Here is a 45506-nt window from a genome sequence, read left to right as displayed (position 1 = left end):
AAGTTTCTCTTGTCCTCGTGTGTAACCGAACGTGTTTGTGGGTCGTGGTCCGAGCGAGGTCCGGCGAGCACGGCGAGGAGACGACGGGTCATGGGCAATCGCCCCACCGACTGGAACGCGATCGGCCTGAGTACCGATCCCACCCCGGGCGACCCCGTTCGGCTGGACACGCTGATCACCTCGATGGAGAGCCTGGGGCGGGTCGCCCGCGAGATCGACGAGGCGTTGAACTCGGTTCTGGACAAGACCGGCAAGGGCGCCTTCGTCGGGCAGACCGCCGACGCGCTGCGGGACAAGATCAGCGGCCCGCTCCGCGAGTTCGTGACCAGCATCGCCGACGCGTTCGAGAACTCGGCCAAGGCGCTGCGCCCGTACGCGGACACGATGCGAGAGCAACAAAGGACCGCAGACGCGGCCTTGACCACCGGTCGGGACCTGGCCCCGGAGGACCCACAGCGCGCCGAGCACGGGAAGACCGCGCGCGCCGCGGGCACCATCCTGCGCACCCAGGCCGAGACCGCCGCGAAGGTGCTCAACAGCTCGGCGACCGGGATCAAGCAGCCGGTCTCGGGCTGCGACCTGTTCTGGGAGGCGTTCAACTGGCTGGCGATCATCCTGATCCTGCCCGCGCTGCTGTTGGGCGGCCCGTTGGCCCTGCTCGCGATCGGGATCAACCTGGTCCTGTTCGTCAAGACCGCGGTGGACGTCGCGAACGGCAAGGCCGGGCTGCTCGATCTGTTCCTGGCGGGCCTGGGGATGATCGCGCCGACCACCAAGGGCCTGAACCTGCTCAAGCTGTTCAAGGACGGCGCGAAGTTCATCTGGGACAAGGGCCTCAAGGGCTTCGTCCAGGGCGCGTGGGGTGCCCTCAAGGGTGCTTTCGGCGCGGGCGCGTTCCGTTCGTTCGCCTTCATCCCGGGCCTGAAGGACTTCGCCCGACTCGCGGGCGGCTGGGTCAAATCGGGTGCCCTGTGGGTGGGTGGGGCGGTGCTGAAGTTCCCGTCGTGGGCCGCCGGCGCGTTCACCAAGGGCGGCCTCGCGGTGGTCCAGGGCTTCAAGGCGATACCGGCCCTGTTCCGCGGCCTGCCCGGCATGATCAAGGGAGCCGCGGGCAGCACCTGGAAGTTCCTCAAGTCCGAACTCGGCGGCAGCAAGTGGCTGCGGTTGATCCTGCCGGTCGACGCGGCCGAGATCAGCCGGTTCGGCCTCAAGCGCGCGTTGCAGATCGGCTTCTACGAGCGCGGTGTGCTGGGCAAGTTCCGCTTCGCCTCGCCGCTGCTGAGCGCGGGTGGGCGCGGCCTGAGCCAGATCCCGACGCCGCCGCTGCACGGGGTGGGCGCGCTGCCCGAGATGCCGGTGGGCGACCTGGCCCGGATCCGGGCCGGTGACTGGTCCGGGTTCGGTGCCAACGAATTGCGGATGAACGCGCTCGACCTGCCGACGACGAACCTGACCGTCACCTCCCCCGGCGGTCTGCACGTCCCCGCCTCCCTGGGCGAGGTGATGCAGTTCGCCCCGGACGCGGTGCGCCGGATGGACGCGCTCGTGGACCTGGGCGCGCGGGACATGCGGATGGTGCAGATCGGCGACTGGGCCAAACTGCCGACGCCGGCGAACAGCGGTCGGCTGGAGCTCAACGCGGTCCACTCGGTCGGACAACTCTCCCCGACCACCGGCGCGGCTGGCGCGGTGCACGCGCTGCCCACCCCGTCCGCGCTCCCGAGCGTCACGCACACCCCGTCGCCGACCTCGCTGTCCGCGCTCGACCTGGTGCACAACGGCGGCACGCAGCGCCTGAACCTGCCGTCCGCACTCACCGGCAACCTCCCGAGCGGCGCCACCGGCATCGGGCACGTGGTCAACCCGAGCCTGAACCACGGACTGACCACGCCGGGTCTGCCCGCCGTCGGCGCGGCCGGCCACGCCCTGCCGGCGCCGAACCCGACCACGTCGGGCCTGACCAACCACGGGCTGACCAACCACGGCCTGGCCGGCCCGGGTCTGCCCGGCCACGGCGCCCCCGGCCCGCATGTGGAGTTCAGGCCGACCGAGTTCGGCTCGTCGGCGAACCCGTCCGCACCGAGCCCGACCGCGCTCGCGGGCGGCCCGCCGCCGACGGCGCCGGTCCCCGACCACGCCGGGAACGCGCTCAACCTGCTCGACCACGGCCCGAAGACGCCGCTGCGCTCGGGCTCACCGGCCGACGCGGGCGCGCTGCCGCCGGTCCCGCCGCCGCACGGCCCGGGCGGCGGCGCCGAGTTGCGCCCCGGCACGCCGAACGCGAACCAGGTGGCCGTCGCACCGCCCACGGCGCCCGGCAACGGCCTGACCGGCCCGTCCAACCGGCTCACCGGTGCCCAGTTGGAACAGCTGTGGCAGCGCGAGTCGGACCGGATCGGCGCCTTGTTCGGCAGGGCCGACCATCCGCAGTGGGCCGACCGGGTCGAGGCATGGCGCGACCTGACCTCGGCGCGGAACGAACTGGGCCGGGCCCAGCAGGTGTTGCACGACCTGAGAATCCGCCCCGACGGGCCGTCCACACCATCCGTGTACGAGCGCAACGCCGGAATCGCGGTGGAGACGGCCTCGACGAAGGTGGAGACCGCGCTCACCCGGCTGGACTCGCTCGGCGTGGATCCGGCCCGGATCGACAAGGGCATGGCCGAACTCCGGGCGCAAAGCCTGCTGGAGCGCCCGCGACTGGTCGGCGGCAGCCACCACGACCTCGGCGGCGGCAGCAGCGGCGGCACGCTGCCGCCGACGTCGGCCGCCGGGAGTGTCGTGCCGCCGAACCCGAACATCGCCCCGCACGTCGGTCCCGGCGCGACCTTGCCCGAGGGTGCGGTCGTACACATACCGGTGAACGACGGCTACCGGACCACCGATCCCGCCACCGGCCGCTCCATCCGGTACGGCAACGACGGGCATGTCCTCGACGAGGGCCTCGCGCTGCACTCGCCGAACGAGCCCCGGTTCATCGTCGACGACGGCGCCGGCCGGCCGGTTTTGACCGACGTGCACGGGACCCCCGTCACCGGCGTCGAGGTCACGGTGGTGGGCGGCGGCTACCGGGTCACCGAGACCACCGGCGGCCACACCGTCCGCTACGGCACCAACGGGGCCGTCGTCGACCGGGGCATCGCCCTTCGCAGTACCATCGCACCCCACGTCGTGGTGCACAGCGACGCACGACCTCCGGTGCTTACCAACGCCCACGGCGAGCCGATCACCGACCACACCTTCGCCTCGTTCGACGGCGGCTACCGGGTCACCGATCCCGCCACGGGCAGTTCCGTCCGCTACGGCACGGACGGCCGGGTCGCCGACCGCGGCATCGTCCTGCACGGCACCGACAACGCGCACTTCGTCGTCCGGGGCGAACACGGCCCCGTACTGACCGACGTGCACGGCACCAGGATCACCGACGTCGAGGTGACCTCCACCACCAACGGCGGCCACCGCATCACCGAACCGAACAGCGGACAAACCACCCGCTACCGGGCCGACGGCTCCGTCGCCGAACACGGCATCGCCCTCGAAGGACTCGGCGACACCCGGATCGTGGTCCCGCGCGAAGGACGCAACCCGGTGCTGACGGACACCCACGGCAAGCCCGTCAGCGGCACCGCGGTCACCACCCTCGACAACGGTTTCCGAGTCACCGACACCACCACCGGCCGCTCCATCCGGTACGGCGGCGACGGAACCATCCTCGAACACGGCATCGCCCTCCAGAGCACCGACAACGCGCACTTCGTCGTCCGGGGCGAACACGGCCCCGTACTGACCGACGTGCACGGCACCAGGATCACCGACGTCGAGGTGACCTCCACCACCAACGGCGGCCACCGCATCACCGAACCGAACAGCGGACAAACCACCCGCTACCGGGCCGACGGCTCCGTCGCCGAACACGGCATCGCCCTCACCGGTTCCGGCGACACGCACTTCGTGGTCTTCCGCGACGGCCGCCCCCCGGTCCTCACCGACGTACACGGCAAGCCGACCTCCACCCACGACCTGGCCGATCTCACCGGCGGCTACCGCGTCACCGACCCGGCCACCGGCCACTCCGTCCGCTACGACGGCAACGGCGTCGCGGTCGAGCGGGGGTTGGCCCTGACCGAGGTCGGCGAGCCGCACTTCATCGTGAACAGCGGAACCGGCCACGTGCTCACCAACGCGCAGGGTGCCCACGTCCCCAATGTCGAGGTCAACCCGCTCACCGGCGGCGGCTATCGGGTCACCGAAACGGGCGGCACCCACAGCACCCGCTACACCGCGGACGGGTGGGTCGCCGAACACGGCATCGTCCTGGGCGGCACCGGCGAACCCCGCTTCCTGGTCGGCAGCGGCGACCACCGCCACCTCACCGACACGCTCGGCGCGCCGATACCCCACCACACCGCCACGGTCACCGACCAGGGCTTCCGGGTGATCAACACGCGTACGAGCGAGTCCACCCTGCACAGTGCCAACGGCGCGGTGGTCGAACACGGCATCGCCGTCGGCGGCCCCGGCGAAGCCCGCTTCGTGGTCGGCGAGGGCGCCGGCCGGGTCCTCACCGACGCAAACGGCGCCAGGGTCACCGACCGCGCCATCACCGTCGTCGACAACGGCTACCGCGTCACCGACCCGGCCACCGGCCACTCGTTCCGCTACGACACCGCCAACAACACCTTCGAACACGGCACCAGGCTGGGCCGCGCCGGCCAAGGCCCGTTCGCGGTCGGCGACACCCTCACCGACCTGCACGGCAACCCGCTCCCCGCAGAGCAACGGCTCACCCGGCTCACGGACGCCGACGGCACCCACACCGGCTACCGGGTGGACGTCGTACACCCGAACACCCCGCGACACGGCGAGTTCCACGAGTTCGGCACGAACGGCACGGTCAGCCGCGAGGGCTTCAACGTGCTCGACGACGGTCGGATGACCAAGCACCAGTACGTCGTCGACCACAGCACTCCGACGCCGACCTGGCGCCAGGAGTTCCACCCCGACTCCCCCGGCGACCCCTTCACCCGCAACGAGTTCCAGCGCGGCACCGTGGACACGAGCGGCGCGGCCAACGGCGGGCTGCGGCTGAAGTCGAGTTCGCCCGACCAGGTGACGATCTTCGAGCGCCGGATGTTGCCCGGCGGGAGCACGCTCGACGCGTTCCGGCGCACCGACCTCAGCGGCTTCGGCACCTTCAGCCATCGCACCAAATGGATCGAGTGGGGTGCCGACGGCACCCCACTCGGTCAGGGCTCGCGCAAGTTCGACACGTCGGGCTTCGGCTACACCGACGTCAACGAGCACTTCGTCGTGGTGCGCGAATTCCGGGACACCCTCCAGAAGTTCGACGGCCGGGCCGGACACACCCTCGGTGTCAAGGGCACCGACGGCTGGACCTGGCACCGCTACGACGGCGCCGGCAACGAGTTGGCCAACGGTCCGCGCACCTCGCACTGGGACGGCGGCTGGAGCGACCGGCACGGGCCGGGAGCCGGCACCCAAGCCGGGGAGCTGGTCCAGAAGCAGTGGGGTCCGATGCACCGGACCGACCACGCCCGGCACTACCTCGAACACCCGCTGGACGGCGCCGGCATCCGCAAGGCGTCCTGGGACGAGCTGTCGCCGCAGGGCAAGGAGACCGGCAAGCACGAGGTCAAGGCGGACGGTTCGACGTTCACCACGAACCGGATCTCCGAGCAGCGCCCGCCGAACTGGGCCCGCAAGTGGCTGAGCGACCACCGCACCGAACCGACGGGCAATCACGCCTTCCTCGCCTCGGACACCCGCTATCAGGTGTTCACCTGGGAGAAATCGGCCCCCGACGCGACCGGAAACCTGGTCCCGCACAGCAACGGCGTGCGCTTCGTCGGCGACGACGGCAGTTCCTTCGACACCCTGGCCGACGGCACCTTCGCCCGCTCGCAGACCAAGTTGGCCGACGGAACGACGCTCAAGGCCGGCGATTCGGTGACACCGCACGCGAACGCCCCCGCCGGGACCACCCCGTGGAACCGGGACGGCGTCACCGGCTACCGCCTGGACACCCCGGGCGGGCCCGACGGGCGCAACTGGCAGGACCTCCGGCCGGTGACGAACGCGGACGGCGCCATCACCCACTGGGAGATGGTTCGCGAGGGCTTCGAGAACGGCAACGTCCGCCACTACGCCACGCCGGAGCAGCCCGTCCACGGAGCCCCCGGCGCGGCCGCCCCCCAGACTCCGGTCGCCCCCAACCCGCGCAGCAACTGGGTCGAGTACGACGCCCACGGTTACGTGGCCGGCCGCCGGGACAGCTGGACGCTCGCCGCGGGCAACGAGATCACCATCGTCGCGCACGGCTCGTCGACGGCGAAGACCTGGACATGGCAACGGCTCGACGACGCCGGTCGGGTACAGGAGTCCGGCAAGCGGGTGTTGTTCCGCAGCTCGGACGACCCCAAGCTGCCCTTCGACGACTCGTTCCGGGACTTCGACGCGGGAAACAACCTGGTCCGCGAGCGGCGCATGCTCGACAGCGGCCGCTATGTCGACGCGTGGCAGGCACCGGGTGCCGACGCCTGGAGGTGGCAGAAGTTCGACCGGGCGGGCAATCCCCTCCCGCCGGCGACCGCGGGCACCCACGAACGGGTGTGGTGGAACCCGAAGGCGGCCGAGGGTGCCGGTGCGTGGCAGGCGACCCCGCTCGACGGCAAGAACCTGCTCTTCCGCGACCGGCTCGTGCCCACCACCCCGGGCGAGACGTTGGTGATCCGCGAGACGCCGCCGCACATCACCGACGCGCCGGCCCGGGTGCGCGAGTACGGACCGGGCGGGGCCACCTCGCCGAACACCGCCACCTGGACGGAGTTCGACCACGGCACCGCCGTGCGCACCCGAACGGCCACCGCCGACGGGCACTTCCTGGAACGGGACGCGTGGCGCGGCCAATGGCGGCGCTACGACGGGGAGGGCCACCTCCTGGCCCGGCGTACCGACGGCGGCGCGGTGATCACCACCGACTCGCTGAACCGGTGGCGGGTGGTCGGCAGCGAGTACGACTTCCGCGGCCAGGTGACCGAGGTGCGCGGCTGGGTGCGGCGCATCCGCGAGGGTCAGCGCATGCCGTGGACGGGCCACCTGACCGGCATCGACGCGACGCAGTTCCGCACCGCGCTGACCGGCATCCCGGGCATCCCGACGACCGGCTCGATCCACCTGGCCGAGGCCGCCTACCAGGGCGGTGGGACAGTGCTGGGCAAGAAGCTCGCGGTGGAGTTCGCCCAGGAGTTCGCCATCGAGTTCACCGCGAACATCATCGTCGCCGACATCAACGCCAGGGCCCAGGGCAAGAGCCTGTCCGAGACCGACTGGCAGAAGGCGGCGCTGAACGCGGCCGTCGGCGGCGTGGTCAAGGGCGGCGTGGGCGCCTTCGTGCACGAGAACAAGTGGGACGGCTTCCGCAAGCTCGGCGACCTCAAGAGCGGCTACGGCAACATCGACGGCGGCAAGCACTGGAACCGCCGGCCGGGCAACCACGACAAGACGTGGGCCAACGAGTGGGCGGGCAACGAGACCGCGTTGCGCTGGCGCAGCGGCATCTACGACTTCAACTACAACGCCGGCGTCGGCCTGCTGGCCGGGTTGGTCAACGGCAGCATCAACGCGAGCGTGTTCGGCATCAAGGGCGCCGACGGCCTCACCCACAAGCTCTCCGGCTGGGAGGCGTTCGGCGACGGCGCGATCGCCTCGTTGTCCGGCGTGGTCAGCACCGGCAGCGTCTCGCTCGCCCGGATCGGTTTCCTCAACGCGGCCGGCGGTCGGTTCTTCCACCGCGCGGGCGTCAGCGAGTTCCTGCTCAACATCGGTTTCAAGATCGGCGAGAAGATGTTCAACGGGTGGCTGCTGCCCCAGGTGCGCGCGGGAATGAACCCGGATTGGTACCAGCAGAAGGATGCGTAGCGCACAGATGTCGAGCGTCGAACATCACACGGGCGGCTCCACCCCGCCGGCCGTCCGGGTGGCCGCCAAGGGCCGGGGCACGCATCGCCGGATCGCGGACGCGGTCCGCGCCGCCGGCCCCGGCGCGACCGTGCTGATCGCGGCGGGCCACTACACCGAATCGCTGGTGCTGGCCCGGTCGGTGACGCTGTGTCCCGAGCCCGGCGGCGGCGAGGTGGTGTTGACCGCGAGTGCCGACGGCCCGGCGGTCACCGTCGAGGCGGCGGACTGCGTGGTGCGCGGACTGGGTCTGCGCGGGGCGGGCACCGAGGCGCCGGCGGTGAGCGTGGGGCCGGGCGCGGGCCTGATCCTGGCCGACTGCGTGGTCACCGGCGGTCGGATCGAGGTGCGCGGCGGGCCCGATCGGGACGCGGAGGACGGCGGCGATCCGGACCTGGACGCGCCGCCGACGGCCGGCGGCACCACCTCGGCGCTGCTGCTCACCGGCACACGGATCACCGGCACCCGGCTCGCGGGTCTGCATGTGTCCGGGGACGCGCGGGCCCGGGTCGAGGACGTCGAGGTGAGCGCCGTCGAGGGCACCGGGATCGTGGTGTCGGGCAGCGCGCGGGTGGGCATCGCCCGACTGCGCCTGGACGCCACCTCCGGCTCGGGGATCCGGCTGCGCGGGCGGGCGATGTTGCGGCTGACCGATTCGGTGCTGGGCGGTTGCGGGCGGGTCGGGCTGCTGTTGGAGGACGCCTCCTCGGCGGTGGCCGGTGAGAGTCGGGTCAGTGCGCCGGGCGCGGCCGGCATTCGGCTCGGCGGCAGTGCCCGGGCCGAGTTGACCGACTGCCGGATCCTGGACGCCGCCGCGGCCGGCATCGTGCTCGACGGCACCGCGCGGGTGGTCGCGCACGGTTGCGCGGTGCGCCGGTCGGCGACCAACGGTGTGTTGCTCACCGAGGGCGCGGGCGCCGACCTGACCGACTGTCGCATCCTCGACTCCGGTTTCGGTGCGGTCCACGCCGCCGGCACCGCCGTGCTCAAGTTGGCCGACTGCCGCGTCCAGGGCACCCCCGAACACGGCGTGCACACCGCGGACACCGCTCGGGCCGAGCTGACCGACTGTACGGTCTCGGCCGCGGCGATGACCGGGATCGCGGTCACCGGCCGGTCCTCCGCGGCGCTCTCCGGCTGCCTGGTCGCAGACACCGCGACCGGGATCGGGATCGGTTCGCCGACCGGATCGAAGGTGTCCGGGTGCACGGTGCGCGCGGCCGGGCGCACCGGGATCGAGGTCACCGGCGAGGGCGTCGCCGAGTTGGCCGGCAACCGGGTCACCGGCGCGGGGGCCGCGGGCATCGTGTTCGACGCGGGTTCGCGGGCCGACTTGGCCGGTGGCTCGATCGAGGACTGCACCGGCTCGGGCCTGGTGGTGTGGACCGGCGCCCGGCCGAATGTGCACGGCCTGCGGATCGAACGGCCGGGCAAGAACGGCGTGTACGTCGCCGAGCAGGCCGGCGGCACCTACACCGGCTGCGATGTGATCGGCGCCGGTTACGCCGCGCTGCACGTGGGCGGCGGCGCGGATCCGCTGTTCCGCCGCTGCCGGGTGCGCGAGTGCACCGAGGAGCTGAGCACCGAGCCGGAGGCCGCGCCGGTGTTCGACGACTGCGACCCGGCGCTCGGCGGGGTCGCCGCCGCGCGGCCCGCGACCGCCGGCACCGCGGGCGCCGCGCCGAGTGTCGGCGCCGGTGTGCCCGCCCCGGAACTGCCCGACGTGGTCGAGGAGAGCCTGCCCGACCTGCTCGCCGAGTTGGGCGAACTGGTCGGCCTGGACGGCGTCAAGCGCGATGTCGCGTCGATGGCCAAGCTGATGCAGACGGTCCGGCTCCGGGTCGAGGCCGGGTTGCCCGCGCCGCCGCTGAGCCGGCATCTGGTCTTCGCGGGCAACCCGGGGACCGGCAAGACCACGGTGGCCCGGCTGTACGGCCGGCTGCTCAAGGCGCTCGGCCTGCTCGGCCACGGCCACCTGGTCGAGGTCGACCGCAGCGCGCTGGTCGGCGAGTACGTCGGCCACACCGGGCCCAAGACCGCCGCCGCGTTCAACCGGGCGATCGGCGGCGTGTTGTTCATCGACGAGGCGTATTCGCTCTCCCCGCTCGCCGGCGGCAACGACTTCGGCTCCGAGGCGATCGCCACGTTGGTGAAGCTGATGGAGGATCACCGCGACGACGTCGTGGTGATCGCCGCGGGCTATCCCGACGACATGGACCGATTCGTGTCCTCCAACCCGGGCCTGGCCTCCCGGTTCACCCGGACCCTGTTGTTCGAGGACTACGACGCCGAGCAGCTCGTGGCCATCGTCGAGCACCAGGCGGAGCGGCACCGCTACGAACTGAGCCCCGCCGCACGCGCCGAACTGCTCGCCCTGTTCGCTGGAATGACCCGCGGCGGCGGCTTCGGCAACGGGCGCTCGGCCCGGCAGGCGTTCCAGGAGATGACGGAACGTCAGGCCGGCCGGGTCGCCGAACTCGACAACCCCGACGCGGCGCAACTGATCGCCCTGGAGGTCGCGGATCTGCCCGCGTCCCTCGCGGGCGCCACCGCGTGAGCACCGTCCCCCCAACACCTGGAGACCTCGTGTCCGCCAACAACCGCCCACGCAACGGTGGTTCGTCCGACGACCAGAACGGCTTCGCGGCCACCTTCGCCCGCCGGCCCGGCACCGGTGCCCGCGGCCCGGTGCCCGGCGCCCGGGTCTGGGGCACGATCGGCGGCGCCGCGGCGCTGACCACCGGCGTCATCGTGCTGGTGCCGCTACTGGCCGCCCCGAGCGCGGCCTCGCACCCGCGCCGCGATCTCGCGCACGTCGCGGCGAACGCCGCGCTGCCCGGCACGCCCGCCGGTTGGGGCACCCCGGGCAGCGCCGAACCGGCGCCCGTCGAGGGAGTCCCGGTCGGCCCGGACGGCACACCCGTCCCGCAGGGCCCGCCCGGCGGCGCCCCGGTCGGCTACCCGCCGGCCGGTGGTTCGGGCACCGGCACCGGTGGTTCGGTGCAGTACAACAACGGCTCCGGCGGCGGCGCCGCGGGTGGGGGCGGCGGCGCGGTCGGCGGGGGCGCCGGCGGCGGCACACCCGGCGGCACCGGCACCCCCGGCGGCGGATCCGTCCCGGGCAATCCGACGACCGGCGGCGCAAGCGGCGGTACCACCGGCAGCACGCCCGGCCGGCCGCCCGTCGCGCCGCCGACCTCCCCCGCCAAGCCGCCGGTCGCGCCGGCCCAGGGCCCGCAGCAGGTCTACAACGGCTACGCCGGCCTGGGTTGCTCGAACTCGGGCGCCGGGTTCCGGGTGCAGGGCCAGTACAGCGACGGCAAGGAGGGTTGGTACAAGGTCGGCAGCGGCGGTCTGGGCACGGCGGGGTGCGGGGACGACTTCTGGGCGATCCCGATGTCCGGCTCCAAGACCAAGGACGACTCCACCGTCGCCGCCGTGTGGACCTGGAACGCCGGTGCCAAGGCCAAGAGTTGCTCGGTGCAGGTGTACGTGCCCGGCGGCTCGACCTGGCGGGACGCGGCCGGCAAGCCCGCGTTCTACCAGGTGCTGGACACCGACAGCAGCTCCGCGCCGGTGCGTTCCACTTTCACCGTCGACCAGACCTCGCACCGCGGGGCCTGGATCCAGGGCGTGAGCCTGCCGGTCAAGGACGGCAAGGTCGTGCTGCGGATGGTCAACCGGGGCGAGGACTGGGTCGGCCCGGACAAGACCTACGCGCACCTGGCGGCGGGCCAGGCGCGAGTGCTCTGCTACGACCGCTGATTCGAGCACGATCCGCGCCGGCCGGGTCGTTCGCGACCCGGCCGGTCGCACGTGGTGGGCAATCGCGCGCGGTGGGCGGTTTGCTCAGCGCGGGTACATCTTGACGACCTTGCCGTCCAGGTCGGCCCGCAGATAGCCGGACCCGTAGTCGTCGCTCACGTAGATCTTCAGCGCGGGCACCCGGTCGCTCAGCCCGAGGTCCACGATCATGTAGCGGGTCTTGGGCGTGCTGATGCCCAGTTCCTTGTCGGCCTTGGCGATCAGGGCCGGGAGCGCGTCCCAGTTGACCTTCGCGAGGTCGAAGGTCCTGTCGTCGCGGTCGGTGCTCCCGAATCCCTTGTCCTTCGTGGTGGCGCCGTCGCGGTAGGTGAAGCGGTCGTACAGGCGGGCGTCGCCGGCCACCGGCGCGTCCACCGAGGCGAACTTGTCGTGGACGGTGAACTTCTTGACCTTGGTGCCCCCGATGGTCGGGGTCATCGCGGTGATCACTTCGCGGACGGCGGCCGGGGTGAGCAGGTTCGCCGTTTCCGTCGGGGGCTTGGTGGTACGCGAAGCCGACGGCCGGGTCGGGGTCGAATCCACGTCCTCGTCGACCGGGATCCCCGGCCGGTCCGCCGACCTGGTCGGGCTCGGGCTGCTCGTGCCCGGCTTGCCGGCGCCGGCCGACGTGTGGTCCGCATCCGAGCCCGAGTCGCGGAACTGGGACACGAGGATCACCGCGACCAACGTGCCGACCAGGGCGGTGCCGACCGCCGAGCCGGCGATGATCCGGGTGCGGCGCGCCCGGGCCAGGTCCGGTGACGGGGGTTCGGCCGGGGTGAACGGGGTGCCGTAGTGCGAGGAGGGCGGGGCGGACGGTGGTGGCGGGGTCGAGGACGCCTGCCCCGTACCGGAGTTCGTCTGCGGGCCGACCCGGTCCGCGCCCGACCAGGCCGGGCCGTCCTCGGCCCGTCCGGCCGCCGTCCGTCCGCCCGTCGCCGGTCCGCCCGCCGCCGCGCGACCGCCGCCGAGGTCGGCCGGCTGCCAGGCGAGGGCGTCCGCGACCGGCAGCGCCGACGTGGTGTGCTGCGAGGTGGGCCGCCCGGTCGGCGCACCGGCCGCTTCGGCCAACAGCCGGTCCAGTTGCGCCGCGTCCGGGCGGGCCGCGGGGTCACGGACCAGCAACGCGTCCAGGACCGGGGCCAGCGCGCCGGCGCGGCTCGCCGGCGGCACCGTCTCGGTCAGCACCGCGGCGAGCGTGGCCAGGCTGGTCGCCCGGCGCAGCGGATGTTGCCCCTCCACCGCGACGTACAACATCATCCCGAGCGACCACAGGTCGGACGCGGTGTTGTCCTCCTCGCCGCGGATGCGCTCGGGTGCGATGTACTCGGGCGAGCCGATCAGGTCGCCGGTGGCGGTCAGACTGGTCGATTCGCGCAGCGCGGCGATGCCGAAGTCGGTCAACACCGGGCTGCCGTCGCCGCGCAGCAGCACGTTGCCGGGCTTGACGTCGCGGTGGTGGATCCCGGCGGCGTGCGCGGCGGCGAGCGCGGACAACACGCCCCGCCCGATCGCGGCGGCCTCGGCGGGGGCGATCGGGCCGTGGATCAGCCGGTCGTGCAGCGAGCCTCCGGGCACCAGTTCCATCACCAGCCACGGGTGCGGAACCTCGGCGGCGTCCACGATGTGATGGATCGTCACCACGTTGGGGTGATTCAGCCGGGCCAACGACCTGGCCTCGCGCAGCACCCGCTCGCGCAACATCCGCGCGGCGGTCGGGTCGTCCTCCAACAGCGCCGGATCGGGCGGCCGGACCTCCTTGAGCGCCACCTCGCGTTCCAGCGCCAGATCGCGAGCCCGCCAGACCAGGCCCATGCCGCCACCACCGAGCCGCTCCAGCAACTCGAAGCGGCCGTCGACAACGCGTCTGCCAGGTATACCCGGGGTCATGCGGCACACCCTATAAATCCGGACTCCCATCGCGGCAATCGGCGGCCGGATCGTGGGCAGATCCCTCGCCGGGAACCGGACGGCGGCCGAGACTCGTCGCAACCGGGGAAGCACGGAGCGCTCCCGACGCACGGCGCACGGTTCGAAGCCCCGGCCCACCGGCCGGGCCGGTCGCGGTTCGGTCCGGCGACCGTCGTGCGTCGTCTCGTCCAGTCCTGTCGGCCACAGCCGGAAGGCGTCATGGCACTCGACCGCACCGTCGGCCCACCCGCCGCGTCCCCCGTAGTCGGCCCGACCGGCGCGTACCGCCGGTGGTTGTTGCTCGTCGTCATGCTCGCCCAGGTGTGCGTCGTCCTGGCCGCGTCGCTGCCGGACGCCGTCCCGGTGCCGCCCGCCGCCGAGCTGCGGATCGATCCGGACGACGTCCTCTGGGCGGCTCGCGCCCACCTGCTCGCGCTCGGCGCGCTGTTGCTGCCGGCCGGCCGGCTCGCCGATCACGTCGGGCCGCGCCGGATGTTCACCGTCGGGCTGATCGGCCTGGCCGGCGCCTCGCTCGTGGTCGGCACCGTCGGCGGCCGGGGCCCGCTGTTCGCCGGTCGGGCCCTCCAGGGCGGCTTCGGCGCACTCGTGCTCACCGCCGGCCCGGCCCTGCTCCTGGCGGCCCGCCCGGAGCGCGCCGAACGCGACCGGGCACTGGGCCTGTACGCCGGTGTCACCGCTGCGGGCGGCGGCCTGGCCGTGCTCGTGACCGGCGCGCTGGGGGACGACAACCGGCGGGCGCTGCCGGTCGCCCAGGCGGTCCTGCTCGGCGTGCTCGCCCTCGCGGTGGTGCGGCTGTTCGCCCGGCACCCCGAGCCGGCCCGCGCCCGGATCCCGGGCTTCGACCTGCCGGGCGCGCTCACCGCGACGGCGGGCGTGGGCTGTGTGTTGTACGGCTGCCTGCGGATCGAGTCGCCCGGCGGGTCCGGCACGACATGGCTCGTCCCGGCCGTCGGCGGTGTACTGCTGGTCGTGTTCGCCCGGCGGCAGGCGCTCGCGGGCACCGCGTTGTTGCCGCCGCGGATACCGCTGAATCGCGATCGCGGCGCGGCGTTGCTCGGTCTCGCGGTGGGCGGCACCGCCACCTTGGGGACGGTGCGCTTCGTGGCGGTGTACCTGCACAGCGGTGGCCCGGGGCTCACCGCGGCCCAGGTGGGGCCGCGATTGTTGCCGCTGGTGCTGCCGTTGCTGCTCACCGCGCCGCTCGCGGCCGGCCCGCTGCTTCGCCGCTTCGGCGCCAAGACGCTGGTGCCGCTCGCCCTGGGCCTGTGCTGTGTCGGCTTCGTGCCGCTGTACGGGCTGGACCAGGACAGCGCGTACCCGACGAACGTGGTTCCGGCGCTGCTCCTGATCGGGTTCGGCGCCGGGTTGGCGGTCGGGCCGTGTCTGAGCGTGGCGGTGAACGGCGTCCGGGCGGTGGGCGCCGGGATGGGGGCGGCGATCGGGGCGTGCGTACCGGGTGCCGTGATCGGGGTGTCCGTGCCGGCCCGGGCAACGGTGGACGCGTTCCGGCTGACCGGTGCCCGCGACTGGGGGGCGAATCCGATGAAGCCGTCGACGGCGGTGGTCGGCGCGCGGCTCGCACCGGTGTACGAGTGGACCGGGGTGCTGCTCGCCCTCGCCGCGGTGGCGACCGCCGTGCTCTTCTCGCCACGCTCGCGCGCGGTCGCCCCGGCGAACGACGCGTAGCGTCCATCGCTCGGCACGGCCCCTTTCCCCACCGACGTGCCGAGCGGCTCCCGCAAGCATCGAAACGCTTGCGTTTCGATTGATCGAGCCCTACGGTTATCGAAACGCCATCGTTTCGCTGACCGGGGTACGCGCGCATGCACATCGATTCGGCCGGGACCACCGACTCCGCCACCACCAACCGGCGTTCCCGGCTGACCGCCGAGCGCGAGACCGAGATCTACGTGGCCACGGTCGACCTGCTCCGCGAGACGGGCTATGCCGCCCTGACCATGGAGGCCGTCGCCGCGCGGGCCAAGGCCAGCAAGGCGACCCTGTACCGCCAGTGGCAGAGCAAGCCGCGCCTGGTCGCGGCGGCGCTGCGGCACAACAAACGAATCTCCCTGGCCGGTCTGGACACCGGTTCGCTGCACGAGGACCTGTACGAGACCGCGCGCCGGATCGCGTACGGCGCCGCGCCCAACACCGCGCTGCTCGCGAGTGTCGCGCACGCCATCCTGAACGACCCCGAACTGGGCCTGGCCGTACGGGAAACCATCGTCGAGCCCGAGTCCGCGGTGCTCGACCAGGTGCTCGCCCGGGCCGTCGCGCGCGGCGAACTCGACCCGGACAACCCTGCGTCGGGCCTGCTGGCCCACCTGCTCATCGGCGCGGTGACCGGCCGACCGCTGGTCGAGGGCTGCGTCGCCGACGAGGAATACCTGCACCGCTACATCGACGCCGTCGTGCTCCCGGCGCTGCGCCGGCCCTGACCCGCCGGCCGCCGGCCGCCCCGACGCGCGTCTCCTCCCACCGACAGGAGCAGCATCGCCATGTCGCAAAGCACCGCCGCCTCCGCCGTCGCATCGCCGACCCCGACCGGACCCGCCGCCCTGCCCCGCCGCTGGTTGATCCTCGCGGTGATCGCCCTCGCACAGGTCACCGTGGTCCTGGACGCCACGATCGTCAACATCGCGCTGCCGTCCGCCCAGCAGGACCTGGGCTTCTCCGACGGCAACCGCCAATGGGTGGTCACCGCCTACGCCCTCGCCTTCGGCAGCCTGCTCCTGCTCGGCGGCCGGATCGCCGACCTGTTCGGTCGCCGAAACGCCTTCCTGATCGGCCTGTTCGGCTTCGCCCTGGCCTCCGCCGCCGGTGGCGCCGCGCCCAACTTCGAGGTCCTGGTCGCCGCCCGCGCGCTCCAGGGCGTGTTCGGCGCCCTCCTCGCACCCGCCGCGCTGTCCCTGCTCACCACCACCTTCACCGACCCGGGCGAACGCGCCAAGGCGTTCGGCGTGTTCGGCGCCGTGGCCGGTGCGGGTGGTGGCGTGGGGCTGCTGCTGGGCGGCCTGCTGACCCAGCACCTGGACTGGCGCTGGTGCCTGTACGTCAACCTGATCCTGGCCGGTGCCGCGATCGTCGGCGGCTTCCTCCTGCTCGGCAGGCACGAACCCGCCGCCGACCGCCCCCGCCTGGACCTGCCCGGCACGTTGGCCGTCTCGGCCGGGTTGTTCGCGCTCGTCTACGGCTTCTCCCGCGCGGAAAGCGACGGCTGGAGCGATCCGATCACCTACGGCTGCCTGATCGCCGCCGCCGCGTTGTTGGCCGTCTTCGTCCGGATCCAGGGCTCCGTCGCCAATCCGCTCCTGCCGCTTCGCGTGGTCGTCGACCGCGACCGGGGTGCCGCACTGCTGGGCATGCTGATCTCCGGCGCCGGGATGTTCGGCATGTTCCTCTTCCTGACCTTCTACATGCAGCAGACCCTGCACTACAGCCCGGTGCGGACCGGACTGTCGTTCCTGCCCATGGTGTTCGGCATCATGATCACCGCGACCAGCGCGACCGTGATACTGCTCCCCCGATTCGGCCCCAAGCCGATCGTGCCGACCGGAATGGGCCTGGCCGCCCTGGGACTTCTCTACCTGACCCGTCTGGACCTGGACAGCGGCTACGCGGGCGACCTGATGCCCGGCCTGATCGCCTTCGGCGCCGGGGTGGGACTGGTGATCGCACCGTGCATGAGCGCGGCCACCTTCGGCGTGCGCGCGGAGGACGCCGGGGTCGCCTCCGCCGCCGTCAACACCGTCCAGCAGGTGGGTGGTTCGGTGGGCATCGCGCTGCTGAGCACACTGGCCGCCACGGCGGGATCCGACTACCTCGACGGCCGGCAGCCCAGCCCGGAAGCCTTCGCCCACGCCGCCCTGGAGAGCTACGCGACCGCCTATCGCTGGTCCGCCGCGTTCTTCGCGATCGGCCTGCTCGTCACCGCCGTCCTCTTCCGGCCCGGCGCGCCGGCCCCCGCCTCGAAGACGGCCCCCGCCGTGCACATGTGATCCCACCCGGCGGGCCGTCCGGACGCGGCGGCCCACCGGGTGCAGTACTCCACGTGGATCTCCCGGGCGCCGGGCGCCGGGATTCTGTCCAACCCGTGGAACTCGGTGCAAAAATGCCCATGGTTGGGGTGCCCGGGCACGAACCCGGGCCCCTCGCGGGCCACATCGAGGAACCGTCCGGCGGTTTCCCGGAACACCTTTGCGGTCCCGGTCATGAACAACGTGTCCGCGTGCACGTGTTGCCGAAACAGGTCACGGTTCTCCCGGTGGTGCCGCGCCCGATGGTCGATGTCGGGCCCCTCGCCCGGGCCGACTCCCGCCGGTTCCACGGTCTGCGGCCGGCCCGCGTCCAGCCGCGCCCGCACCTGCTTCCGTCGCGAGGGCGCGAACTGCATCGCCCGAGGCACCAACGCCACGTCGAGCCGCCGTCCTTCCCCGAAGGCCCCGGCCGGCGGGGGATTGCCCCGCATCGGCAGGTGGATCAACGATCGGGGCGAACGGGCCGCCAACAACCACAGTCCGCCGATCACCGCAGCTGCCTCCCGGTCCGGATACGCCCCCAGGTACGCGTCGAGATCCAGTACCACCCCGCGCGCCAACCCGCACGCGGGGCGCACGACTCGTATCTCCTCCCCGCGCACCGGGCCCGCGACACCATCACCGGAATCTTCACGCCCCACCCCTACCGCATCCCCCGCCACGCCCGCATCCACGATTCGCCGCATCCCGGGCAATGCCGCACGTCCGGAGGGTCGTTCGATGCGTCCGGTGGGTGCGGTAGCGTGCCGGTTGGGTGCGTAACGTGATGGATGTAGGACTATCGGTTATTTTGATCATCGGTTTTTGCTAGGGTCGATCCCGAGGCGAGTGTGCCCCCGCGATGGGGCCGCGCCGCGATTCGCGCGTTCGCCGGATGCGGACCACCTGACGACACGGATCACACGACACCCGACTTTCCACGACCCCCTCCGGGGGTCCGCGCCCGCACGTGTGAGGGCGGTTCGACGGTGCCCGCAGCCGGGCACCCGGGCCTGGGCCGGGGTGTGCGGCACACGAACCGATGTGCGGGGTACGGCGATTCGGCATGCCCGACGGGTACGGGTCGCCTCGGCTGACGAGAGGTCAGGGCCGTTGATGCAAACGTTGTTCAGGGGATGGGGGCGGGTCGCCGGGTTGTTCCCGGGGCCCGGTGATCTGGTGGCGGTGCGTCGTGCACCGGGGCGCGATCTGTTGGCGGGCCTCACCGTCGCGGTGGTCGCCCTGCCACTGGCACTGGCGTTCGGGGTGGCGTCGGGGGTCGGGGCGCAGGCCGGGCTGGTGACGGCGGTGGTCGCGGGGGCGTTGGCGGCCGTGTTCGGCGGATCCAACCTCCAGGTGTCCGGACCGACCGGGGCGATGACCGTGGTACTGGTGCCGGTCGTGCAACGGCACGGCACCGAGGGGGTGTTGATGGTCGGCCTGCTGGCCGGCGTGCTGCTGGTCGCGGTCGCGGTACTGCGCCTGGGCCGGGCCGCGAAGTACCTGCCGTTACCCGTCGTCGAGGGCTTCACCGCGGGCATCGCCGTGGTGATCGCCCTGCAACAGGTACCGGCCGCGTTGGGCGCGGCGGGCGAGGGCGAGAAGGTGTGGCAGGTCGCCGCACACGCCACCGTGCGCTTCCTCGAACATCCCGACGCCGACGCGCCGGCGATGGCCCTGGGCGTCGCGGCGCTGCTCCTGGTCGGCGCCCGTTGGCGGCCGGGCGTACCCTTCTCGCTGCTCGCGGTGGCCGCCGCGACCCTCCTGGCCGAGGCACTGCCCACCCTCGACGTGGCCCGCATCGGCGCACTGCCCAACGGCCTCCCCGCCCCGTCCCTGGCCTTCTTCGACGCGTCGATGCTGGTCGTGCTGCTGCCGTCGGCCCTGGCCGTGGCCGCCCTGGCCGGCCTCGAATCGCTGCTCTGCGCAAGCGTGGCCGACGGCATGACCACCGGCCAACGGCACGACCCCGATCGCGAACTCTTCGGCCAGGGCCTCGCCAACCTGGCCACCCCCCTGTTCGGCGGCGTCCCGGCCACGGCGGCCATCGCCCGCACCGCCGTCAACGTCCGCGCCGGCGCCTCCTCGCGGCTCGCCGCGCTCACCCACGCCCTGGTGCTCGCGGTGATCGTCTTCAGCGCGGCCGGCCTGGTCTCCCACATCCCGCTGCCCGCCCTGGCCGGCGTACTGCTGGCCACGTGCGTGCGGATGGTCCAGGTGTCCACGCTGACCGCACTCGCCCGCTCCACCCGCGCCGACGCCGCCGTACTCGCGGTCACCTTCGTGGTGACCGTCGCGGTGGACCTGGTCACCGCCGTGGTGATCGGCATCGGCCTCGCCGTGGTCCTGGCCCTGCGCCAGGTGACCCGCTCGGCCCGCCTGGAACCGATCCCGCTACCGGCCGACGAAACCGAACCCGAACCCGAGACCGGTGCCGAGATCGCAGCCGAGACCGAGACCACACCCGCCGCCCCGCACCCGCACCGCCGCATCGCCGTGTTCCGCCTCGACGGACCCCTGTTCTTCCCCGCCGCCCACCGCCTGGTCACCCGGTTGTCCGAGGTACAGGGCGTCCAGGTGGTGATCCTGCGGATGTCCCGGGTGACCGCGATCGACGCGACCGGCGCCGGCGTCCTGGGCGAGGCGATCACCGACCTGGAGGCACGCGGCGTCACCGTGCTGCTCTCCGGCGTCCAGCCGGACCACGATCAGGTCCTGGACGCGCTGCGGATCGCCGAACACCTGCGCCGGGACCACCTGGTCTTCCCCGACACCCGCGGCGCGATCGGCCACGCCCGCGAACTCGTCCGGGCCGACCGCCCGAAACCGGCGGCGCACTGACGGCGCGCGACTGCCGCCGCAGCCCGCCGCTACTCGCCCAGGTAGTGGAACGCGAGCCAGAACACGCCGCCGATGATGTGCGTGACGAACAGGAAAAAGCAGAGCCAGATCAGGATGCCCTTCTCGGTCTGCTTCTGCGTCTCCCGAGGCCGCCGCGCCGGCGCCGAGGGGGCGGCGGGCGGGGCGGGCTCCGGGGTGGGTTCGGTCATCACGTTTCCTCGGGTCAAGGCGGCGTACGAAGTCGGCACGGAGCACCCGACCAAAGTGCACGACCGGGCTGCCCCGCCACGGTAACCGCTGTGCCCGAGCCACCCGCCCGCGACCACCCGCCGCCCGGGCGCACCGCCCCGCTCCCTCGGCCGGCTCCCCCGCCGCCCCGCCGCTCAGCCCTGCCGCTCCGCCAGCACGTCGAGCAGCCGACCGATGCGATTGCTGATGATCATGTCCACCCCCATGTCCAGCAACCGGCGCATCACCCGCGGCGAGTCCACCGTCCAGGCGCTCACCCCGTACCCGTCCGCGTGGCAGCGGGCGACCGAGGCCGCGTCGTACGCCCGCCAGCGCAGGTTGATGTACTCCGGCCGCAGGTCGCGCAACACCGCCGGCTCCGGCACCCGGGCGAACGAGTCGCCGCTGAGCCCGATGTGCGCGTCCGCCGCGTGCTCGCGCACCCGACCCATCGCCACCGGCCCGCCGACGTACAGGATCTGTTCGTTCACCCCGTGCCGGGCCACCGCCTCGACCGCGGGCTCGGCCAGTTCGATCTCGCCGAAGTCGACCATCAACCCGCCCCTGGTGCCCTTGATCAGCTCCAACGCCTCGTCGAAGCTGGGCACTCGATACTTCCCGCGCCGGCCGATCTCGCGCACCTGAGCCAGGGTCAGTTCGCGTACGTGCGCGTTGCGCCACCACAACCGACGCAGCGTCGCGTCGTGCAGCAGCACCAGATGCCCGTCCCGGGTGACCTCCAGGTCGATCTCGACCAGATCCGCGCCCCGGTTCAGCGCGCTGGCCAACGACGGCAGGGTGTTCTCCCGAAAGCGCCGGGGGTCGCCTCGGTGGGCCACGGCCAGGGTCACGACAAGCCTCTCGATCGGGGACCGGCGGGCACACCGTACACGTCGGTCGGCCGACCCGACCTCATCGCGCGGACGGGCCGTCCGACAGGCCGAATCCGTGCAGCAGGGTGTCCACGATCCGGGTCGCGAGCACGTCCGCGTCCTGGCCCCGGTCGTCCTGCGCGGCCTCGTGGATCAGCGCGTAGTAGACGCGTCGGGTCCAGTCCAGGTCCACGTCCGGGCGCAGCAGTCCGACCTCGCGCGCCCGTCGGAAGAGCCGATCGCAGCGATCGAGCACGTCGGTGTGCACGTGCGCCACCTCGGGGTCGTCGGTGCGCAGCGCGTTCATCGCGAAGCCCCACGCGATCTTCACCCGCAGCACGTTCGCGGTCACCTGGTACAGCGCGACCGCGGGCGGCGTGTTGTCCGGGCGGGCCGCGGTCACCGCGTCGTGGAACTGCCGCGTGGCCCACCCGGTCATCGCCACGATCAACGCCTCGCGGGTCGCGAAGCGACGGTGCACCGTCGTCCTGGCCACGCCGGCGGCCTCCGCGATCTGCTCCATCGTGGCCGCCGGGTTGGCACTGAGCACCCGTTCGGCCGCCTCCAGGATCGCCCGCACGGTGCGCTCGGCGTCCGCTCGCAGCGGTCGCGGCCGGTCACTGGTCCCGCCTGCCTTGGAAGTCACCCCCGAACTGTACGTCAGAGTCGCTATTCCACCTCTACTTGCAACATCAATGACGCATCTTCTAAGTTAATGGCGTCACTGAAGAGCCATTTAGCGCATGCGGCACCCGTGGTTCGTCACGCCCAAGCCCGCGATCCCCATATCCCGAATATCCCGAAAATCCTGTACCAGAGGGAGCCCTCATGGACCTGCGCCTCAACGACAAGACCGCCCTGGTGACCGGTGCGAGCCGAGGCATCGGCCTGGCGATCGTGACCACTCTTCGCGACGAGGGTGTGCGGGTCCTGGCCGCCGCCCGCACCATCACCCCGGAGCTGGCCGCGACCGGCGCCCACACCATGGCGGTGGACCTGGCCCGTGCGGACGGACCGATCCGACTCGCCGAACGCGCCGCGGCCGAGTTCGGCCGGCTCGACGTCCTGGTCAACAACGTCGGCGGCGGGGACGCGGCCGACAACGATCAGACCGGCGGCTTCCTGAGCTTCACCGACGAGCAATGGCTGGCCTCGTTCGAACTGAACTTCCTGGCCGCCGTGCGCACCACCCGCGCCACCCTGCCCGCACTGATCGAGGCGCGCGGCGCGATCGTGAACATCTCCTCGCTCGGCGCCCGGGCGCCGCACCACGGCCCGGTGCCGTACACGAGCACCAAGGCCGCGCTGACCGCGTTCGGCAAGGCCCTCGCCGAGGAGTTCGGCCCGCAGGGCGTCCGGGTCAACACGGTCTCCCCCGGCGCGGTGCGCACCGCGATGTGGGAGGCGCCGGACGGCTACGGCGCCCAACTGGCCGCGTCCATGGGCCTGTCCCACGAGCAGTTGCTCGCCGTTCTCCCCGGCGCGACCGGCGTGCTCACCGGCCGCTTCGTCGAACCCGCCGAGGTGGCGAGCACCGTCGCCTACCTGGTCTCCCCGCTCGCCGGCAGCGTGACCGGCACCGACCACCTCGTGGACGGCGGCGCCCACAAGGCCGCCTGAACCGAACCAGCCCCCGGGCGCGACCGGGCCGCCCCGAAAAGGGCCCCGTCGCGCCCCGGATCGGCGGCGCCGGCGCACCGCGACCTCACCCCACCCGCGGTCGCACCCCCAGCGCCGGCAACACCGTCTCGCCGACCCGATACGCCTCCTCCAACAGCGGATTGCCGGACAGGATGAACGTGTCCACGCCCAGCGCCTCGAACTCCTGGAGGCGCTCGATCACCTGCGCCGTACTGCCCACCACCGCCGTGCCCGGCCCGGGCCGGAACAGCCCCATCCCGGGCCACAGGTTCGGGTAGACCTCCAACTCCCGTGCCCGGGCCGGCACCCGGCCCCCGTGCTGGCGGAACTGCCGCTCCCACCCGACCCCGTCCGCGTCCGCCGCCTGCCCCAATTGCCGGGCGTAGGTCGCATGGCTGGTCACCTCCAGCAGCCGATCGGCCGCCGCCCACGCCTCGTTCTCGCTCTCCCGCACGATCAGGTGCAGCCGCAGACCGACCCGCAGCTCCCGTCCGTGCGCGGCGGCGCGTTCGCGCACCCGCTCCAGCTTCTCCTTGAGCAGATGCGGCGGTTCACCCCAGGTCAGATAGACGTCGACCTGCTCGGCGGCCATCTCGATACCGGCCGGGGACGAGCCGCCGAACCACAGCGGAACGTGCCCGCCGTCGCGCCGCAACTCGCGAAGCCCCGCACCGGCCTGCCGCAGGTCGTAGAACCTGCCCTTGTGGTCGAACACCTCGCCGGAGGTGAGCCGCTTGACGATCGACCAGTATTCGGCACTCAGTTCGTACCGCTCGTCGTGGTCCAGATGCAGTCCGTACTCACGAAGGCCCTCGGTCGAACCGTTGACCACGTTGAAGCGCAACCGCCCCGCACCGAACAACGCCTCGAAGCTCAGCGCCATCTTCGCCAGCAACGTCGGCGCGATCAGCCCCGGATGCACCGCGAGCAGCGGCCGGAACGTCGGCGCGGCGGCGGCCAGCACACTGCCCAGCGACCACACGTCGTACAGGTCGGTCGCCAGCAGTGCACCGCTGAAGCCCAACCGGTCCACCGCGCCGCCGAGTTGCTGGAGATAGGCCAGATCGACCGGACGCCGCCCGGCGGGCTCCCACGGATACGGCCCCTCGCGCGGGATCACGTACCACAACAATTCGGCGCTCATCGGGCACCCCCGTGCGCCGGTGCGAGCACCTCGGCGACCCGGGCCGCCGGGCCGGCGGCCTGCGCGGCGGCCACGGTGATCGTCCGGTCGATGAAGCCGCCGGCCGCGAAGATGTCCGCCGCCTCCTGCTGCTCGGCGATGAACGAGGCGGGCACCGGCTCCAGTTGCCACGGCAGCGCGGCCAGCGCCTCGGCCCAGTCCGCCCGTGTCCCCGGCAGTTCGGCCGCGTGCAGTTCGGCCGCCTCGTCGAGGTGCGTCGCCGCCCACTCGTCGGCCCGGCGCAGCGCGGCCACCACGATCGAGAGCAACTCGGTGCGTTCCTCGGCGAACGCCCGGCTCGCGAAGAACACCGAGCGGTCGGTGATCACCTCGCCGACGCGGAGCAACACCCGCAGCCCGGGCTCGCGCCGCGCCGCGACCAACTCCGGCCCCTGCGCGACCCACCCGGCGATCTCCCCGGCGCGCAGCCGCGCGGCCTGGTCCCGGCCGGCCTCCGGGCGCACCGGGGTGATGTCGTCCCGGTAGGACAAACCGACGTCGTTCAGCGCCTTGGCCACGAAGTGGGTCTGCCACGAGCCGATGCTCAGCACGACCGTGCCGTCCTTGAGGTCCGCCGGGCCCCGGACCGGACCCTCGTCGGCGACCAACAGCGCGCCGTGCTCGGGCCGGGGTGCGGACACCGCGACGTAGACGAGATCGTGGCCCTGCGCCTGGCCGACGATCGGCGGCGTGGAGCCGGTCCCGCCGAAGTCGATGGTGCCGTCGCCGAGCAGTTCGCCGACTCGGGTGCCCTCCACGGGCACCCAGGTCACACTTTCGCCCAGCGGCTCCAGGGCACGTTCCAGGATGCCCAGGCGGGCGAGCAGGTACAGCGACGGGTTGCTGCCGTGGACACCGATGGTGACGGTCATTCAGATCACTCCGGTCGAAGACGGGGAGGAGGACAGGGACAGAGAGGCGGCCATGGGCGCGGCGGCGGCAGGGGCGGGAGCGGGAGCGGTGTGCACCCCGAGGTCGGCGAGCAGTCGTCGCCGCAGCGCCGCGAACGCCGGATCGGTGGGGTCGCGCGGCCGATCGACGGCGACCACCTCGTCGGTGACCAGGTGTCCGTCGCGCAACACCGCGACCCGGTCGGCCAGCCGGATCGCCTCCTCGACGTCGTGCGTGACCAACAGCACGGCGGGCCGGTGTACCCGGCACAACTCGCCGACCAGGTCCTGCATGCGCATCCGGGTGAGTGCGTCCAGTGCCGCGAACGGTTCGTCCAGGAGCAGCAGTTCCGGCTCGCGAACCAACGCCCGCGCGAGGGCGACGCGCTGTGCCTCGCCACCGGACAGGGTCGCCGGCCAGGCTTGGGCATGCCCTTCCAGGCCGACCTCGGTCAGCGCGCGCAGCCCGGTGTCCCGGGTCGCCCGACCCCCCGGCAGGCCGACCACCACGTTGCCCAACACCCGCTTGGAGGGCACCAGACGCGGTTCCTGGAAGACGATGGTGCGGGCCTCGGGGACCAGGACGGTGCCGCCGTCGCTGCGATCGAGCGCGCCCAGGATGCGCAGCAGCGTGGTCTTGCCGGTACCGCTGGCCCCGAGCAGCGCGACGAACTCGCCGCGCGCGATGTCCAGATCGACGCCGTCCAGCACGGCGCGGGGGCCGAACTCCCGGCGCAGGCCCCGGATGTGTACCGCGATCTCGGCGCTCATCGGCCCGCTCCGTGACCCTGGCCGCGCCACGGCATCAGCACCCGTTCGAGGATGCGTACGATCATGTCCGCGAACAGTCCCAGGATCGCGTAGACCAGGATGCAGACGGTGAGGATGTCGGTGCGCGAGAAGCTCTGCGCCTGGCTCATCAGATAGCCGATCCCCGCCGTGGAGTTGATCTCCTCGGCCGCGATCAGCGCGATCACGCTCAGCGTCATGGACAGCCGCAACCCGGACAGCAGTGCGGGCAGTGCTCCGGGCAGGACCACCTCACGCACCAGGGCGATCCGGCCGACGCCGAAGCTACGCATCGCCTCGACCAGCTTGCGATCCACGTTGCGCACCCCGCCGGAGGCGGAGACGTACATCGGGAACGCGGTGGCCACCGCGATCAGGATCACCCGGGCCGATTCACCGATGCCGAACCACACCATGAACAGCGGGACCAAAGCCAGGAAGGGCACCGTGCGCAGCAACTGCACGGAGGAGTCGAGGAGTTCCTCGCCGAGTCGGGAGAAGCCGGTGAGCACGCCCAGGGCCAGCCCGATGGTCAGCCCGAAGACCAGGCCCAGGCCGGCGCGGCCCAGCGACACGCGGAGTGCGTCCGGGAGTTGGCCGTTGTCCCACATCTCGCGCGCGGCGCGCAGCACGTCGGCGGGCGAGCCGAGCAGGTCGGGGCTGAGCGCGCCGCTGTGCGAGGCCCAGGCCCAGCCGCCGATCAGCGCGAGCGGACCGATGGTGCGCAGCGCGGGGCTGAGGAAACGCGGCCGCGGGCGTGGCAGTCGCGGGCGCGGGGTCACCAGGCCGGGATACTCGCGCGTGCGGGCTTCGGCGGCGACCTGTGTGGGCGCGGTCATCCGGTCGCTCCGGCGAGGGTGGCCACGTCCAGCAGGTGCGGCTTGACGTCGACCAGGCTCGGGGTGACCTTCTGGTCCAGGAAGAACTTGGCGACCTTGCCGAAGCGCTCCACGTCGGCGGGCCGGATCGGCTCGACCGTCGCGCCCTGCCTGGTGAAGTCGGCCTGGACGCGCTTGGGTTCGGCGCCGTACGCGGTGGGCCCGGAGTCGGTGAAGACGTTGATGTACGCGGCCGGGTCGGCGATCTCCTTGGTGCCGGCCTCGTGCAGGTAGGCGTAGAAGGCCTTGATCACCTCGGGGTGCTTGTCCGCGAACGCGTTGCGCACCGCCCAGACCGAGTAGTTGTCCGAGCCGAGCGCGCGGCCGTCGGCGAGGAAGCGGGCGTTGCCGGAGGCCAGCGCGGGCACCGAGTAGGTGGCCCAGGTGGCCCACGCGTCGACCTGACCGGCGGCGAACACCGGTGCGGTCTGGTCGGCCCGCAGGTAGACCCGCTCGACCTTGTCCGCCGGGATGCCCGCCTGTTCGAGCGCGGCCAGCAGCAGGTATTCGCTGGTCCCACCCTGCGAGCAGGCCACCTTCTTGCCGACCAGGTCCCGGATCGAGTCGATCTTCGAGTCGCTCTTCACCAGGATGCCCTCGCCGGCGAGGTCGGGGGCGGTGGCGCCGAACAGCTTGAAGCTCGGCTTTTGTCCGAGCGCGGCGACGGCGGAGGTGATCGAGCCGAGCGCGACGTCGAGTTGGCCGGCGTTGATGGCCTGTGCGGCCGGTGCGAACGGGCCCGCGCTGCCGGTCCACGAGACCTTGGCGCCGACCTTGGCCAACGCCGCGTCCAGCGATCCGTCCTTCTTGCCGAGCGCGAGTACACCGTTGTTGCCGGGGTCGGGAATCCGCAGCGTCACCCCCGCCTTGGCGTCGCCGCCGGTGGACGCCTTGGCGTCCTTCGACGAGGAGCCGCAGCCGGTCAGCCCGATCAGCGTCGCGGTCGCGAGCGCGACGGCGGACAGCAGACGGGTGCGACGAGGGGACCGGCTACTCATGGGATGCCTCCAACGTGGATATGCGGGACGGTTCGGGGTCGAGCGACGATGCGGATGTGGTTGCCCGGCCGAGCGCCCCGGCCGAGTCGGGGTTACGCGGGGACGATCGGGTCGGTGTGCGGCGTGCGTCGGCGAGTTCGCGGGCCAGCCGCAGCGGCTCGGGGGCCGCCCACGCGTGCACGTCCACCGGCGCGGCCAGGAAGCCCTGCGCGTGCAGGAAGCGTTCCTGCCGGGCGAGCAGGTCCAGCCGTTCCGGCGACAGGTCGATCCGCAGCGTGTCCGGGCCGAGTTCGCGGTACGCGCCGGCCACCCCGAGCGCGCCCGCGCCGGTCTCGGCGCCCAGGATCCGGGCCACCTCGGCGGGATGCCCGGGGGCCCAGTCGGCGGCCTCGACCAACACCGCGAGGAACCGGGTGACCAACTCCGGGTGGTGGTCCAACAGATCCTGGTGCACCGTGATCGGCCGGGGCGTGCCGTTGTTGATCCGGGCCGCGGGGTCGATCGCCGCGTCCAGGTCGATCGCCACCACCGCGCCGTGCCGCGCGGCGGCCTCGACCGCGAGCGCGCCCTTGACGTAGACGGCGTCCACCTCACCGCGGCCGAGCGCGGCCAACTCGGCTTCCCACTGCCCGATTCCGGCCGCCGCGGGCACCTCGACCGGGTGCGCGTCGGCCAGGCTCGCACCGGCGAGCGAGAGCGCTCCCGCGAAGCCGTGCAGGGCCATCGCCCGCCAGAAGTCGATCGCGATGTCGTGCCGGGGAACAGCCAGCCGCACACCGCGCAACTGCTCGGGGGCGGCGATGCCGCTGTCCGCCCGGACCAGGATCGCCTGGCTCTCCTCGATCCAGGTCAGCCCGACCAGCCGGGTCGCCTCGCCCCGCGAACGCGCCCACAGCGCGGGCACGTTGCCGCCCTCGCGGAAGAGTCCGGGCAGCGCGTGCGTGTAGTGGTGGTCGGCGGCCACCTCGGCCGGGACGTCCTGGAGCGAACGCACGGTGATGCCCTCGGCCGCGAACTCGGCGTCGAGCAGGCCCAGATCGGCCGCGATGCCGGTGGCGGTGGGGACGGGACAGCGGGTGAACCACAGTTCGTCGGGACGGGCGCCGGTCACGGCGGTCATGGCGATACTTCCGTTCGCGTTCGTAGCGGCGGCGAGGGGGTCCGCGGCCCGGCTGGGCACGGCGCGGATCGACCCGGGACCGAACCGGTCCGGGCAGGGGGCAACGGATCATGCGAGGTGACGACCTACGCTGCGCGGACGCCGCGACAAGCAGGTGCGCAGGCACAGGCGCAGACGACGGCGCAGATGCCGACGCCGACGGTTCGATCAGCGGCGATCAGCGGCAATCGCATCGATCGTCGGGCGCGGGGGTACGCAGCTTCGGTGCGGCGGTGGTTCAGCGACAGCCGGCGCTGGCGACGCGCGCGAGGTCGATGTGCCGGCGGCTGGTGAGCAGCGCGCGGGCGGTGGAGAGCGGCGCGGTGTACAACGCGTCTGCGGACACCGGGGCCTCCCTCTCGATTTCGTCGATCACCGGCGCGGTCGAGCGCCGGCGCACCGAATGGTGCATCGGCTGGATCCTGGCACGATCCACACCGTACGATCAAACCTTCCCACGATGTGGGATGTCCGGATGCGCTCCGACGCGATCCGTGGCACACAGTCGTCCATCGGCTTGCCGTATGGTGAAAACCTGCTGTCGAACGGCGAGTTGGGGGATGTCGGTGGACACGCCGGACACGATGCACCCGGAAGAAGACGCGCCGAACGTCGCGGACCCCCCGGCCGCGCACGCGCCGCGCGCGACCGCCGCACCGTCCGGGGCGCAGGCCGTGCAACGGGCGCTGGGCATCCTGCACTGTTTCCGGGCCACCGGCACCGATCTGAGCGCCTCGGACATCGCCCGTCGGCTGAGCCTGTCGGTGTCCACCGCCCATCGCCTGGCCCGCACCCTGGTCGGCGCGGGCTTCCTCGATCAGGACGACCGCACCAGCCGCTACCGACTGGGCCCGGTGGTCGCCGAGCTGGGCCTGCTGGCCTACCACCAACGCGGCCTGCACCACGCGGCACCCGAGTTGGAGCAGTTGTCCCGGCGTACCTCGGCGACCTCCGACCTGGCCATCCGCAGCGGCCGGCATGCGCTGGTCCTGGTCGGCAGTTCGGTACAACCCGGCACGGGGCTCGGGCTGCGCCGCCCACTGCACTCGACCGCACTGGGCAAGGTGCTGCTGGCCTGGGCGGATCCGGCGGACGGCGGGCTGGAGCCGCTGTTGCCGCTCGCCCCGCAGACCGCGCGCACCGTGGTGGATCCGGTCGCGCTACAGGCCCAGTTGCAGGCCGCCCGGGCGATCGGCTACGCGCTCAACGACGGCGAATCGGTGCCGGGGGTGCGCACCCTGGCGGTGCCGATCCTGAACCGGGCCGGCCACGCGCACGCCGCCCTGGCCGTGCGGTCCACGCCCGCCGTGATGACCGACGAGCGCATCCCGTGGTTCCGCGATCGGGCCCAGGCGTGCGCCGACGCCCTGGAGGTACTGCTGCTGCCGCCGCATCGCCGTCGGCTGCGCGAGTCGGGGCTGCCCACGGAATAGGGCGGGGCCGACGCGAAAAGGGGTCCGCCCCACACCTTCGGTCGGAAGGCGCGGGGCGGACCCGGAATCGAGCGGCGGTCAGGCCGCGGCGACCAGCGCGTCGCGACCGAGCGCGCGGGTGCGAGTGGCCGTGACGGTCGTGGGCGACCCGGCCTTGCCCGCCGACTTGGGGGCGAACACCGCCAGTCGCAGGAAGACGAACCGGGCCAGTCCGGCGATGCCCGAGGCGACGAGGTAGGTGCCCTGCTCGACCATGATGCTCGGCGCGGCCTGGACCGCGTGCAGGCCGAGCATCGCCGCCGTGGTGAACAGGTAGGCGACCGCCGCCGAACCGCCCGCCTGGAAGTGCGCCTTGAGGTCGGCGCGGCCCGCCCGGAAGGCGAACCGGCTGTGCAGCTCGGTCGCCAGGATGGTGCCGGCCACGGTGACGATCGCGTTGGCGACCGGGATCGGCAGGTGTCCGGAGAGCGCGACGAGCGCGGCGCTGGAGGCCAGCCCCGTACCGCCACCGAAGACCACGAAGCGAGCGAAGGAGGCGACCGTACCGGGCGTCGACGGCTGAGTGGTGTTCTGCTCTGCGACCCGGCTGCGGTTGTTCACGTGACTCTCCTTGACCCCCTGCGAGCCCTGTCGGCCCGTCGGATCAAACCTAGGGATCGCGCAACACATTCCCCATGGGGCCCACTTCCCTCTCTCGGTAGGGCTGGCCCCACCCCGCTCCGGCGGGTTCACCCCGGGGCGATGTGAACGCCGGCACAGCCGGGAGCGACGAAGTGACGGCGACAATCCATATCGAATGCGGGCAAACCTCCGCCGGTTTCCGTCGATCGTGACCCCTCCCCCGCCCTTCCGAGCATCGACCGGCCGTCGATGTCTGCCTCGTCACACCACACCGTGTGTGCCACATCACTCACGCGGGGCGACATTCGCCCCCAGGTGTACCGAGAGGCGACCCCGGCCGGCGAACCGAGGCCCGAGCCCGAACCCGGGCCGCCGAACCGTCTCCATCCACATGGGTGAGGCGACCCGGTAGCATTAGTTTGGTGAGCACACGAATCGCGGACCTCGGCACCGGCGGCGCACCCCTGCTCGGCGAGCCGCTGCCGGTGGAGCTGGCCAACACCCGCTACGCGGTGCGGGGCGTGCCGCACGAGGGCCTGGCCGAACCGGAACACCTGGCCGCCTGGCTGCGCGACATCGCGCCGCGCCTGGCCGGCCCGCCCTCGGAGGCCGCGCTGCTCGCGGTGGACGCGGCGGACCTGGCGGCGGTACTCGACCTGCGCGAGTGCGTCGCCGCGCTGCTGCGGGCCGCGATGACGGACACCGCGCCGGCCGCCGACGTGCCGACCCGGCTCAACGCGTACACCCGCGCGGCGCCGCGCTGGCGCGAGCTGACCTGGCCGACGGCGGACACCCGCACCGAGGCGGCGCCGATCGCCGCGGTGCTGGCCGAGCTGGCGAACGCCACGATCGACCTGGTCACCGGTCCCGACCGGGCCGAGCTGCGGCCCTGTCACGGCCCGGGGTGCGTGCTGCACTTCGTCAAGAACAACCCGCGCCGCGAATGGTGCTCCGCCGGCTGCGGCAACCGCGCCCGGGTGGCCCGGCACTACCAGCGCACCAAGAACGCTCCCCAGGCGTGAGCCCGCCCCGGTCCTCGGGGTTGCCCGGCGGACGCCGGAGATAACGGAAGCCCCTGAAGACCGGAACGAACGCCTCCGCAAGACTCTGGGCGATTCCCAGCGAGAGGCTTCGATTTCCCATGCGCGTTTCCCGGTTCTCCGGCGCGTCCGCCCGCTCGTCCGCCGCCGCAGTCGCCATTCTGATCGCCTCGACGCTGCTCACCGGCTGCCTCGGCAAGGACGACGACAAGAAGAAGGACGACAAGGGCAGCTCGACCGGGACCAAACCCCCGATGATCACCATGCCGCCGGCACCGACCCTGCCGGCGAAGACCGATCCGTCGACCGGCAAGCCCGCCACCGGCGGCGGCGCCACCCCGTCCGGGACCGCGACCAAGACCAGCGGCCGGGTCAAGATGGTCAAGCCGCACAAGGGCGACTGCATCAACGAGCAGGGCGAGAACATCGACATCGTCGCCTGCACCACACCGCACGACGCGGAGGTGGTCGGCGAGTACACGCTGCCGTCGAACATGTCGCCGACGAGCATGACCTTCCAGGAGGACATCGCCAAGAAGTGCACCGAACTGGTCACCGGTGCCGCCCAGCGCAACAGCGACATCGAACTCTCCAAGCTCACCATGCGCCCCACCGCGGGAAGCCGGCTCAACGAGAACGACCGCGACCTGACCTGCCTCCTCAAGCGCACGGACCACGGTCGGCTCACCGCCCCACTGAAGTAGCCGCGGGCGGGCGGCAAGCCCAGCGGCACCGCAGCGGCTGCGAGGCGGTGCGGCGGCCCGCCGCCCGAAAACCCCGGCGTCGCCGTCGGCACGGCGGCCATCGCCGCCACCGCCGGGACATCCGGCACACCCGCACCGACCGGGGCGTCTCCCTTCGGACGCGGCCCGACGCGGCCCGACAACCGGCCCCTATCCGAACCCGCTTGACGAAAGCGGGAGTTGCCACCGCCGAACCCGCTTGACGTAAGCCGGAGTCGGCACCGCCGAACCCGCCCATCGCGCGGTGCCGGCAGGCCCGCGGGACGGCGATCGGCCACCGCGACACTCGCCCCGGCGGACGAGCCGGCTCGGCGGGTGCCAAGGGACCCACCCCGAGCGGCGCCCTCGCGACCCGCGGCCGCACACCCTGCGACGCAGCGGACGTGCACCACACACACGGCCGTTCCCGGCCCACCTCGCGTACACGCCCGCACTCGCCTGTCTCACACGGAGCCGACATCGCGGCCGGGTGCGTGCCCGGTCGGCGGCAGTGGGCCCGGTCGCCCTCCGATCCGGCGAACATCCCGCGCCGCCGCACCAAGTCCCCGCAGTCCCGGCTCGGCCCCATCCGGCCGCCCGTACGGGTAAGCCCTGCTCGTCCGCGCCCCGCCCCGCCGCCCGCGAAACCGCGCCCGCACCGGACCGCGCCAATATCGCGTTCTGTTCGAGTGATGTCCCAATCCTCGCTGATTCACCCGTTCGAGCGGCATGTGCTCCACACGCCCGATCCGCCCCACCCGTCCGCGTAGCCTGGCGCCCGCGACGGTGCTTCCCCTGCCCGACGAGGCCCTGCCCCGCCTACACGGGAGCACCCGAACACCCCCGCCGGCGGCCGCAATCGGCCCGCCGCGTGGTCCGCAGGACACCCGCACGATTCGTTCCGACTTTTTCGAGGATGCCGATGGTTCTCGCTGGATCGTCCCCCGGAGGCCGACGGCCGGCCCTCGCGTGGGTTCTCCCCTTCCTCGTGACCGCCGCGTGCGCGGTCGCGGCCGTGGCCGCGGTCTCCTCCCAGGCTCGCCCCGCGGTGGCCTTGTGCGGTGGAATCGCGACCGTCGCCGTCGCCGTGTGCGCCGCCGAGGCGGGCCGCCGCGGGCGCACGATCGCGCAACTGCACGTACGACTCCAGCAGCAACAGGTCGGGCTGCGCCGCCGACTCGCCGCACAGGAACAGGAGACGGTCCGGCTGGCGGAGGAGATGTTGCCCGAGGCGATCGGCCGCCTCCAGGCCGGCGAGCCGGTACCGGAGGTGATGCGCAAGGTCGCCCCGCAACCGGAAGACCCGACCGAATTCGCGGTCGCACACCGCAATGTGATCCGCTCGGTGATCGACACGGTCAGCGCCGAGGAGGACCTGCGCGATTCCGCCCAGCGCGCGTTCGTCAACATCGCTCGCCGCGTCCAGGCCACCATTCACCAACAGGCCCAGGACATGCGGGACATGGAGGACCGGCACGGCGACGACCCGGTCGTCTTCCGCGACCTCCTGCACCTGGACCACGGCAACGCGCTGATCGGTCGGATGGCCGACAGCATCGCCGTGCTCGGTGGCGCCCGCCCGGGTCGCCAGTGGGAAACCGACATCGGCATGTACAGCGTGTTGCGCGGCGCCATGTCGCGCATCCTGGACTACCGCCGGGTCAAGCTGCACTCGGTCGTCGAGGTCGCGGTGATCTCGCAGCACGTCGAACCGCTGATCCACGCGATCGCCGAACTGCTCGACAACGCCACCCGATACTCGCCGCCCTCGACCACCGTGCACCTGAGCACCACCGAGGTGCAGACCGGCATCGCGGTCGAGATCGAGGACGCCGGCGTCGGCCTGAGCGAGGAGGCCCGCCGCCGGGCCGAGCGCATCCTGTCCCTGGACGGCGCCGCGCTCAACCTGGGCGATCTCGGCGAGACGCCGCGACTGGGCCTGACCGTGGTCGGCCGCCTCGCGAAGGCCAACAACTTCAAGGTGATGCTGCGCCCGTCGGCCTACTCCGGCGTACGCGCGGTCGTGGTCATCCCGCAGAACCAGATCACCGCGAACGTGCCGCCGATGTACCCGATGCCCGAGCACCTCCAACACCTGGACGAACTCCCGTCCCTGCACGACATGATGACCGACACGCCGGTCGTCACCGAGTTCGGCGCGAACGGGCTGCCGCAACGCCGTCGACGCAACCTGGGCACCGTCCCCCGCGCCGCGGCACCGCGCGGCGAGCACCGCGCGACCGGCCCCAAGCCCACCACGCCGAGCGTCGACGACACCCCGCCGGGACTCGGCCTGGACGCCTTCCTCAGTGGCATCAACGGCGAACTTCCGTCCGGTGAACGGCGATCCGAGAGCAGGGACGATACGTGGGACGACGGGGGATATCGATGACGGGCTACCGACCGAACATGGACTGGATGCTCGCCGATCTGGCGAAGAGCGTGCCGTTCACGCGCTACATCGTGCTGCTCTCCGCGGACGGCCTGCGGATGGCCCAGCACAACACCGCGGCGGACACCGCCGACCGGCTCGCCGCCGCGTGCGCCGGCCTGCAGAGCCTCGCCGCGGCGATCGCGTCCGAATTCCCCAAGGGGGACGGCCGGATGCGCCTGGTCGTGATCGAAGTCAACGGCGGCTACTTCTACATGATGGCCGCCGGCGCCGGCGCGTATCTCGCGGTGCTGGCCGACGGTCAGGTGGACACCGGTCTGCTCGGCCATCGGATGCGCGACCTGGTGATCCGGATCGGCGAACACCTCACCAGTCCGCCGCGCCGCGACGGGGCCTTTCCGTGATCGTGCCGCGGCGCTCCCGGCGCGATCCATACCCCGAACGGCTGTACATGGTCGGGGAAAACCCCGAGGACCGGCACCGGTTGGACCTCGTCACGCTGTTCGTCGCCAAGCACGAACCCGAGCGCGGGATGGCTCCCGAGCTCGCCGCGATCCTGCGGATGTGCGAACAGCCGTTGTCGATGGCGGAGATCTCCGCCCACATGCGGTTACCGACCAGCGTGCTGACCCTGGTGCTCCTGGACATGGTCGACACGGATCAGCTCGAGGCGCGGGCCCCGATCCCGACCGCGTCGTTGCCCGACATCGATCTGCTCAAGGCGGTGATGCATGGACTACAAAGGCTCTGAGACCCTCGCCGGACCGCGCCCCGAGGACATGCTGCCCGCGACGGCCGCCGCCGCGGTCAAGGTGGTGATCGTCGGCGGCTTCGGCGTCGGCAAGACCACCCTGGTCGGTGCGGTCAGCGAGATCCGACCGCTCACCACCGAGGAGACGATGACACAGGCGGGCGTCGGCATCGACGACCTCGCGGGCATCGAGCACAAGACCACCACGACCGTGGCGATGGACTTCGGTCGGATCAGCCTCGACGAGCGCCTGGTGCTCTACCTGTTCGGCACCCCCGGACAGGAACGCTTCTGGTTCCTGTGGAACGGCCTGTTCGACGGCGCGCTCGGTGCCGTGGTCCTGGTCGACACCCGGCGCCTGGAGGTGTGCTTCGACGTGCTGGGCCGACTGGAGGACCGCGGCGTGCCGTTCGTGGTCGCGGTCAACACGTTCCCCGAGTCGCCGGTCTACTCGATGGACGAACTACGCGGCGCGCTCGACCTGGACGAGTCCGTACCGATGGTCGACTGCGACGCCCGCAGTCGGGGTTCGAGCCGGGACGTCCTGCTGGCCCTCATGCAATACCTCTACACGCTCACCACGAACCGGGAGATGCAATGACCGCTCCTCCCCCCGTTCCGCCGCCCGGCTGCCCCGCGCACGCAGGCGCGACGGCCACCGAGGGCATCACCAGGTTGTACGGCCCGGAGACCATCGCCGACCCGGGCGCCGCGTACGAGAGGTTGCGCGCCGAATACGGAGCGGTCGCACCGATCCTGGTCGACGGCGACTTCCCGGGCTGGCTGGTCCTGGGCTACCGGGAAAACCTGGAGGTCATGCGCACGCCGAGCCGATTCTCCCGGGACGCGCGCAACTGGCGCGATTGGCGCGAGGGCCGCATCCCGCCGGACGCCACCATCCTGCCGATCATGGAGTATCGCCCGGACTGCGTGTCCACCGACGGCGCCGAGCACCAGCGGCTGCGCACCGTGGTCACCGAGAGTCTGGACCGGTTCGACCGACGCGGCATCCGCAAGCACGTCCAGCGACTCGCCCACGACCTGATCGACCGGATCGCGGCCGACGGTCACGCGGACCTGGTCGCCCAGTACGCGCAGCAGTTGCCGATGCTGGTCATCGCGCAGCTCTACGGTCTGCCCGACGCGATGGGCCCGCGCCTGGTCGAGGCCAGCGCCGAGCTGATGATGCAGAGCGAACGCGCCCTGGAGTGCAACGAGTTCATTCTCCAGACGCTGCGCGACCTGGCCGACCGCAAGCGCGTCGAGCCGGCCGCCGACTTCCCGTCCTGGCTGCTCGAACACCCGAACAAGCTGTCCGACGACGAAGTCCTCCACCACCTGCGGCTGGTGATGGTCGCGGCGAACGAGCTGACCATCTCGCTGATGGCGAACACGATGCGGGTGGTCCTGACCGACGACCGGTTCGCCGCCTCGTTGGCCGGCGCGCGGTTGAGCCTGCCCGACGCGGTCGAGCAAGTCCTTTGGGACGAACCGCCGTTGTGGGTCATCCCGGGTCGCTGGGCGCTGGTGGACACCGAGTTGGGCGGGCGTCGGATCAAGGCGGGCGACCTGCTCGTACTCGGCGTGATGGCCGGCAACGTCGACCCGCAGATCCGTACCGACCTCACCGTGCCGGTCCACAACAACCGGGCCCACCTGGCGTTCAGCGGCGGCGCGCACCTGTGTCCGGGACAGGACATCGGTCGAGCCATCACGGACACCGCGATCGACACGCTCAACAGCCGACTGCCCGATATCCGGCTGGCCCACCCCGACCGCCCCCCGGCCTGGCACGCGGCCACCTGGGCCCGCTATCTCACCTCGCTACCGGTCGAGTTCACCCCGGTTCCCCTGGTACCACCCGCCGAATGGACCCGCCCCCCACGCCCACCCCGCCCCACCACCCCACCGCAACCCCCGCCGGCCCCCCTACCCACCACATGGTGGACCCGCCTCACCACCTGGCTCTTCGGCTGACCCAGGGAGGGTGCGCGGCCAACCCCCCACACCCTCCCCACCACACCACAGCCCGGGCAACGAACCCCTCCAGCCCGTCCGGCACTTGAGGACAACCGAATTCCCACCCCACCAGACCGCAACCCGGGGGAGGAACCCCCTTCAGCCCGTCCGGCGCTTGAGGACAACCAAAGCTCGGCCCCACCACACCGCAACCCGAGAAACGAACCCCCTCAGCCCGTCCGGCGTTTGAGGACCCCGCGCGCTCAGTGCCCGGTGATCACCCGCAACAACGCCCCGACCGCATCCGCCACCGCCCCGCGCGAAGCGGAAAGCGCCGGCCGCGGATCCGCCTTCCCCGGCTCGGCCACCAACCGCGACCGCAACGTCCCGGTGTAGGCGATGTTGAGCGCCGTGCCCACGTTGATCTTCGTCATCCCTGCGGCCACCGCACTCCGCAGCTCGTCGTCCGGCACCCCCGAGGACCCGTGCAGCACCAGCGGTACGTCCACCGCCGCCCGCAACCGCGCGATCAGTTCGTGGTCGAGCGTGGCGGTCCGATCCAGCATCGCGTGGCTGCTGCCGACCGCGACGGCCAACGCGTCGACGCCGGTCGCCCGCACATACGCGGCGGCCTCGTCCGGATCCGTCCGGGCCCCCGGCGCGTGCGCGTCGAGCGCCGGATGCCCCGGCTTGCCGCCGACTTCGCCGAGTTCGGCCTCCAGCGTGATCCCGCGCTCGTGTGCCCAGGCCACCGCGTCCGAGGTGGCCGCCACGTTGTCCGCGTAGCTCAGCCGCGACGCGTCGAACATGACCGAGCTGATCCCGGTCCCCTCGACGGCGTGCAACAGGTCCACCGATTCGACGTGGTCCAGGTGCAGCGCGACCGGTACCGCAGCCTCCTCCGCCAACACGCGACACGCGGCCGCGAACGGACCGAGCCGCCCGCGTCGGAACTTCACCGCGTTCTCGCTGATCGCCACCACGACCGGCAGCCCCGCCGCCTCCGCCGCGATCAGCACCCCCTCGGCGTGCTCCAAGGTGATCACGTTGAACGCGGCCACCCCCACCCCGTCCGCGCGCGCCGCGTCGGTCAATATCCCCGTCGAGGTCAACGGCATGTCATCTCTCCTCGTGAACGATCCCGACCACCATCAACCCCGAGCCCAGCCATCCCAAGCCCAGCCGTCCCGCGCCCGGCCGTCCCGCGCCCGGCAACCCCGAGCCCACCCGCGCCCGGACCCGCGCGGACACCGGCCCGCGCCCCGCCGAACCCTCGGCCGTACCTCATCGCGGCGGCTCCACCACATCGACCCGCACCCTCGGCCGCCAGGTCCGGTACAGCTCGCCGTCCACGTCCCCCGCCACCGGCGCGGCCACCGCCGCCGCCGACAGGGCCACCGCGTCCCGCAACCGGTCCGGCCAAGGGCTGCCCTCGGCCAACCCGCGCGCCAACGCCGCCACCGCCGCGTCCCCCGCGCCCGTGGCGTTGCCGTGCACCGAAGTCGGCGGCGCGGCCCGCCACCATCCCGCACCGGTCCCGGCGACCATGCCCTCCGAACCGAAGGAGGCAACCACCGCCGTGTCGGCCCGCGCCTCGCGCAACAGCCGCGCCACCGCCCGCAGCGGATCGCTCTCGCCCGTCGCCGCGAGCAACTCGTCGGCGTTCGGCTTGACCACGTCCGGCCCGGCCGCGACCCCGGCCACCAACGCCGGCCCCGACGCGTCCAGCAGCACCGGCACCCGCGCGGCGCGCGCAAGCGTCACCAACTCCGCGTAGCCGCCCGCCGCAACCCCCGGCGGCAGACTCCCGGAAAGCACCAACACCGTTGCCCCAGGCAAGAGTTCGGCCGTGGCGGCAACCACCCGCGCCCACTCCTGCGCGGTCCGCGCGGCGCCGAGTTCGTTGAGCGAGGTCGCGCCGCCCGAGCCGGTCTCCACGATCGTGGTGGTGCTGCGCGTCTCGCCCACCACCGGCACCGCCGTCAACGCGATGTCCGCCGCCGCGAGATCGGCCCGTATTCGTTCGCCCGTCACGCCGCCCAGCGGAGCCACCGCCGCGACGGCGACCCCCAGCGAACGCAACACGCGTGCGACGTTGATGCCCTTGCCTCCGGCGCGCCCGCCGACCGACACCGGCCGATTCGCGCCGTCCCGGATCATCCGGTCCAGGTGGTAGGTGACATCCCAGGCCGGATTCGGCGTCACCGTGAGGATCACGAGGTCTCCCGCCGGTCCCGGGCCCCGCCGCCGCCGTTCGTCACGACGCGTCCAACACCACGGACCGGGTCAGGTGCCTCGGCTCGTCCGGGTTCAGCCCCCGGCTCTCCGCGACGGCGACCGCGAGCTTCTGTACTCGGACCAATTCCGCCATCGGGTCGAGCGCACCGGCCACGAACATGCCGCCGGTGGCCGCGACCTGTTCGGCGAGGCCCTCCGGCACCGGCCCGAACACCCAGGTGATCCGGTTCGGCGCGGCGATGCTGATCGGCCCGTGCCGGTACTCCATCGCCGGGTAGCTCTCGGTCCAGGCGCCGGCGGCCTCGCGCATCTTCAGCGCGGCCTCCGCCGCGAGACCGGTCGACCAGCCCGAGCCCAGGAAGGTGAACTGCTCCGCCGCCACGAGCGCGGCGTCGGGCACCCAGGCAACAGCCGTCTCCGCGTCCCGTACCGCCGCCGCCGGGTCTTCCCCGACGTGCGCCCGCAGCAGCGCGAGCGCGGTGGTGGCGAACCGGGTCTGCACGACGGACTGTTCGTCCGCGAAGTCGAGCATCACGATCTCGTCCGCCGAGGTCATGATCGGCGTGCCCGGCGTGCCGGTGATCGCGGTCGTCGCGACGGCGCCGCGAATGTCCGCCAGCAGCCGCAACACCTCGGTGGTGGTGCCCGAACGGGTCAACGCGATCACCCGGTCGTAGTCCCGCACGCCAGGGAACTCCGACGCCGCAAAGGCGTCGGTGACCCCGAGCCCGGCACGCTCACGCAGCACCGCATACGCCTGACCGATGAACCACGACGTCCCACACCCGACGATGGCCACCCGCTCACCGGACTTGGGCAGTCCCACACAGTCCCCGGCCAACGCGGCGGCCCGCGCCCACAACTCGGGCTGGGTGGCGATCTCGGCAGAGGTATGGCTCACGGTCGTCATGGCGCTCCCGGGTCCTTGGCAGTGCGCACTGCTGCACTCCCATGCTTGAAACTATTCATTTGATAGCAGTTTCAAGCACGAATGAGCAATCCCGCGCGCTCCATCACCGCCCAATAAGCCCTATTGATCCCAAATCTCCCCCATCCCACCAGCGCCGCAGCGCCGCAGCTCGGCACCGCGGCCGCAGGAGGCACAGCATCGCGGCGACGAGGGTTGGCAAGGTGGCAACACGGAGCGAGCGGAGCCGCGCGGGGCAGAGCTGGTTGCCGGCATGAGGCGATCGGAGCAAGTCGACGGCTTGGCGACGAGGGCCACGCGGTGAGCGGGGTTGCGCAGCGCCGAGGCGACAACACCGGCGGTGACCCGGAACCGACCCCACCGGCAGGCAACCCGAAGACAACCGCACCAGCACGCAACACGCACGCAACCACACAGGCGAACCACACGAAGGCACCCCGCGCCAGGAGACAACGCAAACGCCACACCCGAACAAGCGACCCGAGCCGCCCCCACAAGCAGGCAACACGGACGCGACCGCACCGGCGTGCCACGCAGGAACGACCACCACCGGGCCGTCCCGAACCGACGCTCGGCCCGCCGTGTGGGTTGATCGACCCAAGGGCGGGTGGTGCCGGGACCCGGGTGGTTCCCGTATCGGCCGCGCCGCAGGTGGATGGGGTGTGGGGCTGTCGTTCGTGAGGCTGCGGCGTTACATTGGCGCGGCTCGCGGAGCAGGGCGTCGGGCGTGGGTTCGCGCCGGGGTCTGCTGCTTGATCGACGGGGGATCCGTACACATGGGAGAGGCCGACAACCGGGCCGCCTGGGGGCCGTTGGTTGCCGATCTGGCGCGGCGGCGGGCCGGGTCCCGGGCCATGGGTGGGCCGGCGAAGGTCGCCCGATACACGGCTGCGGTACCGGGGCGGCTGCCCGCCCGGGCCAGGGTCGCCGCGCTCCTGGACGAGGACTCGTTCGCCGAACTCGGCACGCTCACCGGCGGCGCGGAAATCCCCTCCGACGCGTTCGTCGCCGGTTCCGGCCTGATCGACGGCCGCCCGGTGTTCGTCGGCGCCGAGGACTTCACCGTCCAGGGCGGCTCGATCGGCCCGGGCGCCGCCGCCAAGCGGGCCCGGCTGGTCCGCCTGGCCGGCCAGGAACGCGCGCCGCTGGTGACCCTGCTCGAAGGCGCCGGCCACCGCGCGGGCAACGCGCTCGCCGGGCACACCGCGACCCCCAACGACCTCCAGGCCCTGGTCGATCTCGCCGGCCTGGTCCCCACCATCGCGATCGTGCACGGCCCGTCCGCCGGACACGGCGCGCTGACCGCCCCGCTGTCCGACTTCGTGATCATGGTCGAGGGCACCGGCGCCCTGTTCACCGCCGGCCCCCCGCTGGTCGCCGCCGCCACCGGCGAACGAGTCGACAAGCACACCCTCGGCGGCAGCCGGGTGCACTGCGTGGTCAGCGGCGTCGCACACAACGCCGTGCCCGACGATGCGGCCGCGCTCCGACTGGCCCGCCGATACCTCTCCTACTTCCCGTCCCACGCCTGGCAACATCCGCCGTACGCGGGACCGGAGTCGGGCAACACCGATGTCGGCCCGCGCGGCACCGAGGCCCTCCTGGACCTGATCCCCCCGGACGCCCGCCGCCCGTACGACATCAAGCCCGTCCTGACCGAGGTCTTCGACGGGGGCACGGTCCTGGAGTTGCAACCCGCGCACGGCGCCTCCATCGTCACCGCGCTCGCCCGCCTCGGCGGCCACGCGGTGGCGGTACTGGCGAACCAACCGGCGGTCCGGGCCGGCACCATCGACGCCGACGCCGCCGACAAGGCCGCCCGATTCGTCCACCTCGCGGGCGCGTTCCACCTCCCGGTGGTCTTCCTCGCCGACAACCCCGGCGTCCTGGCCGGCACCGCCGCCGAGCAATCGGGCGTCCTGCGCGCGGCGGCCCGCCTGTTCGCCGCCCAGCACCGGCTACGCGTCCCGAAGCTGCACGTGACGCTGCGCAAGGCGTTCGGATTCGGCAGCTCGGTGATGGCGATGAACCCGTTCGACGCGCAGACCGTCTCGTACGCGCTCCCGGGCGTCACCCTCGGCGGCATCCCGGCCGCCGCCGGCGCCGCCGCCGCCAAGCACGACGCGGACACCACCGAGCGGCTCACCGCGAACGAGGCGAGCGGCCCGTGGCGCTCGGCGAACGCGCTCTCCTACGACGACGTGATCGCACCGACCGAGGTACGCGACGCCCTGCTCGCGGGCCTGACCCGCGCCCGCGCCCGGCTCACCGGCCCGGTCGAGCCGATTCGGCGGCCCGAGTACCTGCCTTAGGCTCACCCCATGGACGGTTTGGGTGATCTGCTGCGCGGGATCCGGGCGGACGGCGCGCTGTTCGACCGACGGGTCCTGCCGCCGGGCGCGTCCGCCGAGGTCACCAGCGGCGCCCCGCTGACCCTGTACTCCGTGGTCCGCGGCAGCGGCCGGCTCCTGCCCGAAGGCGGCCCGGCACTGCCCCTGGGCCCCGGCGACGCCGCCCTGATCCGCGGCTGCACCCCGGTCACCTTCGTCACCGACGCCCACCCGGACGGGGCCGCCGGCCCCACCACCGAACTGCTCTCCGGCGCCTACCGCGCACACGCCGACATCGGCCGCCGGCTACCCGCCGCCCTCCCCCGGGCGCTGCTCGTCCCGGACGACGAGGGCTGCGACGAGGTGCTGAACTTCGTCTCGGCCGAGATCGCCGCCGACAAGCCGGGCCAACAGTTCGTCCTGGACCGACTGCTCGACTGGATGCTGGTCTGCACCCTCCGCGCCTGGTTCGACCGCCCCGAGGCACAGCCGCCCGCGTGGTACCTGGCCCTGGCCGACCCGGTCGTGGGCACCGCCCTGCGCGCGGTCCACGACGCGCCGGCCCGGCCCTGGACGATCGCCGCCCTGGCCGCCGAGGCGGGCGTCTCGCGCACCTCCCTCTCCGAGAGGTTCACCACCCGAGTCGGCCAACCACCCCTCACCTACCTGACCGAGTGGCGCATGTCGCTGGCCGCCGACCTGCTCACCGAGCCGGACGCCACGGTCGCCGCGGTGGCCCGCCGCGTCGGCTACGCCGACCCGTTCGCGTTCAGCACCGCGTTCAAACGCGTCCGCGGCCTGAGCCCGACCGCCTACCGCAACACCCGCGCGGCCTAGCCAGGCCCGTCCGGCGGCAATCCTCCGCCGAAGCACCCGACGCGGCGCCCACAACACCCCGACGGCTCCGCGCGCGGCCCGGACGCACGGACATGTGCCCCGGCTTCTCGCCCATGGTCACCCCGCCCGGCCGCGTCCAGGCTGGACACATGACAGAAGCGACGCAGCAACACCCGATCCTCGTCATCGGCGGCACCGGCTAGACCGGCAGCCGGGTGGTGGACGCGCTCCGCGCCCGAGGCGCCGCCGTGCGGGTGGCCTCCCGCTCCGCCGAACAACACTTCGACTGGTACGACGACAGCACCTGGGCCCCCGCGCTGGCCGGCGTGTCCGCGCTCTACCTGGTCCCGCTGGACGGTATGTCGACCGGTCCGGCCTTCGTCCGGCAGGCCGTCGCGACCGGGGTCGAGCGGATCGTCCTGCTCTCCGCTCGCGGCACCGACACCCCCGGCCACTTCGCCGACGACGACCCGGCCAATCACGCCCGCCTGGAGCTGGAGGCGGCCGTGCGCGACAGCGGCGCCCAGTGGACGATCCTGCGTCCCGGTTGGTTCGCGCAGAACTTCAGCGAGGGCCTGTTCCGGGACGAGATCCGCGCCGGGGAGCTGTACCTGCCGACCGGGAGCGCCCCGGTGTCCTTCGTGGACACCGAGGACATCGCCGCGGTCGCGGCGACGGCCCTGCTCGACCCCGGCCACGCGGGCGAGACCTACGAACTCTCCGGCCCTCGCGCGGTGACCTTCGACGAGGCCCTCGCCGAGATCGCCGCGGCGACCGGACACCGGGCCCGCTACATCCCGGTCGAGCCCGCCGCGTACACCGCCGCGCTGGTCGAGCGGGGCGTGCCCGAGTTCGACGCGGGCCTGTGGACCTCGGCCCTGAACGGAATCCTGCACGGCCTGGAGGCCAGGATCTCCGACGGCATCCCCCGCGCCCTGGGCCGGGCGGGCCGCGACTTCACCGAGTTCGTCCGGGCCGCGGCCCCCACCGGTGCCTGGACCCCCTGACCCGTCCACCCACCACCGTGAGGGGGGCCCCCCAACACCT

35 protein-coding genes are annotated in these 45506 nt (G+C 72.6%); 19 read left to right on the top strand and 16 right to left on the bottom strand.

Annotated elements, in window-relative coordinates:
• Positions 1–90 precede the first annotated feature (90 nt).
• From ACFXMF_RS26125 to ACFXMF_RS26115, 3 genes are read left to right on the top strand one after another with little or no spacing between them, the layout of a single operon-like run.
• Positions 91–7938, top strand: a complete 7848-nt coding sequence (locus ACFXMF_RS26125) for a hypothetical protein (RefSeq protein WP_379988481.1) — start codon at positions 91–93, stop codon at positions 7936–7938.
• Positions 7939–7945: 7 nt separating this feature from the next.
• Positions 7946–10534, top strand: coding sequence for a right-handed parallel beta-helix repeat-containing protein (locus ACFXMF_RS26120; protein WP_379988482.1), 2589 nt, complete (start codon positions 7946–7948; stop codon positions 10532–10534).
• Positions 10535–10563: 29 nt separating this feature from the next.
• Positions 10564–11742 (top strand): hypothetical protein, encoded by a 1179-nt coding sequence (locus ACFXMF_RS26115; protein ID WP_379988484.1) that lies wholly within the window; start codon positions 10564–10566, stop codon positions 11740–11742.
• An 84-nt stretch (positions 11743–11826) separates the two neighbouring features.
• Here ACFXMF_RS26115 and ACFXMF_RS26110 read toward each other — a convergent pair whose 3' ends face one another.
• Positions 11827–13671: a protein kinase gene (locus ACFXMF_RS26110; protein WP_379988486.1), complete on the bottom strand. Its 1845-nt coding sequence runs from the start codon at positions 13669–13671 to the stop codon at positions 11827–11829.
• Positions 13672–13911: 240 nt separating this feature from the next.
• Between ACFXMF_RS26110 and ACFXMF_RS26105 the strand changes: the two genes are divergently transcribed.
• The 3 genes from ACFXMF_RS26105 to ACFXMF_RS26095 all read left to right on the top strand — a co-directional run bounded on the left by ACFXMF_RS26105 (position 13912) and on the right by ACFXMF_RS26095 (position 17711).
• Positions 13912–15399 (top strand): MFS transporter, encoded by a 1488-nt coding sequence (locus ACFXMF_RS26105; protein ID WP_379988487.1) that lies wholly within the window; start codon positions 13912–13914, stop codon positions 15397–15399.
• Between the two features lie 137 nt (positions 15400–15536).
• A complete protein-coding gene (locus ACFXMF_RS26100; RefSeq protein WP_360313229.1) occupies positions 15537–16151 on the top strand; it encodes a TetR/AcrR family transcriptional regulator in 615 nt (204 codons plus the stop codon).
• 60 nt (positions 16152–16211) lie between these two features.
• Positions 16212–17711 (top strand): MFS transporter, encoded by a 1500-nt coding sequence (locus ACFXMF_RS26095; RefSeq protein ID WP_379988488.1) that lies wholly within the window; start codon positions 16212–16214, stop codon positions 17709–17711.
• On the opposite strand, the gene ACFXMF_RS26090 is transcribed toward ACFXMF_RS26095, so the two are convergent.
• Positions 17600–18328 carry a hypothetical protein gene (locus ACFXMF_RS26090; protein WP_379988489.1) on the bottom strand — a complete coding sequence of 243 codons (729 nt, stop codon included), beginning with the start codon at positions 18326–18328 and terminating at the stop codon, positions 17600–17602. The genes ACFXMF_RS26095 and ACFXMF_RS26090 overlap by 112 nt on opposite strands.
• Before the next feature lie 517 nt (positions 18329–18845).
• Here ACFXMF_RS26090 and ACFXMF_RS26085 point away from each other — a divergent pair.
• The gene (locus ACFXMF_RS26085) at positions 18846–20570 is read left to right on the top strand and encodes a SulP family inorganic anion transporter (protein WP_379988490.1); all 1725 of its coding nucleotides are present in this window, start codon (positions 18846–18848) and stop codon (positions 20568–20570) included.
• A 29-nt stretch (positions 20571–20599) separates the two neighbouring features.
• On the opposite strand, the gene ACFXMF_RS26080 is transcribed toward ACFXMF_RS26085, so the two are convergent.
• From ACFXMF_RS26080 to ACFXMF_RS26070, 3 genes are all read right to left on the bottom strand, one after another.
• A complete protein-coding gene (locus tag ACFXMF_RS26080) occupies positions 20600–20779 on the bottom strand; it encodes a hypothetical protein (protein ID WP_360313237.1) in 180 nt (59 codons plus the stop codon).
• Between the two features lie 174 nt (positions 20780–20953).
• Complete coding sequence (locus ACFXMF_RS26075; RefSeq protein WP_360313239.1) at positions 20954–21649, bottom strand: glycerophosphodiester phosphodiesterase; 696 nt, start codon at positions 21647–21649, stop codon at positions 20954–20956.
• Between the two features lie 61 nt (positions 21650–21710).
• Positions 21711–22316: a TetR/AcrR family transcriptional regulator gene (locus ACFXMF_RS26070; RefSeq protein ID WP_379988491.1), complete on the bottom strand. Its 606-nt coding sequence runs from the start codon at positions 22314–22316 to the stop codon at positions 21711–21713.
• Between the two features lie 182 nt (positions 22317–22498).
• Here ACFXMF_RS26070 and ACFXMF_RS26065 point away from each other — a divergent pair, with 182 nt between their 5' ends.
• The gene (locus ACFXMF_RS26065) at positions 22499–23290 is read left to right on the top strand and encodes an SDR family oxidoreductase (protein WP_379988492.1); all 792 of its coding nucleotides are present in this window, start codon (positions 22499–22501) and stop codon (positions 23288–23290) included.
• 85 nt (positions 23291–23375) lie between these two features.
• On the opposite strand, the gene ACFXMF_RS26060 is transcribed toward ACFXMF_RS26065, so the two are convergent.
• The 7 genes from ACFXMF_RS26060 to ACFXMF_RS26030 all read right to left on the bottom strand — a co-directional run bounded on the left by ACFXMF_RS26060 (position 23376) and on the right by ACFXMF_RS26030 (position 29620).
• Positions 23376–24455: an LLM class flavin-dependent oxidoreductase gene (locus ACFXMF_RS26060; protein ID WP_379988493.1), complete on the bottom strand. Its 1080-nt coding sequence runs from the start codon at positions 24453–24455 to the stop codon at positions 23376–23378.
• Positions 24452–25366: an ABC transporter substrate-binding protein gene (locus ACFXMF_RS26055; RefSeq protein ID WP_360313247.1), complete on the bottom strand. Its 915-nt coding sequence runs from the start codon at positions 25364–25366 to the stop codon at positions 24452–24454. The genes ACFXMF_RS26060 and ACFXMF_RS26055 overlap by 4 nt, the downstream gene beginning before the upstream one ends.
• On the bottom strand, positions 25367–26155 hold the full coding sequence (locus ACFXMF_RS26050; RefSeq protein WP_379988495.1) for an ABC transporter ATP-binding protein: 789 nt from the start codon (positions 26153–26155) through the stop codon (positions 25367–25369).
• Positions 26152–27012, bottom strand: a complete 861-nt coding sequence (locus ACFXMF_RS26045) for an ABC transporter permease (protein WP_379988496.1) — start codon at positions 27010–27012, stop codon at positions 26152–26154. Before ACFXMF_RS26045 ends, ACFXMF_RS26050 begins: the two co-directional genes overlap by 4 nt.
• Positions 27009–28049 carry an ABC transporter substrate-binding protein gene (locus tag ACFXMF_RS26040; RefSeq protein WP_379988497.1) on the bottom strand — a complete coding sequence of 347 codons (1041 nt, stop codon included), beginning with the start codon at positions 28047–28049 and terminating at the stop codon, positions 27009–27011. The genes ACFXMF_RS26045 and ACFXMF_RS26040 overlap by 4 nt, the downstream gene beginning before the upstream one ends.
• Complete coding sequence (locus tag ACFXMF_RS26035; RefSeq protein ID WP_379988498.1) at positions 28042–29169, bottom strand: ABC transporter substrate-binding protein; 1128 nt, start codon at positions 29167–29169, stop codon at positions 28042–28044. Before ACFXMF_RS26035 ends, ACFXMF_RS26040 begins: the two co-directional genes overlap by 8 nt.
• A gap of 277 nt (positions 29170–29446) precedes the next feature.
• Positions 29447–29620 (bottom strand): putative leader peptide, encoded by a 174-nt coding sequence (locus tag ACFXMF_RS26030; protein WP_360313257.1) that lies wholly within the window; start codon positions 29618–29620, stop codon positions 29447–29449.
• 172 nt (positions 29621–29792) lie between these two features.
• On the opposite strand from ACFXMF_RS26030, the gene ACFXMF_RS26025 reads away from it, so the two are divergent.
• The gene (locus ACFXMF_RS26025; protein ID WP_379988507.1) at positions 29793–30641 is read left to right on the top strand and encodes an IclR family transcriptional regulator; all 849 of its coding nucleotides are present in this window, start codon (positions 29793–29795) and stop codon (positions 30639–30641) included.
• A 78-nt stretch (positions 30642–30719) separates the two neighbouring features.
• Here the strand turns inward: ACFXMF_RS26025 and ACFXMF_RS26020 are convergent, their stop codons facing one another.
• A complete protein-coding gene (locus tag ACFXMF_RS26020; RefSeq protein ID WP_379988499.1) occupies positions 30720–31241 on the bottom strand; it encodes a GtrA family protein in 522 nt (173 codons plus the stop codon).
• A gap of 443 nt (positions 31242–31684) precedes the next feature.
• Between ACFXMF_RS26020 and ACFXMF_RS26015 the strand changes: the two genes are divergently transcribed.
• From ACFXMF_RS26015 to ACFXMF_RS25985, 7 genes are all read left to right on the top strand, one after another.
• Positions 31685–32284, top strand: a complete 600-nt coding sequence (locus ACFXMF_RS26015; RefSeq protein WP_379988500.1) for a CGNR zinc finger domain-containing protein — start codon at positions 31685–31687, stop codon at positions 32282–32284.
• A 119-nt stretch (positions 32285–32403) separates the two neighbouring features.
• Positions 32404–33006, top strand: a complete 603-nt coding sequence (locus tag ACFXMF_RS26010; protein WP_379988502.1) for a septum formation family protein — start codon at positions 32404–32406, stop codon at positions 33004–33006.
• Positions 33007–34012: 1006 nt separating this feature from the next.
• Positions 34013–35416 carry a sensor histidine kinase gene (locus ACFXMF_RS26005; RefSeq protein ID WP_379988503.1) on the top strand — a complete coding sequence of 468 codons (1404 nt, stop codon included), beginning with the start codon at positions 34013–34015 and terminating at the stop codon, positions 35414–35416.
• Positions 35413–35820: a roadblock/LC7 domain-containing protein gene (locus tag ACFXMF_RS26000; protein ID WP_360313269.1), complete on the top strand. Its 408-nt coding sequence runs from the start codon at positions 35413–35415 to the stop codon at positions 35818–35820. Before ACFXMF_RS26005 ends, ACFXMF_RS26000 begins: the two co-directional genes overlap by 4 nt.
• 47 nt (positions 35821–35867) lie before the next feature.
• A complete protein-coding gene (locus ACFXMF_RS25995; protein ID WP_379988508.1) occupies positions 35868–36167 on the top strand; it encodes a DUF742 domain-containing protein in 300 nt (99 codons plus the stop codon).
• The gene (locus tag ACFXMF_RS25990; RefSeq protein WP_360313273.1) at positions 36148–36768 is read left to right on the top strand and encodes an ATP/GTP-binding protein; all 621 of its coding nucleotides are present in this window, start codon (positions 36148–36150) and stop codon (positions 36766–36768) included. Before ACFXMF_RS25995 ends, ACFXMF_RS25990 begins: the two co-directional genes overlap by 20 nt.
• Positions 36765–38144 (top strand): cytochrome P450, encoded by a 1380-nt coding sequence (locus ACFXMF_RS25985; protein ID WP_360313275.1) that lies wholly within the window; start codon positions 36765–36767, stop codon positions 38142–38144. The genes ACFXMF_RS25990 and ACFXMF_RS25985 overlap by 4 nt, the downstream gene beginning before the upstream one ends.
• Before the next feature lie 245 nt (positions 38145–38389).
• Here ACFXMF_RS25985 and ACFXMF_RS25980 read toward each other — a convergent pair whose 3' ends face one another.
• The 3 genes from ACFXMF_RS25980 to ACFXMF_RS25970 form a co-directional block, all read right to left on the bottom strand.
• Positions 38390–39244 (bottom strand): class II fructose-bisphosphate aldolase, encoded by an 855-nt coding sequence (locus tag ACFXMF_RS25980; protein ID WP_360313277.1) that lies wholly within the window; start codon positions 39242–39244, stop codon positions 38390–38392.
• A gap of 166 nt (positions 39245–39410) precedes the next feature.
• Complete coding sequence (locus ACFXMF_RS25975; protein WP_360313279.1) at positions 39411–40343, bottom strand: hexose kinase; 933 nt, start codon at positions 40341–40343, stop codon at positions 39411–39413.
• Positions 40344–40383: 40 nt separating this feature from the next.
• On the bottom strand, positions 40384–41274 hold the full coding sequence (locus ACFXMF_RS25970) for an SIS domain-containing protein (RefSeq protein ID WP_379988504.1): 891 nt from the start codon (positions 41272–41274) through the stop codon (positions 40384–40386).
• Between the two features lie 794 nt (positions 41275–42068).
• On the opposite strand from ACFXMF_RS25970, the gene ACFXMF_RS25965 reads away from it, so the two are divergent.
• The 3 genes from ACFXMF_RS25965 (at position 42069) to ACFXMF_RS25955 (ending at position 45466) form a co-directional block, all read left to right on the top strand.
• Positions 42069–43604 carry an acyl-CoA carboxylase subunit beta gene (locus ACFXMF_RS25965; RefSeq protein WP_379988505.1) on the top strand — a complete coding sequence of 512 codons (1536 nt, stop codon included), beginning with the start codon at positions 42069–42071 and terminating at the stop codon, positions 43602–43604.
• Between the two features lie 9 nt (positions 43605–43613).
• Entirely contained in the window at positions 43614–44459 is an 846-nt protein-coding gene (locus tag ACFXMF_RS25960; protein WP_360313285.1) for an AraC family transcriptional regulator, read from the top strand.
• A 215-nt stretch (positions 44460–44674) separates the two neighbouring features.
• Positions 44675–45466, top strand: coding sequence for an NAD(P)H-binding protein (locus tag ACFXMF_RS25955; protein WP_379988506.1), 792 nt, complete (start codon positions 44675–44677; stop codon positions 45464–45466).
• The last annotated feature ends 40 nt before the right edge of the window (positions 45467–45506 follow it).

Source organism: Embleya sp. NPDC059213 (assembly GCF_042754445.1).
In the GTDB taxonomy this organism is placed as follows: domain Bacteria; phylum Actinomycetota; class Actinomycetes; order Streptomycetales; family Streptomycetaceae; genus Embleya.
The sequence above is the reverse complement of the archived record's forward strand: the minus strand, read 5'-3'. Positions and strand labels throughout refer to the sequence as shown.

Bases quoted from the DNA above. Each gene is read 5' to 3' on its own strand.
- ACFXMF_RS26125 (WP_379988481.1), top strand. From the start codon at position 91: ATGGGCAATCGCCCCACCGACTGGAACGCGATCGGCCTGAGTACCGAT.
- ACFXMF_RS26120 (WP_379988482.1), top strand. From the start codon at position 7,946: ATGTCGAGCGTCGAACATCACACGGGCGGCTCCACCCCGCCGGCCGTC.
- ACFXMF_RS26110 (WP_379988486.1), bottom strand. From the start codon at position 13,671: ATGACCCCGGGTATACCTGGCAGACGCGTTGTCGACGGCCGCTTCGAG.
- ACFXMF_RS26105 (WP_379988487.1), top strand. From the start codon at position 13,912: ATGGCACTCGACCGCACCGTCGGCCCACCCGCCGCGTCCCCCGTAGTC.
- ACFXMF_RS26100 (WP_360313229.1), top strand. From the start codon at position 15,537: ATGCACATCGATTCGGCCGGGACCACCGACTCCGCCACCACCAACCGG.
- ACFXMF_RS26095 (WP_379988488.1), top strand. From the start codon at position 16,212: ATGTCGCAAAGCACCGCCGCCTCCGCCGTCGCATCGCCGACCCCGACC.
- ACFXMF_RS26085 (WP_379988490.1), top strand. From the start codon at position 18,846: ATGCAAACGTTGTTCAGGGGATGGGGGCGGGTCGCCGGGTTGTTCCCG.
- ACFXMF_RS26080 (WP_360313237.1), bottom strand. From the start codon at position 20,779: ATGACCGAACCCACCCCGGAGCCCGCCCCGCCCGCCGCCCCCTCGGCG.
- ACFXMF_RS26065 (WP_379988492.1), top strand. From the start codon at position 22,499: ATGGACCTGCGCCTCAACGACAAGACCGCCCTGGTGACCGGTGCGAGC.
- ACFXMF_RS26060 (WP_379988493.1), bottom strand. From the start codon at position 24,455: ATGAGCGCCGAATTGTTGTGGTACGTGATCCCGCGCGAGGGGCCGTAT.
- ACFXMF_RS26055 (WP_360313247.1), bottom strand. From the start codon at position 25,366: ATGACCGTCACCATCGGTGTCCACGGCAGCAACCCGTCGCTGTACCTG.
- ACFXMF_RS26050 (WP_379988495.1), bottom strand. From the start codon at position 26,155: ATGAGCGCCGAGATCGCGGTACACATCCGGGGCCTGCGCCGGGAGTTC.
- ACFXMF_RS26045 (WP_379988496.1), bottom strand. From the start codon at position 27,012: ATGACCGCGCCCACACAGGTCGCCGCCGAAGCCCGCACGCGCGAGTAT.
- ACFXMF_RS26040 (WP_379988497.1), bottom strand. From the start codon at position 28,049: ATGAGTAGCCGGTCCCCTCGTCGCACCCGTCTGCTGTCCGCCGTCGCG.
- ACFXMF_RS26035 (WP_379988498.1), bottom strand. From the start codon at position 29,169: ATGACCGCCGTGACCGGCGCCCGTCCCGACGAACTGTGGTTCACCCGC.
- ACFXMF_RS26030 (WP_360313257.1), bottom strand. From the start codon at position 29,620: ATGCACCATTCGGTGCGCCGGCGCTCGACCGCGCCGGTGATCGACGAA.
- ACFXMF_RS26025 (WP_379988507.1), top strand. From the start codon at position 29,793: ATGCACCCGGAAGAAGACGCGCCGAACGTCGCGGACCCCCCGGCCGCG.
- ACFXMF_RS26010 (WP_379988502.1), top strand. From the start codon at position 32,404: ATGCGCGTTTCCCGGTTCTCCGGCGCGTCCGCCCGCTCGTCCGCCGCC.
- ACFXMF_RS26000 (WP_360313269.1), top strand. From the start codon at position 35,413: ATGACGGGCTACCGACCGAACATGGACTGGATGCTCGCCGATCTGGCG.
- ACFXMF_RS25995 (WP_379988508.1), top strand. From the start codon at position 35,868: ATGGTCGGGGAAAACCCCGAGGACCGGCACCGGTTGGACCTCGTCACG.
- ACFXMF_RS25990 (WP_360313273.1), top strand. From the start codon at position 36,148: ATGGACTACAAAGGCTCTGAGACCCTCGCCGGACCGCGCCCCGAGGAC.
- ACFXMF_RS25985 (WP_360313275.1), top strand. From the start codon at position 36,765: ATGACCGCTCCTCCCCCCGTTCCGCCGCCCGGCTGCCCCGCGCACGCA.
- ACFXMF_RS25980 (WP_360313277.1), bottom strand. From the start codon at position 39,244: ATGCCGTTGACCTCGACGGGGATATTGACCGACGCGGCGCGCGCGGAC.
- ACFXMF_RS25970 (WP_379988504.1), bottom strand. From the start codon at position 41,274: ATGACGACCGTGAGCCATACCTCTGCCGAGATCGCCACCCAGCCCGAG.
- ACFXMF_RS25965 (WP_379988505.1), top strand. From the start codon at position 42,069: ATGGGAGAGGCCGACAACCGGGCCGCCTGGGGGCCGTTGGTTGCCGAT.
- ACFXMF_RS25960 (WP_360313285.1), top strand. From the start codon at position 43,614: ATGGACGGTTTGGGTGATCTGCTGCGCGGGATCCGGGCGGACGGCGCG.